The organism is Ferranicluibacter rubi (assembly GCF_011603255.1).
Classification (GTDB): domain Bacteria; phylum Pseudomonadota; class Alphaproteobacteria; order Rhizobiales; family Rhizobiaceae; genus Ferranicluibacter; species Ferranicluibacter rubi.
Genome location: NZ_JAANCM010000004.1, coordinates 393,101 through 450,248 on the forward strand (window position 1 = coordinate 393,101; position 57,148 = coordinate 450,248).

The window sequence follows — 57,148 nt, forward strand, 5'->3', positions numbered from 1 at the left end:
AGATCGTTATCGGCTCCATCGAGAAGATGTCGAAGTCGAAGAAGAACGTGGTCGACCCGGATGACATCATCGCATCCTACGGTGCCGACACGGCACGCTTTTTCGTGCTGTCGGACTCGCCGCCGGACCGTGACGTCATCTGGTCGGAGGCCGGCGTGGAAGGCGCCCATCGCTTCGTCCAGCGCGTCTGGCGCTTGATCTCCGAAGCAGCGCCCGCTTTGGCCGCTGCAAAGGCTGCCCCCGCCACGGAAGGCCCCGCGCTTGTCATCTCCCAGGTCGCCCACAGGACGCTGAAGGCGGTCGAAGCTGACTACGACAAGCTCGCCTTTAACAAGGCGGTCGCCCGCCTCTACGAGATGGTGAACGCCCTTGCCGCGCCGCTCAGCGATGTTGCCACCGGAACGGACGCCGCGACGACCGCCGCCATGCGCGACGCGGTCGAGATCCTCATTCACCTCATGGCGCCGATCACCCCGCATCTGGCGGAACAGTGCTGGAGCGTTATCGGCGGCGAGGGCCTGATCGCTCAGGCGGATTGGCCGCGCTTCAACGAGGCGCTGGTCACGGTTTCCGAGATCGTCGTGCCGGTCCAGATCAACGGTAAGAAGCGCGCCGATTTGACAATCGCGCGCGATGCGGATCAGAGTGCCGTCGAAGCTGCCGTACTTGCCCTCGATGCCGTGCGGACCGCGCTGGAAGGCCGGACGCCGAAGAAGATTATTGTCGTGCCGCAGAGGATCGTGAATGTCGTCGTCTAAGTTCGATCCCCGCCGCCGCCTCACCCTCGGCTTTGCCGGTCTTTCCCTTTTGCTTATAGCGGGCTGCCAGGTTCGCCCGCTCTATTCCGAAGGTCCGAGCGGCGCTCCGGCGACTGCATTGGCTTCGATCGGGATCTCGGAGGCGAAAGACCGGGTGGAGCAGCGCGTGCGCAACGCCCTGATTTTCCTGACATCTGGTGGCAAGGGTGAACCGGTCGCGCCGCAATACCAGCTGGCGCTGAGCGTCAGCCACCAGACCACCGGCGTGCTCTTCGACGAGCGCAAGGATAACGACACGGCCTCGGCTGGTCGTCTTGTCATCGAGGCGGACTATAACCTGACTCGCGTCGATACTAGCAAGACGGTGAAATCCGGTCATCGCAAAGCCGTCGCACTGGTCGATTTCCCGATCCAGGAGTTTGCCAAGCTTCGCGCGATCCGCGATGCAGAGAACCGAGCTGCCCGCGAACTCGCGGAAGTCATCCGCGCCGATCTCGCCGCAGCACTCGGCAACTGATCCGGCGTTGGCATGAGTGAAATCAAATCCCACGAGTTCGACAATTTCGTGGAAAGGCCGCTGCCCAGCCAGCGGCTTTACCTTTTCTATGGACCCGATCGTGGCCTGGTCGCCGAACGCGCCGTAGCGATCGCAGCGAAAACCGGCATTGCGCTCGACGATCCCTTCTCGCTCATCAAGCTGGATGGCAGCGACCTGTCTCCGGGCAGGCTTGCCGACGAGGCCAATGCACTGGGTCTCTTCGGTGGTGGCAAGCTCGTCTGGGTGCGGGCATCGGGAACGGAAAAGGCCCTGAGCGAAGGCCTCGCCTACCTTGCCGAGGAGCCACCGCGCGACGCCTTCGTCATCGTGGAAGCCGGTGACCTGAAAAAGGGCACAGCCCTCCGAAAGATAGGGGAAACTGCGCGCAGCGTCATCGCCGTCGCCTGTTATGCCGACGACGTGAAGGCCATCAACGGCCTGATCGATAAGGAACTGGGTGCCGCTGGCCTGCGCATCACACCAGCGGCACGCGAAGCGCTCCGCGATCTTCTGGGTGCGGACCGGCTGGCGTCGCGTAACGAGATCGCCAAGCTCGCGCTCTACTGCCGCGATGAACCCGTCATCGAGGAAAGCCATGTCCTCGATATCATCGGGGATGCCAGCTCCACCTCGGTCGATGACGCCGTGGATGCCGTTCTTACCGGCGATATGGATCGCCTGATGACGTCCCTCCGCAAGGTCGAAGCATCGAAGACGTCGATGTTCCTCGTGCTGCAAAGCTGCCTGCGCCAGTTCCAGCAGCTCGACATTCTCAGGGCGGAGATGGACGCAAAGCGGCTCGGACCGTCACAAGTCACCGCGACGCTCGGTCGAGGCATTCACTTCCGCCGCAAGCCCTTGATCGAAGCCGCTTTAAAGAACTGGGGACTACCGGCCATCCGGCGAGATTTGCAAAGGCTCCAGAATGCGATCCTGCAAAGTCGCGGTCGTCAGACGCTTGAGGCCGACATCGCCAGCCAGGCGCTGATCGCGATAGCCTTTCAAGCGGCAAGGCAACGATCTGCTTAAACTCTGGTCTCTGTCTCGTCGTCGGTCAGCGCCGCTCAAGCAGTCGGCAGATATCTTCCAACTGTTCCAGCGTCTTATAGCTGATCTTCAGCTGGCCGCCACTTGCCCGGTGATTGACAGAAACCTCAAGGCCAAGACTGTCGGTCAGGGAGCGTTCGAGGGCAACTGTGTCTGCATCCTTTTCAGGACGAGGCTTCGCACCAAACGTCGGATCGTTCTGGGCCCGGATATCGTTCTGCGCAAGTTTTTCCGTATCCCGAACGGACAGGCCCTTTGCGATGATCGCACGGGCGAGGGTGGTCGGGTCGGACGTGGGGATCAGCGCGCGCGCATGGCCAGCTGAAAGTGTGCCTGAGGACAGCATGTCGCGCACCGGCTCTGGAAGTTTCAGAAGCCGGAGGCTGTTTGCCACATGGCTCCGGCTCTTGCCGATGATCTCGCCGAGGTCGTTCTGCGTGTAGCCGTGATCGGCGATCAGCAGCTCATACCCCATGGCTTCTTCAAGAGGATTGAGGTCGGAACGCTGAACGTTTTCGACAATGGCGATTTCGAGGGCCGTGCGATCATCCACATCGCGAACGATGACGGGAATATCCGAAAAGCCCGCAAGCTGGGCTGCACGCCAGCGGCGCTCGCCCGCGATGATTTCGAACCGGTCACCGTTCACAGTGCGAACGACGACAGGCTGGACGATACCATGCTGCCGAACAGAGTTTGCGAGATCCTGCAATTCCGCCTCGTCGAACGTCCGCCGCGGATTTCGTGGATTGCGCGTAATATGCTCGATCGGGACACGCTGGTCTGCTGGAACGATTGGCGCGGAGGCTGATTCAGCGACGATGGGCTGATCCATCTCACCGATCAATGCGGCAAGACCTCGTCCGAGACGGCGCCGTGCGGGATCTTCGTTCATGGCGTTCTCCTTATTATTCTGGAGCCGAATCGATTACGCCGCAGCTTTCCGCTGGCGCTCGCGTTGAATAACTTCCGACGCGAGCTGCAGATAGGCCTGGCTGCCGGCACATTTAAGATCGTAAAGAATAGCAGGCTTTCCATAGGACGGCGCTTCGGAAACCCTGACGTTACGTGGAATGAGCGTATGGTAAACTTTCTCGCCCAGATGTGTACGCACGTCACTCACGACCTGTTGTGCAAGGTTGTTCCGGGAATCGAACATTGTCAGGACGATACCTTGGATATCGAGCTGCGGATTAACGCTCCTTCGGATCTGATCGACGGTTTCCAGCAATTGGCTAAGCCCTTCGAGCGCAAAGAACTCGCACTGAAGCGGCACGAGAACCGAATGCGCGGCGGCCATGGCGTTCATGGTCAGCAGATTGAAGGATGGCGGGCAATCGACCAGAATATAGGAATAGGCCAGTGCTTCCGGTGTCCCGAGAGCCTTCTTCAAGCGAAAAACACGGTCGCTCTGACTGGAAATTTCCATCTCCAGACCAAGAAGATCCATGGTCGAGGGAATGATCGACAAGTTCGGAACGACAGTCGGATGAACGATCGTATCGATCGTATGCGTTCCCATCATCAGGTCGTAGGAAGAATACCGACGATCACGGCGCTGAATACCGAGCCCGGTGCTCGCATTGCCCTGAGGATCCAGATCGATGATCAAGACAGATTCACCGATTGCAGCTAGAGCGGTCGCGAGATTGATGGCTGTCGTCGTTTTACCAACGCCGCCCTTTTGGTTCGCAATCGTAATGATCCGATTTTTATCGCGCGACATTGATCGCTCCTGCGCCCTGGCTCAGCTGCTGCATCCGCGTGATCTCGAGAATGACGGAGTCAGCCTCGACAATGCTTTGGTGTTTTACCAGATCGAAATCATACCGACCACGCGCATTCGCGACTTCCGTCTCGTAATCCCTGCCTTTGTGAAAGAAAGCGCGTGTCGCACCACTCGCCATCCAGGGCGCGATGAACTGCAGCAACAGGGACAGATCGGCAACGGCCCGCGCAGAGATCGCATCGCAAGCCGGAATTTTCGTGGGAGCGTCTTCAATACGCAGAACATGAACGGAGCCTCGTGCACCCGTTTCCTGCAATGCGACGCGAAGGAATGCTGCTTTCTTCTGATTGCTCTCAACGAGATGAACCCATCCTTCCGAGATTTCGGAAAGAAGAATGGCTGTGATGACACCGGGAAATCCGCCACCGCTTCCCAAATCGATCCACGTCTTCGGGCCGGGCGCGAGCGCATAAATCTGAGCGCTGTCCCGGATATGTCGGTTACCGATGTCTCCAAGCGTGGAGGGAGCCACAAGGTTGATCGTTTTCGCCCATTTCAGGAAGAGCTGGGTAAAATGTTGAAGCCTCTCGGTCGTTTCACGTGAAACACGCAAGCCGATCAATTCCGCGGACTGACTCGCCATCAGTGTACACCTTGTGCTGCATCACGCCGCTCATAGCGCTGCAGATGGGTCAGAATCAGCGTAGCGGCTGAAGGTGTCATACCATCAATGACTTGAAGCTGGGCAAAATTTCGCGGTTGTATCCGCGTCAGCTTCTGTTTCAGCTCATTGGAAAGGCCGGGAAGATCTGCGTAAGCGAAATCGTCCGGTATTGTTCGCTCCTCTTCCTTACGCGCTCGAACGATATCGGCAGCCTGCCGATCCATATAGACAGCATAGTGCGCGTCAATTTCGATGGCTTCGGCCAGTTTGGCCGGCACCTTCGCGAGATCCGGCCAGATGCCGGAGAGACGGGAGAGTGTAATATCGGCATGCGACAGTAGATCGAAGGCGGAGCGTCTCTGTCCGTCTTTGTTAAGATTGAAACCATGCGCACCCGCTTCGTTTGGCGTCAGCATCCGCTGATGAAGCTTTTCCTTCCATTCAGCGAAGGAACTCTGCCATGCGGTAAATCGGTCATGGCGTTCGCGAGAGACGCAGCCGAGGGCGATTGCAGCCGGTGTCAGCCGCATGTCGGCATTGTCGGCCCGGAGAGACAGCCGGTACTCCGCGCGCGAGGTGAACATGCGATAGGGTTCCGCCACCCCCCTGGTGATCAGATCATCGATCATCACGCCGATATAGGAATCCGTACGGGAGAAAATATGAGGACTCTGGCCGGAAACTTTGCGCGTCGCGTTCAGGCCGGCAACAAGACCCTGCGCCCCTGCCTCCTCGTAGCCCGTCGTCCCATTGATCTGACCTGCCAGAAACAGACCGCGGATCTTCCTAAGTTCCAAGCTCGCCAAAAGCTCGCGCGGATCGACATGGTCATATTCAATCGCGTAGCCGGGCTGCAGGATCTTCGCATCCTCAAGCCCGGGTATCGTTCGGATAAAAGCTGCCTGGACTTCCTCCGGAAGGGATGTCGAAATACCGTTCGGGTAGACGGTGTGATCATCGAGACCTTCCGGTTCAAGAAAGATCTGGTGCCCATCACGCTCGCCGAACTTCACAATCTTGTCTTCGATCGATGGGCAGTAACGTGGTCCAACGCCAGAGATCTGTCCAGAATACATCGCGGACCGCTGAAGGTTCTCCTCAATGATCCGGTGGGTCGCATCGGTGGTTCGGGTCACGCCACACGCGATCTGCCGCGTCGTAATACGATCCGTCATGAAGGAGAAGGGAACGGGCTCCGCATCCGCTGCCTGACTACCAATCCTGTCCCATCCAATCGTCCGGCCATCCAGACGCGCTGGCGTTCCGGTCTTCAGTCGGCCCAATGTTACATGATGGTCTTCGAGCACTTTTGACAGCCCGATTGACGGCGCCTCACCGACGCGACCGGCTGGAATCTTTTTATCTCCGATATGAATGAGACCACGGAGAAACGTGCCTGTCGTGAGGACGACAGCGCCACAGGATATGGTCTCTCCGGTCGCGAGGACGACACCGGCAATGGCGGTCTGGTCGAGGACGAGATCGACTACATCTCCCTCTATCACCGTCAGCAAGGAGAGGTCCGCAAGTTCCGCCTGCATCGCCTGCCGGTATAGTCGGCGATCAGCCTGTGTTCGCGGCCCACGAACGGCTGGGCCCTTTTTACGATTCAGGAGCCGAAACTGGATGCCAGCCTGATCCGCCACCCGACCCATCAGTCCATCGAACGCATCGATCTCCCGGACAAGGTGACCCTTGCCCAATCCACCGATGGCGGGATTACAAGACATCACTCCGATCGTTTCACGCTTATGCGTGACAAGCGCAACATTGGCGCCGAGACGCGCAGCGGCGGCTGCCGCTTCACAGCCGGCATGTCCACCACCGACAACGATAACATCATACTTCACGATCATTTCGATTCCGATTCAATGTTTCACGTGAAACGTGCGGGACGACTCGCATGCGTTGCAGTCTATTTGCCGATACAGAATTCCGAGAAGATAACATCCAGGAGATCTTCGACATCGACCCGACCCGTAATTCGCCCCAGCGCATCTCCGGCTCGCCGAAGTTGCTCGGATTGGATATCGAGATCGACACTTTCAACAGCCTCATCCAGCGCAGTCAAACACTGCGTCAAATGATCAGCATGCCGACGGCGAGAGGGAACAGCGAATGAATCCGCTTTGGTTTGATCCGGAAGTCGCGCCGTTAGCGCCGAAATCAAAGACTGCAAGCCTTCGGGCTGCTCGACGGAGACGAACACGTCGGCCGCGGCTCTATCCCATGATTCCGAGGAAATATCAATCTTGGTGGCAATTCTGAGGATCTCGATCTGGCTGTCTGGCGGAACCATAAATCCGTCCGGCGTGTCAGAGAGAGACAATATAAGATCGGCATCCTCCAGAAGAGCCATCGCTCTTCGTATGCCTTCGCGCTCGACCGGATCGACCGCCTCACGCAAACCGGCGGTGTCGAAGAGTTTCACAACGAATCCGGCTAAAGAAATATCAACACTGAGGACGTCACGGGTGGTCCCCGCGATATCCGTGACGATGGCAATGTCCTGTTTGGCGAGTGCATTCAGGAGGCTCGATTTCCCGGCATTAGGAGGTCCTGAAATGACCACACGATAGCCATCCCGAATGATCGCACCGGTCCTTGCACCAGCGAGATGTTCGGCGATTTCCGTTCTGAGTTTCTGTGTATCCTGCCAGATCATATCGCTGACGGAACCCGGAACATCGTCCTCGTCAGCAAAGTCGAGCTCCGCCTCGATCATCGCTCGGGCGTGGGTCAGACGTTTCGCCCAGCCTTGATAAAGCTGCGAAACCCCGCCGCGAGCATGTTCGCCTGCAAGGCGCCGTTGCATCTCGGTCTCGGCAGAGATCAGGTCGGCGAGACCCTCGATTTCGAGGAGGTCCAGCTTTACATGTGCAAAGGCCCGGCGCGAGAACTCGCCGGCTTCTGCATGACGAAATGTGGGGAACGTTGCGAGTTCGTCCAACAGGCGATCCACGACGGCCCGCCCACCATGAACCTGAAGCTCGACACAGTCCTCTCCTGTGAAGGAGGCCGGGCCGGGGAACGACAAGACCAGTCCCTGATCAACCACATCTCCGTTACGGGACCGAATCGTACGCAGCGTGGCCACACGCGGAGGAACAGGACCGCCGCAGAGACCCTCGCACACCGTCAACGCCGATGGCCCGCTGATCCGAATAACGGCGACACCAGAGGGCAGACCGCCGGAAGAAAGAGAATAGATCGTATCGCTGGCCGCTGACATTCGAACCGTCCGTGAAAACTTCATCTGAGATAAACGAAAAAATCCCTGGAGGATGCCAGGGATTTTCAGAATGCGTCGAACGAAACGAAAGATCAGCTTCTTGTGAGGCCGATAATCTCACGTGTTCATGGAGTCGAAGAAATCGCCGTTCGTCTTCGTCTGCTTCAACTTGTCGATCAGGAACTCGATCGCATCGGTCGTGCCCATCGGCGCGAGAATACGGCGGAGAACGAAGATCTTCTGGAGATCCTGACGCGGAACGAGCAGGTCTTCCTTGCGGGTACCGGACTTCAGAATGTCCATCGCCGGGAAGATACGCTTGTCGGCGACCTTGCGGTCGAGCACGATTTCCGAGTTGCCCGTGCCCTTGAACTCTTCGAAAATGACTTCGTCCATGCGGCTGCCGGTATCGATCAGCGCTGTCGCGACGATCGTCAGCGACCCACCTTCTTCGATGTTACGTGCAGCACCGAAGAAGCGCTTCGGACGCTGCAGGGCGTTGGCATCCACACCACCGGTGAGAACCTTGCCAGAGGACGGCACGACGGTGTTGTAGGCGCGGCCGAGGCGGGTGATGGAATCGAGCAGGATGACAACGTCGCGACCATGCTCGACAAGACGCTTGGCCTTTTCGATCACCATCTCGGCGACCTGCACGTGCCGCGTGGCCGGTTCGTCGAAAGTGGAGGAAACGACCTCGCCCTTCACGGAGCGCTGCATGTCCGTCACTTCTTCCGGCCGCTCATCGATGAGGAGAACGATCAGATAACATTCCGGATGGTTGGCGGTGATCGAATGCGCGATGTTCTGCAGCAGCACCGTCTTACCCGTGCGCGGCGGCGCGACGATCAGGCCGCGCTGGCCCTTGCCGAGCGGTGCCACGAGATCCATGACGCGCGAGGAAAGATCCTTGGAGGTGGGAACCTCGAGTTCCATCTTGAAGCGCTCGTTCGGATAGAGCGGCGTCAGGTTGTCGAAGTGCACCTTGTGCCGGATCTTCTCCGGATCTTCGAAATTGATCGTGTTGACCTTGAGGAGCGCGAAATAGCGTTCGCCTTCCTTCGGTCCGCGGATCGGACCCTCGACCGTATCTCCGGTCTTCAGCGAGAAGCGCCGGATCTGGGAAGGAGAGATGTAGATATCGTCGGGGCCGGGGAGGTAATTGGCATTGGCGGAGCGTAGGAAGCCGAAGCCGTCCTGGAGGAGCTCGACCACACCTTCGCCGATGATCTCGACGTCCTGCGCCGCGAGCATCTTCAGGATGGCGAACATCAGCTCCTGCTTGCGCATCACGCTGGCGTTTTCGACCTCCACCGACTCGGCGAACGCCAGAAGGTCGGTTGCAGATTTGTTCTTGAGGTCTTGGAGCTTCATTTCAGCCATGAAGGAAAATCACACTTGCAGAGGGAATGGAAGGGCTGGCGCTGTGTGGGTCAAGGGAGCGGCAGGGGGATAGCCACTCGAACTCTAACGCGCGCCAGAAAGATGGGATGTCACACGCTAGCGACTTCCGGCCTGCACCGCAAGGGGGCTAGCGATGTGAGAGGCTAAAATGTCCGTGATGGCCTAGGGTCTGTTGAGGTTCATCGCGAATGGATGATGGCAGCGGCGAGATGGATGATAGCTTTGAAGCTTGTGTCGGTTTTGCAGGCTCGCATAGCGATGCGCTTGAAGTCCTTCAGTTTGCAGAAGAAGTTTTCGATGAGATGACGCCATTTATAGAGTTCGGCGTCGATCTTCAGAGGCGAGGCCCGTCTGGGATGCTGGGAGATGACGATCTTGGCACCACGTTCGTTCAAGTCTGCGATGATGGCGTTGCTATCGAAGGCCTTGTCGGCGATCAGTCCTCCGAAGGAGAGACCCTCAATCAGCGGCGCGACGCCGACCGTGTCGAAGCGCTGGCCGGGCATCAGGACAAAGCGCACCAGGTTGCCGAGCGCATCGGTAAGAGCCAGGATTTTAGTCGTCATGCCACCCTTGGAACGGCCGATGGCCTGGCTTTCAGTCCCCCTTTTGCACCTTGTCCATGGCGGTGGACCTTGACGATGGTTGCGTCGACCATGGCGTATTCCATGTCTGGCTCATCCGAGCAGGCTTCGAAAAATCGTACAAAAACATCGGCTTTGACCCAATCGCGAAAGCGCACAAACACTGTGTTCCATTTGCCAAAGGACGCGGGCAGGTCACGCCACGGGCTGCCCGTGCGAACGATCCAAAGCACCGCCTCGACAAACAGCCGGTTGTCGCTTCCGTTCCGTCCAGGATCACCCGACTTGCCGTTACAATGCGGTTCCATCTTCGCCCACTGGGCATCAGTCAAAACAAATCGTTCCATCCAGAGCTTGAATCATAATCTCCAAACAAATGGAATCCTGAACCTCAACACGCCTTAAAACGGCTTTACGATGACGAGGATCACGATGACGATCATCAGAACGGTTGGCACCTCGTTCATCAGTCGCCAATAGCGCGCCGTGCGTCGCGCGCCATCGCGCGAAAAACGCCCGACGGCATCGGCATAGTGCACATGCACGCCGGTCAGCAGGATCACGGCAAGGATCTTGGCATGAAGCCAGCCGCCCTGAAAACCGTAGACGCTCCAGGCGAGATAGAGCCCGAGCGTCCAGGTGATCATCATGGCCGGGCGCATGATCACCTTCATGAGCCGCTGCTCCATCACCTTGAAGGTCTCCGACGTCTGCGAGCCCGGCTCGGCGTCGGTGTGGTAGATGAACAGGCGGGGCATGTAGAGGAGGCCGGCCATCCAGGAGATGACGGCCACGACATGCAGCGCCTTGATCCACAGAATGAGATCGGCCGGCTGCCAGACGATCAGCCCAACGATAACAGCCACAAGCACCGAAAGCGCCACAAAGGCCCGTACGCGCGATTTGCGGCCTGCAGGGGCATCCGTCTGCCGCGTGCCACTCTCATCGCGCTCTGGGGTGCTCATACACGGCTCCTGACACGAGCCACGAGATCGGCGACATGCGCAGGATCGGCTTGCGGCGTGATGCCATGGCCGAGATTGAAGATCAGAGGGCCTTGTCCGAGACGGTCGAGGATATGATCGATCCCTTCCTCGAGAGCCTTGCCGCCTGCAACGACACGCATCGGATCGAGATTGCCCTGCACCGGGCCTTCCTTCTGCAGGTCGGCCGCAAACGACAGCGGCACCGACCAGTCGAGACCGATCGCATCGGCTTGCGTCTTCTGGCGATAGTCCTTGAGCAGCAAACCGGCCCCCTTGGCGAAGGCGATGATCTTCGCATCGGGCCTGCGTGCCCGCACGCTGTCGATGATCCGACGCACGGGAGCGACCGCAAACCGCTCGAACGTATCCTCCCCGAGCACACCGGCCCAGGAGTCAAAGATTTGCACGGCATCCGCACCGGCGTCGAGCTGCGCGACGAGATAGTCCGCGGACAGTTCGGCGAGGAGGGCGAGCAGCGCATCGAAGACTTCCGGGTTCCGATAAGCGAACAGCCGTGCCGGCGCCTGGTCCGGTGTCCCGTGCCCGGCGATCATGTAGGTCGCGACCGTCCAGGGTGCACCGCAGAAACCGAGCAGTGCTGTTTCCGTCGGAAGCTCCCGGCGCAGGCGCGCCACGGTTTCGATGACGGGACGCAGATGATCGGTCACCGGCCTTCCGTCGAGAGCCTTGATACCGTCGACATCGATCGGATCGAGCTTGGGTCCGCTGCCTTCCTCGAAGCGGACATTGCGCTTTAGGGCATCGGGAATGACGAGGATGTCGGAAAACAGGATGGCCGCATCGAAAGCGTAGCGCCGGATCGGCTGCAGCGTCACTTCCACGGCAAAGTCCGGGGAATAGCAGAGATCGAGAAAGCTCCCGGCCCTTGCCCGCGTCTCGCGATATTCCGGCAGATATCGTCCGGCCTGGCGCATCAGCCAGATGGGCGGAGGCGTCACCGTCTCCCCGTTCAGAACACGGACGAGCTTGCGGTTTTCAGACGTCACACACAGCTTCCCTCTTAAAATAGAATCTTGAATCTAAGGGTTTCTATTTCTTAGAGTCGGTGACTATCAAGGATTAAAGGTTGTCCGTCCTTTGTCCCCAGAACGCCATTCCGTCCAAATTGGCGGGACGATGATCAGGCGCTTGAGGGACAACATAGGGAGCAAGTCGAAAAAATCCCGTCATTCAAGCAACTTGGCTGTCGTCCAATTTCTCCTCTGCCTGTGGATGACCTGTTGAGGATCGGCGGCGATCGGTCGCATCGCGAGTCTTTTTCACAAGTTCTCCGGAAAGATCGCCGGCGCGGGTCTCTTTGTGAATAAGTCGGAGGTTTTCCCCTTGCCTGCCGGGCCGGCTCCCCCCTAGGCTCGGTTTATCCACCATCATCAACAGGCGGCCAAGAATAGCGTGGACAATCACAAAAACTATTTCCACCTGCATCTGATCTCCGACTCGACGGGCGAAACGCTGATCGCGGCGGGCCGGGCAGCCGCGGCGCAATTCCAGACCTATCATGCGCTGGAGCACGTCTATCCGCTGATCCGCAATCGCAAGCAGCTGATGCAGGTGCTGGAGTCGATCGACACGGCGCCGGGCATCGTTCTCTACACGATCGTCGATCGCGAGCTGTCCGACATCATCAATGCCCAGTGCCAGCAGATCGGCGTGCCCTGTGTGTCCGTGCTAGAGCCGATCATCGATCTCTTCCAGACCTATCTCGGCACCTCGTCGCGGCGGCGGTCCGGCGCCCAGCATGTCATGGATGCCGATTATTTCGCGCGGATCGACGCGCTGAACTTCACGATGGATCATGATGACGGCCAGCTTCCGGCCGACTTCAACGATGCAGATGTCGTGCTGATTGGGATCAGCCGAACATCGAAGACGCCGACCAGCATCTACCTTGCCAATCGTGGCATCCGCACTGCCAACATTCCGATCGTGCCGGGGTTGCCCCTGCCGGAACGACTGCTGGAGGCGACGAAGCCGCTGGTCGTCTGCCTCATCGCGACGGCCGATCGCGTCTCCCAGGTTCGCGAACACAGGGTGCTTGGCACGACACAAGGGTTTCACGGGCAGGACTATACGGATCGTGCAGCGATTGCCGAGGAACTGAAATATGCCCGTGCGCTCTGCGCCCGCAACAACTGGCCGATCATCGACGTCACGCGACGCTCGATCGAGGAAACGGCCGCCGCCATCGTTGCCCTGAGGCCGCGCCTGCGCTAGTCCGCATCGCGATAGGGAGAGATCATCCATGACGCATCAGCTTGTCCTCGCCTCTGCGAGCCCGTTCCGGCGCATGCTGCTCGAGAATGCCGGCATCGCCTTTACGTGGCAGGCGGCCGAGATCGACGAACGCGCGCTGGAAGCGCCGCTCGAAGCAGAAGGCGCATCCCCGGAAAGGGTCGCGACTGTGCTCGCCGAGGCGAAGGCTGAATCTGTCGCCTCGGCGTTGCGCAAAGGGCAAGGGGTTGGGGAAGGCACCGGTCCCGTCGTCATCGGGTCTGACCAGACGATGTCGCTCGGGGGCCGCGTGTTTCACAAGCCCGCCTCGATGAAGGAAGCGCATGACCATTTGCGCGCCCTGTCCGGCCGAACCCATCAGCTGAACAGCGCCATCGCCCTTCATCAGGATGGCAGGACCGTGTGGTCACACGTCTCGACCGCCCGCCTGACGATGCGCCCGTTCGATGACGGGTTTATCGCGCGCCATCTTGAGCGGGTGGGGGAGAAGGCCTTGACCAGCGTCGGCGCCTACCAGCTGGAAGGCGAGGGGATACAGCTGTTCGAGGCGATCGACGGCGATTATTTCACGATCCTCGGATTGCCGATCCTGCCGTTGCTCGCCGAATTGAGAAAACTGAGTGTCATCGATGCATGATTCACGTGAAACATTTGTTAACCATGCCTTCGTCGCGGGCTATCCGGTCCGCCATTCGCGCTCACCCCTGATCCATTCGCACTGGCTGAAGACACTGGGGCTGGATGGCAGCTACACCACGCGCGAAGTCACGCCCGCCATCTTTTCTGATTTCATCGCGCTTCTCAAATCCGGCCAATCCGGCTTCGTGGGGGGCAATGTCACCATTCCGCACAAGGAAACAGTGATCGCCCATGTCGATGAGGCCGATGCGCTGAGCCGGGAAATGGGTGCGGCCAACACCGTCTGGCTGGAGGAGGGCCGGCTGAAGGCAACCAATACAGACGGCCTCGGCTTCGCCGCCAATCTCGATGAGCGGGCACCGGGATGGAACAACGCCGAGACCGCCATCGTGCTCGGCGCCGGCGGTGCCAGCCGCGCGGTGATCCAGGCCGTCCGCGATCGCGGCGTCCGCACCATCCACGTGGTCAATCGCACGCTACCACGTGCCCGCGAACTCTCTGACCGTTTCGGGCGCACACGCGTTATTGCCCACGCCATGGACGCACTGCCGGAGCTTCTCACCGATGCAAGCCTCTTCATCAACACGACCTCGCTCGGCATGGATGGAACGGCGGTTCCGGACTTCGACTTCACCCGCATGCCTGACAACGCTGTCGTGACGGATATCGTCTATGTGCCGCTGGTTACGCCTATCCTGGCACAGGCAGGGGCACAGGGCCGAAGGATCGTAGACGGGCTCGGCATGCTGTTGCATCAGGCAGCGCCGGGCTTCGAAAAATGGTTCGGTCAAAAGCCTCTCGTGGACGAAACGCTGCGCGCCCTCGTCATCGCCGATATGGCGGCACACGCATGATCGTCCTCGGGCTCACGGGATCGATCGGCATGGGCAAGTCCACGACGGCCGAAATGTTCACGGCGCTGGGCGTTCCCGTCAACGATGCCGATGCCGCCGTTCATGATCTCTATCGCGGCCAGGCCGCCGCACCCATCGAGGCAGCTTTTCCCGGTTCCACGAAAGACAGTGTGGTCGATCGTGCGGCGCTCAGCGCGGCGCTGGCGAAACATCCGGACGGCTTCAAGACGCTGGAGTCGATCGTCCACCCCCTCGTCCGGGAAAGGGAGCGGGCCTTTCTCGACAGAGAAAGACAGGTAAACGCCGCCCTTGTTGTCCTCGATATTCCCTTGCTTTACGAGACGGGCGGCGAGGATCGGGTCGATAAGGTCGTGGTCGTTACTTGCGATGCCGACATCCAGCGTCAGCGGGTTCTCGCCCGTCCGGGCATGACCCCGGAAAAATTCGCCCTGATCCTGTCGCGGCAAATGTCGGACAGCGAGAAACGCGCCCGTGCAAACTATGTGATCGACACCGGTCACGGACTGGACGCCGCGCGCCAAAGAGTCGAAGAGATTGTCCGCGACCTCACTACCCGAGCGGGATAACATGTCCCCGGGTGGACAGCAGATCGTATTCGACGGAAGGAAAATGCCATGCGGGAAATCATCTTCGATACGGAAACCACCGGCCTCGACAATCGCCAGGACCGCGTCATCGAAATCGGCGGCATCGAGCTCAATGATCACTTTCCGACAGGCCGGACCTTTCATCGCTACATCAATCCCGGTGACCGCAAGGTCCATCCCGATGCGCTCGCCGTCCACGGCATCACCGACGATTTCCTGAAGGACAAGCCGGTCTTCGCCGAGGTCGTTGAGGACCTCATGGCCTTCTTTGAGGGCGCCCGCTGGGTCGCGCACAACGCCACCTTCGACATGGGCTTCATCAATGCCGAGCTGGCGCGTCTCGATCGCCCGGCGGTCTCGCAAGACCTCGTGACCGACACGCTGTCGATGGCCCGCCGCAAGCATCCGATGGGTCCGAATTCGCTCGACGCGCTCTGCCGGCGTTACGGTATCGACAATACCCACCGTACGAAGCACGGCGCACTGCTCGACTCCGAGCTTCTGGCCGAAGTCTATATCGAGATGATCGGCGGCCGGCAGGCAGCGCTTGGCCTGACCACGCAGGAAAGCCGCGCCCAGGCGGAAGCCTCCGACGACGTTGTCGCCGTGCCGCGCGAGCGCCCGGTGCCCTTGCGTCCGCGCCTTGCCGAAAGTGACATGGCCGCCCATGCGGTCCTCATCGAGAAGATCGGCGCAAAGGCCATCTGGTCGCAGTACGAGGTCTGAACGCAAAACGCCCGGGCCTTGTCGGACCGGGCGTTGAAAACGGTCGGCTTGAAGGCCGATCAGTTCGGGGTGGTGGAAACCTGGGCGCGGACGCGGTCTTCGGCCATGCGCTGCGTAAACATCTGCGCGAAATCGATCGGGTCGATCATCAGCGGCGGGAAGCCGCCATTGCGCGTCGCGTCGGCCACGATCTGGCGTGCGAACGGGAAGAGCAGGCGCGGGCACTCGATGAAGAGCAGCGGCAGCATGTGCTCCTGCGGGAAGCCGGTGACGCGGAAGACGCCGCCATAGGTCAGTTCGACCGCAAACAGAACCTTGTCGCCATCCTTGGCTTCGGCATTCAGCGTCAGCACCACGTCGAACTCCGTATCCGTCATCGGATTGGCGTTCACATTGACGTTGATGTTGATCGCCGGAGCCTTGTCGCGGGCCTGAAGCGAGCGCGGCGCACCCGGATTTTCGAACGAGAGGTCCTTGATGTACTGGGCGAGAATGTTCAGCGACGGATTTTCGCCGGTGTCACCGTTCGTGGGTGCTGCTGTGTCGGTCATGAGGCGCGTTCCTTGGAGGCGTTCGATAGAATGATGCGTTGAATGGAGCGGTTCATTGGTCGAGCGCATCTATCATTTCGGGCATGCCCTTACAACCCGAGCGGCCGGGCGGGACACCGGCGAGGGCGTTTCCGTCACCGCAGCCGGTCGTTCGGGTCGGTACGGCCGGGGTCCCTGGTAAATTCTGCGTCATCGAGATCGATCACGCCGGGGATGGCGCGAGGCCGGGTGCTGGCCGGATCAGGACGCGCACTGCTCGTCCGCGTCACCACGGTGATACGCTTGCGCAGGAACTGCCAGACCGCTTCCCGCACCGCGGGAATGAAGAGAAGGATGCCGAAGACGTCCGTCAGAAACCCGGGCAGGATCAGCAGAAAGGCGGCGACGACGATCATCGCGCCATGCACGATCTGCCGGCCGGGGTTCTCGCCCGTGCGCGATGCGGACTGGAGTTTCCGCAGGACACCAAGGCCTTGCGCCCTCAGGAGAAGCGCGCCGACGATGGCAGACAGGAGAATGAGACCGAGCGTGGCACCCACGCCAATCTCGCGCCCGACGACGATAAAGGTGGCGATCTCCGCCATCGGCAGGAGCAGGAAGAAGAGCGGGATCAGGGAAAGGCGCATTCGGTCCACGTGTTGGTTGGAAGGGTTGTCGTCGGCCCGATGCCCTAAGGCAACAGAGCGAAGAGGCGGCATTGGATCATGCGTCGGCGGTTGATCTGCTTCAAGATACCTGCCGATCTGCTTTCAACGCTTTGCCAATCTGCTCCTGGCCATTTGAATGATGGGTCCATCGCGTCTATATGGGTCTCTAAGATACATCATAAAAGCGGCATTGGTGGAAATGGGATCTTTCGACTTCGTAACATTGTTCTTTCTTGTCGCCGCGGTGATCATTTTCATCCAGCTTCGCAGCGTGCTGGGCCGTCGGACAGGCAATGAACGCCCGCCGACCGATCCCTTCTCCGCCCGTGAACCTGTGGACAGCGCCGACCCCACCGGCAAGGTCGTCCAGCTTCCCCGCCGCGACACAGTCGTGGACGAGGCGGCGCGCTATGCCGCGATCGATGCCTTCGCCAAGCCCGAGACCCCGCTGAACGCTTCGCTGCGCAAGATCGCTGATGCCGACACCGCCTTCGACCCGAAGGAGTTCGTGAACGGTGCGCGGATGGCCTATGAAATGATCGTGACCGCCTTTGCGGATGGCGACCGGAAGACGCTGAAGTCGCTCCTCTCCAAGGAAGTCTATGACGGCTTCGAATCAGCTATCGCCGACCGCGAAGCCAAGGGCGAAGTCGTCAAGTCGACCTTCGTCGGCATCGAAAAGTCCGACATCGTCTCGTCCGACCTCAAGGACGGAGAAGCGATCGTCACCGTGCGGATCTTCAGCCAGCTGATCTCGGCGACCTTCGACAAGGCCGGAACGATCGTCGATGGCGATGCGGAAGCCGTCTCTGAGGTCAACGACCTCTGGACCTTTGCCCGCGACAGCCGCTCGCGCGATCCGAACTGGAAGCTGATCGCGACCGAATCCGAGAATTGAGGTCTCGGCATCCGGGCATTTGCAGAAGAGAGCGGGCGTTCGCAGAAGAAAGATAGGGATCGCCGATGGATTTCGCGCTCCGCAAGGTCGCCTTTTCGGATCTGCCCGGCTGGGCGAGCGACGATCCATCGGATCTCCTGCCGGCACTCCGCCGGTGCCGGCATCATGTCGAAACGATCAAGCCCCACCGGACTGGATCGCTCGGCATCTCCTCACACGATCTCCTGCCCGCCTATCGCGCTGCTGATGACGTGGAAGCGCCGGACGCCTTTGCATCCCGCACCTTCTTCGAGGCAAACTTTCAGCCCTTCGCCATCGAGCGCCGGGATGGAAAGCCGGGCTTCGTCACCGCCTTCTTCGAGCCGACCGTTGCCGTCAGCCGCGAGCGCACCACTGAATACGTCTTTCCCTTCTATCGCCGGCCAGACGATCTGGTCGATCTTGATGCGACCAACCGCCCGGCATCGCTGGACGAGAGCTTCGCCTTCGCCCGAAGCATGGAAGACCGGATCGAGGAATATCCCGACCGGCGCGCGATCGAGACCGGCTGTCTTGCAGGGCGCGGGCTGGAGATCGCCTTTGCCCGGTCGAAGACCGACGTCTTCTTCGCCCATGTCCAAGGCGCGGCGCGCCTCATTTTTCCCGACGGTTCTTCGGAGCGCATCACCTATGCCGCCAAAAGCGGCCACCCCTTCTCGGCTATCGGCAGGCTTCTGATCGACCGTGGCGAGATCGATGCGGCGACCGTGTCGATGCAGTCGATCAAGGCCTGGCTCGATACGCATCCTGAGGAAGCCGACGCGGTGATGTGGCACAACCGCTCCTTCATCTTCTTTCGCGAGGCAGTGGTCGATGATCCCGCGCTCGGACCTGTCGCCGCCGCCAAGGTGCCCTTGCAGGCGGGACGCTCGCTGGCGGTCGATCGCCTGATCCATACCTTCGGCGTGCCGTTCTTCATTGCAAGCGATAGCCTGACCCGTATCGACGGAGGCCGTCCGTTCCACCGGTTGATGCTGGCGCTCGACACCGGCACCGCCATCGTCGGTCCGGCCCGCGGCGATATCTTCGCCGGGTCGGGCGACGAAGCCGGCGAGCGGGCCGGCGCGGTGCGCAACGAGGCGGACTTTTTCATTTTGATTCCGAAGGCGGCAGCGGCAAGATACGAGGCATGACGAGGAAGAAGACGCTTTCGAGCGAAGACCGCATTCTCTGGGGCAAGGTCGCCCGCTCGACGCGCGCGCTCCCCGGACGCATGGAACTGCTCGCGCTCTTCGAAGGAGAGGAGGCGCCGCCAAAGCCCACAGAGCCTATGCCCGTTCCCGCAGCGAAGGTGACGCGCGAGCCGGTGCCCGTCGCCAAGGTCGAAACGCCGCGACATCACCAGCCGCTGGAAAAGCCGGTCAAGCGCAAGCTCGCCAAAGGCCACCTGCCGATCGATGCCCGCATCGACCTTCACGGCATGGCGCAGTCGGAAGCGCATGGGCTCCTCTTGAGATTCATCACGCGGGCGCACGATCACGGCCTGCGCCATGTTCTCGTCATCACCGGCAAGGGCACGTCGATGGGCAGTGAAGGGGTATTGAAGCGCGCGGTGCCTCTCTGGTTCTCCCTGCCGGATTTTCGTTCGCTGATTTCCTCCTACGAGCCCGCTGCCCGCAATCATGGGGGCGAAGGCGCTCTCTATGTTCGCCTGTCACGGCACGGCGTCTCGCGGCATGGCTTCGGCCCCTTCGCATGACGCCCTTCGGTGAGGAGATGATCCGCCTGCGCGCCGAGCGTGGGGTGACGCAGAAGCAGATGGCGCAGGCGCTCAACGTGTCCGCGGCCTATCTCTCGGCGCTGGAGCACGGAAAGCGCGGCACGCCGAGCTTCGATTTCCTCCAGCGGGTCGCCGGGTACTTCCACATCATCTGGGACGAGGCGGATGCCTTGTTCGCGCTTGCGGCGCAGTCGAACCCGCGCGTCACCGTCGACACATCAGGCCTTCCCCCCGGCCACACGATCCTTGCCAACCTCCTGGCGGCCCGGATCCGGCATCTCCCGAACCAGACGGTTGTGGATATCACGCAACTTTTGGACAATGCGCAGAAGGGTGCTAAAGATAGTTCCTGAAACCCTCTCCGGCAAAAGAGCCTGGCGATCTTGCCTCGGGAGCTGCGAGACAAACGGAAGAACCATCCCCCGATCCCGCTTTCGCCGGATCGATTTCAAGTCCCGTTTCTGGCCGCAACCATCTGTCAGATTTGGAACCGGACCCGGAAATGCTTATATTCAGACGATTGCCAGCAAGCTGATTCGCCCTCCCGGATTCCCGCATGGCCCGGATTCTCGTATGGCAAGCGTCCGAAACGACGCCGTAACAATGGAAAGACCCGACCTCTATGACCGAACTGCCTGATGCTGCAACCGGCGCGAATGCCGAATATGGTGCCGATTCGATCAAGGTTCTCAAGGGTCTCGATGCCGTGCGCAAGCGCCCGGGCATGTATATCGGCGATACCGACGACGGATCCGGTCTGCACCACATGGTCTATGAAGTCGTCGACAACGCGATCGACGAAGCGCTGGGCGGCTATGCCGACCTCGTGACGGTGACGTTGAATGCGGATGGCTCCGTGACCGTGACCGACAACGGCCGCGGCATCCCGACCGATATCCACAAGGAAGAAGGCGTGTCCGCTGCCGAGGTCATCATGACCCAGCTGCATGCGGGCGGCAAGTTCGACCAGAATTCCTACAAGGTCTCCGGCGGTCTCCATGGCGTGGGTGTGTCCGTGGTCAATGCGCTCTCCGTCTCGCTCAAGCTGAAGATCCGCCGCGCCGGCAAGGCTCACGAGATGAGCTTCACCCATGGCGTGGCCGATGGTCCGCTGCAGGTGACCGGCGACAGCGGTGGCACGACGGGAACGGAAGTCACCTTCCTGCCGAGCACGGATACCTTCACGCAGGTCGAGTTCGACTATGGAACGCTGGAGCATCGCCTGCGCGAGCTCGCCTTCCTCAATTCCGGCGTCCGCATCGTTCTCACGGACAAGCGGCATTCCGACATCAAGCAGGAAGAGATGATGTATGATGGCGGCCTCGAGGCCTTCGTCGTCTATCTCGACCGAGCCAAGAAGCCGCTGGTCACGCGACCCGTCTCCATCCGCGGCGAGAAGGACGGCATCACCGTCGAGGTCGCGATGTGGTGGAACGACAGCTACCACGAGAACATGCTCTGCTTCACCAACAATATTCCCCAGCGGGATGGCGGCACCCACATGGCCGGTTTCCGCGGCGCGCTGACGCGCCAGGTGACGTCCTATGCCGACCACTCGGGCATCACCAAGAGGGAAAAAGTGACGCTGCAGGGCGAAGACTGCCGCGAAGGCCTGACCGCCGTCCTCTCCGTCAAGGTTCCCGATCCAAAGTTCTCCTCGCAGACCAAGGATAAGCTTGTCTCGTCCGAAGTGCGCCCGGTGGTCGAAAGCCTCGTCAACGAGGCGCTCAGCACCTGGTTCGAAGAACATCCCGCCGACGCGAAGATTCTGGTCGGCAAGGTGGTGGAAGCTGCTGCTGCCCGCGAGGCCGCCCGCAAGGCGCGCGAGCTGACCCGCCGCAAGGGCGCGCTCGACATCTCCTCGCTACCGGGCAAGCTTGCCGACTGCTCGGAGCGCGATCCGTCCAAGTCCGAACTCTTCCTCGTCGAAGGTGACTCCGCCGGCGGCTCCGCCAAGCAGGGACGCTCGCGCGAGAACCAGGCCATTCTGCCGCTGCGCGGCAAGATCCTCAACGTCGAGCGCGCGCGCTTCGACAAGATGCTCTCCAGCCAGGAAATCGGCACGCTGATCACGGCGCTCGGCACGTCGATCGGCAAGGACGAGTTCAATGCGGACAAACTGCGCTATCACAAGATCATCATCATGACGGACGCCGATGTGGACGGCGCCCACATCAGAACGCTGCTGCTCACGTTCTTCTTCCGCCAGATGCCGGAACTGATCGAGCGCGGCCACCTCTACATCGCCCAGCCGCCGCTCTACAAAGTTACACGCGGCAAGTCGGCCCAGTATCTGAAAGACGAGAAGGCCTTCGAGGAATATCTCATCTCGATGGGCCTGGAAGAGGCACGCCTCGAGCTCGGTTCCGGCGAAGTGCGCGCCGGGCAGGATCTGCGCGAAGTCATCACCGATGCGCTGCGCCTGCGCGCGCTCGTCGAAGGCCTGCATTCCCGCTACAGCCGTTCCGTCGTCGAGCAGGCTGCAATTGCCGGTGCGCTCAATCCCGAACGCCTGCGCGACGACGAGAAATCCGCAGTGATCGCCCGCGAACTTGCCGAGCGGTTGGACCTCATCGCCGAGGAAACCGAACGTGGCTGGAGCGCGGAGATCGCCGGCGACGGCGGCCTGCGGCTCGAGCGCATGGTCCGCGGCGTCAAGGAACTCGCCTTCCTCGACATGGCACTGATCGCCTCGCAGGATGCCCGCCTGATCGACCAGCTGAATGCCAAGCTGCACGACATCTACGCCATTCCGCCCGTGCTGCGGCGCAAGGAAGGCACGCAGGAGATCAGCGGCCCGCGCGCCCTGCTCGACGCCATCTTCGCCAGCGGCCGCAGGGGCCTCTCCATGCAGCGCTACAAGGGTCTCGGCGAGATGAATGCCGAGCAGCTCTGGGAAACGACGCTCGACCCGAACGTCCGCTCGCTGCTGCAGGTCCGCGTCAACGATGCGACCGATGCCGACAGCCTGTTCTCCCGCCTCATGGGCGACGAAGTCGAGCCGCGCCGCGACTTCATTCAGGAAAATGCGCTGAACGTGGCGAACCTCGATATCTAACGGAATACTCTTTCCAGAGTTTCAAACTGAAAAGCCCTCGCAACCAACCGGCTGCGAGGGCTTTTTCATGTCGATCTCATGCTTTGAGATCGACGCCGATCAATCGGCCTTGAAGCTGCCGTTGAAGGCGAGTTCGGAAAGCGGACGGCGGGGGCTCGGGGTCTCCCGCGCCTGCAGGCCTTCCGGCAGGACCGACTTGTCGCCGACCCGGCCGATCGCAACGCCGGCTTCGACGCGGTAGCCTTCGGGAATGTCGAGGATCTCGGCAGCCTTGTCGAAGTGGATGCCGGTCATGCCATGCGCCTGGTAGCCCAGCAGCATCGCCTGATGGGCGATGGCGCCCCAGGCCGAGCCCGCATCGAAGCTATGGCTGTAGGACGGCTTGGATTCGGTGGAGCCCGGTGCCGTAAAGTGCGTTTTGGAAATGATGATCACCAGCGCGGAGGCGGACTTCGCCCAGCTCTGGTTGAAATCGTTGAGGATCGGGAGAAGCGTGTCCCATTCCGGCGTGCCGCGCAGCGCGTAGGAGAAGCGCCAGGGCTGCGAGTTGAAGGCGGATGGCGCCCAGCGGCCGGCTTCGAGAATCGTCAGAAGCTCCGCTTCGCCCATCGTCTCGTCCTTGAAGGCACGGGGCGACCAGCGGTCGAGAAAGCTAGCTTCGATCGGATGGTCTGCCTGTCGGAAATTGCTCGACGTGGTCATGGTTCTGGTCCTTCGAGTGGATCGGCCGCTGTGCCAGCGGTTGCCGATGGGAAAAGCATGGGCGCGACGGAGAGCGCACTGCACCATCTAGTAAGTCCGTGCCATTCCCGACAAGATGCTTTCGGCGAATAGAGTGTCTTCACCATGGAGACGATTGCCTGATGCCCTATCTGAGAAAGGGTGAGCGCGAGAAGGAGAGCGACGTGCCGGCACCGATCAACCCATTCAAGGCCGCGCTGAACGAGCGACGCTTCCAGCTCGGTTTCTGGGTGGCACTGGCCAGTCCCTATGCCGCCGAGATTCTCTCCGGCAGCGGCTATGACTGGCTGCTCATCGATGGCGAGCACGCCCCGAACGACATTCCCTCGCTCGCAGCGCAGGTACAGGCGCTGAAAGGCTCGCAGAGCCATGCGGTCGTCCGCCTGCCGGTGGGCGAGACATGGATGATCAAGCAGATCCTCGATGCCGGCGCCCAGACCGTCATGATTCCGATGGTGGAAACCGTCGAGGAAGCCGAGCGGCTGGTGCGGGCTGTGCGCTATCCGCCGCGCGGTGACCGAGGCGTTGGTGCGGCGCTCGGTCGGGCCTCCAGCTTCAGCCGCATCGGTGACTATCTGGAAACGGCGGATCGCGAGATCTGCCTGATCGTGCAGATCGAGAGCCGGGCGGGTCTGGCGGCTCTCGACCGGATCGCCGCGATCGACGGCGTGGATGGATTGTTCATCGGCCCGTCCGATCTCGCGGCCGACATGGGCCTTCTCGGGCAGCCGGGCCATGCCGATGTCACGGCAGCCATTCGCGATGCCTTCGCGCGGATCGCCAAGGCCGGCAAGGCGTCCGGCATCATGACGCTGAACCTCGATCAGGCGCGGCTCTATCGTGAACTCGGCGCGGACTTCATGGCGATCGGCACGGATGTGACGACGCTCGTGGAAGCAACGACCCGGCTGCGTTTGCAATATCAAGGCGATGAAACGTCCCATACCACAGGATCGTCCGGGTATTGATAGGGCTTATCGACTTGTCAATGCCTTCGGGCGCACACTTCGTCGAGGAATGAGGGAGGATTTCAAGATGATGGCAGAGGAAGGTCTTGCGACAGTTTCGCACCGGCCAACCGTGATACTCTAACGCACTTGCCGCACTGCACAATAAAGCGTAGCCTATCATATTAGAGGAATATGAAACGGAGACTTTACGCCAGAACTGTCTCCGCTCATGGTAAAAAGGAGTTTGTATCCAATGTTTTACCAGTTCTATGAGCTGAATCATGCGATTATGGCCCCCTGGCGTGCCGCAGCCGACGCCATGCGTCTGGCCTATAGCAATCCGCTCAATCCGCTGTCGCAAACCTATCTCGGCCGCACCGCAGCAGCCGGTCTCGAAGTCTTCGAACGCTCGACCCGCCGCTATGGCAAGCCGGAATTCGGCCTGCATGAGACGATCATCGACGGCCAGCCGATTTCGATCGACGAGAAGATCGTCTGGCGGCAGCCCTTCTGCAATCTCATTCATTTCGAGCGCGTTCTCGAAAAGCCGGCCCGGTCCGATCCGCGCGTCCTGATCGTCGCCCCGATGTCCGGTCATTACGCGACCCTTCTACGCGGCACCGTCGAAGCGCTGCTGCCGACGTCCGACATCTACATCACGGACTGGATCGACGCGCGCATGGTACCCCTGACGGAGGGGACGTTCGATCTCGACGACTATATCGAATACATCATCGAGATCCTGCATTTCCTCGGGCCCGATACGCATGTCGTCGCAGTCTGCCAGCCGGCGGTTCCCGTTCTCGCCGCCGCCGCCATCATGGAAGCCCGGGGCGATGCGCTCTCGCCTGCCTCGATGACGCTGATGGGCGGGCCGATCGATACGCGGATCAACCCGACCGCCGTCAACAAGCTGGCCAAGGACAAGCCAATCGAATGGTTCCGCGACAATGTCGTGATGCCTGTTCCCTTTCCGCAGCCGGGCTTCATGCGGCCGGTCTATCCCGGCTTCCTCCAGCTCTCCGGCTTCATGTCGATGAACCTCGACAGGCATATCAATGCCCAGAAGGAATTCTTCGACCATCTCGTCAAGCATGACGGCGATGCGGCGGAGAAGCATCGGGAATTCTACGACGAATATCTCGCCGTGATGGACCTGACCGCCGAATTCTACCTGCAGACCGTCGATGTCGTGTTCATGCAGCACGCTTTGCCGAAGGGCGAGATGATGCATCGCGGCGAGCGGGTGGATACGCACGCGATCCGCAAGGTCGCTCTGCTAACGGTGGAAGGCGAAAACGACGACATCTCAGGCGCGGGGCAGACGGCGGCGGCACAGACCATCTGTTCCAATATTCCGGACCATATGCGGATGCATTACGTGCAGCCGGATGTCGGACATTACGGCGTTTTCAACGGTTCGCGCTTTCGTCGGGAAATCGCACCGCGCATCACCGTCTTCCAGCGCGAGCACGGCCACAAGGCTGCAGCCGTCAAGGTCATCAAGGGTGGAAAAACCGCTTGAGAGCGGAAAAACGAACGGAAACATCAAAAAATGGTGAGATCGGGCAAGCCTTTGCCCGATTTTTGGTCGCATCGTCTTGTGATGGAATGGACCTGTTCCCACATCGAAGAGAGCGGGTTCGACGATCGAACCCCTCTATAGATGAGGACCAATCCCCATGAATCAGAATGCCTTGATCCGTCCTGACTGGACGCCCGCGACCATTGCGTTGATGGTTCTCGGCTTCGTCGTCTTCTGGCCGCTCGGTCTGGCCATGCTTGCTTACATCCTCTTCGGCGAACGCCTGAAATCCTTCAAGCGCGACGCGAACGCCTCCGTCGATACTGTCTTTTCTACGTTCAGGGGCGGCTTCGGCGGCTTTGGCAAAACGGGTTTTTCGCGCGGCACGTTCCGCGCCGGCAATACCGGCAACGTCGCTTTCGACGACTGGCGCGAAGCCGAACTGGCGCGTCTCGATGAAGAGCGCCGCCGTCTGGACGATATGCGCGAAGATTTCGACGCCTATGTCCGCGAGCTGCGCCGCGCCAAGGATCAGGATGATTTCGACCGCTTCATGCGCGAACGTAACAACCCGTCGAACGGCCCGGTCACCGGCTACACCGGTAACTGATCCTCGACGCGCCCTGTGACCTCAGGCGCGCTTTGACGAAGAACAGGCCGGCCTTTCCTTTGCGGGGAAGGCCGGCTTTTTCATCTCCAACTTGCGGCATAAGGCCCGCGAATCATCTATCAGGAACCCATGTTTCCTTTGCTGCTCAAGCCTGTCCGCCGGAAGAAGCCGGTCGCACCTGTCCGGCCGGTGACGAAGACCGTCGTGAAGACGCTGACCGTCGACGGGCGGTCGCTTCCCCTGACGATCCGGCAGAACCCGCGGGCGACACGGATGACGCTGCGGATCGAGCCCGGCGGCCGCGCCCTCAAGATGACCATTCCCACCGGCCTGCCCGAACGCGAAATCACGCAGTTTCTCGACCGTCATCAGGCGTGGCTGGCCAGCCGGCTGGCACGCTTCTCCGGCGAAAGCGTGCTGGAGGAGGGCGGCATGATCTTCGTGCGCGGCGTGGCGCACCGCATCGAGCGCACTGGCCGGCTCCGGGGTGTGACGGAAAGCGTCGTGGTCGATGACGAGGCGGTGCTGCGGGTCAGCGGCGCGCCGGAACATCTCGGCCGGCGCATCGCCGATTTCCTGAAGAAGGAAGCCCGCAAGGATCTGGAGCACTTGGCACCTGCCCATGCGCTGCATGTCGGACGGCGGATCAAGTCGCTGACGTTGCGCGATACGCGGAGCCGCTGGGGGTCCTGCGCTGTGGATGGAGCGCTGAATTTCTCCTGGCGTATCGTTATGGCGCCGCCTTACGTCATCGATTATCTCGCCGCCCATGAGGTCGCTCACCTCAAGGAAATGAACCACGGCCCGAACTTCTGGGCACTCTGCGAGCGCCTCTGCCCGCGCACGGCCGACGCCCGTCACTGGCTGAAGCGCAACGGTACGCTGCTCCACGCCATCGACTTCACCTGATCGCATCCTTCGACAACGGCGCGGGCCCTTGTTTTGGCTCGACTCCCAGGCCGATTCATGCAAATGCGGTGCCTTATGACCATCGATGTCAAGATCTGCGGATTGAAGACCGCCGAAGCCGTCGACAAGGCGGTTGCCTTGGGCGCGAACCATGTCGGCTTCATATTTTTCGAGAAGAGCCCGCGCAATATCGAGCCGGACGATGCCGCACGGCTTGCCGACCGAATCCGCGGCCGGGCGAAGATCGTCGCCGTGACGGTGGATGCGGATAACGACACGCTGGACGAAATCGTCTCGTCGCTCGACCCCGACATCCTGCAGCTTCACGGCCACGAGACGGCGAGCCGCGCGCTGGATATCCGCGCCATCTACGGCCGGCCGGTCATGAAGGCATTTTCGGTGCGCGAGGCTGATGATCTGCGCGCCGTGGAGGCCTATATCGGCATTGCCGACAAGTTCCTGTTCGACGCCAAGGCGCCCAAGGGTTCCGACCTGCCGGGCGGCAATGGTGTGTCGTTCGACTGGACACTCCTCGACGCGCTTGACGCCGAGGTGGATTACATGCTTTCCGGCGGCTTGAACGCCGGAAATATCCGCGAGGCCCTGCAGATGACCGGCGCGCGCGCAATCGACATCTCCTCTGGAGTGGAAAGCGCGCCCGGCGTCAAGGATCTCGGGCGGATGGAAGAGTTTTTCGATGCCGTTGCACAGGCTTGCGCAGAGCCTTTCCGGTCAAGGAGCACGACGTGAATCAGACCCCCCTCCCCAATTCCTTCCGTTCCGGCCCCGACGAGGATGGTCGTTTCGGCATTTTCGGCGGCCGCTTCGTCGCGGAAACGCTGATGCCGCTGATCCTCGAGCTTGAAGCCGAATGGGAGAAGGCAAAGACCGACCCCGCTTTCAAGGCCGAGCTGGAACATCTCAACACCCATTATACCGGCCGTCCGAGCCCGCTCTATTTCGCCGAGCGGCTGACGGAGGAGCTGGGCGGCGCGAAGATCTACTTCAAGCGCGATGAGCTGAACCACACCGGCTCGCACAAGATCAACAACTGCCTCGGACAGATCCTGCTTGCCAAGCGCATGGGCAAGACCCGCATCATCGCGGAAACCGGGGCCGGCCAGCATGGCGTGGCGACGGCAACCGTAGCGGCCCGCTTCGGCCTGCCCTGCGTCGTCTACATGGGCGCGACCGACGTCGAGCGCCAGTCGCCGAACGTCTTCCGCATGAAGCTGCTCGGTGCCGAAGTGCGCCCCGTCACGGCCGGTCACGGCACGCTGAAGGATGCCATGAACGAGGCCCTGCGCGACTGGGTCACCAATGTGGACGACACCTATTATCTGATCGGCACCGCCGCCGGCCCGCATCCCTATCCGGAAATGGTGCGCGACTTCCAGGCCGTCATCGGCCGGGAAACGCGCGAGCAGATGCTGGCCATGGAAGGCCGCCTGCCGGACATGCTGATTGCTGCCGTCGGCGGCGGCTCCAATGCCATCGGTCTCTTCCATCCGTTCCTCGACGATGCCAGCGTCAAGATCGTCGGTGTGGAAGCGGGCGGCAAGGGTCTCGACGGCGAGGAGCACTGCGCTTCGCTGACGGCGGGCTCGCCGGGCGTTCTCCACGGCAACCGAACCTACCTGCTGCAGGACAAGGACGGGCAGATCAAGGAAGGCCACTCGATCTCCGCCGGCCTCGATTATCCCGGCATCGGGCCTGAGCATTCCTGGCTGAAGGATGCCGGCCGCGTCGAATACGTGCCGATCATGGACCATGAGGCGCTCGAAGCCTTCCAGCTTCTGACCCGCCTCGAGGGCATCATTCCCGCGCTGGAGCCGAGCCATGCGCTCGCCGAAGTCATCAAGCGGGCGCCCACGATGGACAAGGACCAGATCATCGTGATGAATCTCTGCGGACGCGGCGACAAGGATATCTTCACCGTCGGCAAGCTGCTCGGAATGGGACTGTAAGAACATGAGCGCACGTTTCGACAGGACCTTCGCCAAGGCTGCCGCCGATCACCGTCCGGTGCTCGTCACCTACATCATGGGGGGCGATCCGGATTTCGACACTTCCCTGTCGATCATGAAGGCGCTCCCCTCTGCCGGCGCCGATATCATCGAACTCGGCATGCCCTTTTCCGACCCGATGGCCGATGGCCCAGCGATCCAGCTTGCCGGCCAGCGCGCGCTGCGCGGCGGCCAGACGCTCGAAAAGACGCTGGAGCTCGCCCGCCAGTTCCGCAAGACGGATACGGACACGCCGATCGTCATGATGGGCTACTACAATCCGATCTACATCTATGGCGTGGACCGGTTTCTCGAAAACGCGCTTGTCGCTGGCATCGACGGCCTGATCGTCGTCGATCTGCCACCGGAAATGGACGACGAGCTTTGCTTGCCCGCCCTCAAGAAGGGCATCAGCTTCATCCGGCTGGCGACGCCCACGACGGACGGACGGCGTCTGCCCAAGGTTCTCGAAAACACATCGGGCTTCGTCTATTACGTCTCCATGAACGGCATCACGGGCTCGGCCCTACCGGAGCCGGCACTGGTCGGCGGCGCCGTGGCGCGCATCAAGGAGCATACCAACCTGCCGGTCTGCGTCGGCTTCGGCGTGAAGACGGCCGAGCATGCGCGCGCCATCGGCGCCTCCGCCGACGGCGTTGTCGTTGGCACCGTCATCATCAATCAGGTCGCATCCAGCCTGACCGAAGACGGTCAGGCCACAGGCGCGACCGTTCCGGGCGTCGAAGCTCTCGTTCGCGGCCTTTCGGCCGGCGTCCGGGCCGCACGTCTTGCCGCAGCCGAATAATCGCCCACATTCAGGGCAATGACAGGCTGAACGATTTCAGGAGTTTCATGTGAACTGGATTACCAACTACGTTCGCCCGAAGATCAATTCGATGCTCGGCCGCCGCGAGGTTCCGGAAAACCTTTGGATCAAGTGCCCGGAAACGGGCGAGATGGTGTTCCACCGCGATCTCGAAGAAAACAAATGGGTCATTCCCGCCTCCGGCTTCCACATGAAGATGCCGGCGAAGGCGCGTCTGAAGGACCTGTTCGACGAGGGCGTCTTCGAGACGCTGCCGCAGCCGAAGGTGGCGCAGGACCCGCTGAAGTTCCGCGATAGCAAGAAATATACCGATCGCCTGCGCGACAGCCGTGCGAAGACCGAGATGGAGGACACGATCCTTGCCGGTGTCGGCACCGTCGAAGGCCTGAAGCTCGTGGCCGTCGTGCATGAATTCGCCTTCATGGGCGGCTCGCTCGGCATTGCCGCCGGCGAGGCGATCATCAAGGCCTTCGAGCGCGCCATCGCTGAGAAGTGCCCGCTTGTCATCTTCCCGGCCTCGGGCGGCGCCCGCATGCAGGAAGGCATCCTCTCGCTTATGCAGCTGCCGCGCACCACCGTTGCCGTGCAGATGCTGAAGGAGGCAGGTCTTCCCTACATCGTGGTTCTGACGAACCCGACCACGGGCGGCGTCACGGCGTCCTATGCCATGCTCGGCGACCTGCATCTGGCGGAGCCCGGTGCCGAGATCTGCTTTGCCGGCAAGCGCGTTATCGAGCAGACCATCCGCGAAAAGCTCCCAGAGGGATTCCAGACGTCGGAATATCTGATGGATCACGGCATGATCGACATGGTCATCAAGCGCCATGACATTCCCTCGACGCTCGCACGCCTGCTGAAGATCATGCTCAAGAAGCCGGTCGATGCTGTCAAGCGGACCGTCGAGCCGGAAATCGTGGTTCCCCCGGCAGCGGTGCCGGTTGCGGCCAGCGTTTAAGTTCAGCGATGACCGTTGCGGCAAGCGAAGCCACGCAGGAGATCGACAAGCTCCTTGCCCTTCACCCCAAAGGCTTCGATCTGTCGCTGGAGCGCGTAACGCGCCTTCTCGACAGGCTCGGCAATCCGCAGGACCGGCTACCGCCCGTCATTCATGTGGCGGGCACCAACGGCAAGGGATCGGTTTCGGCCTTCTCCAGGGCGATCCTGGAGGCGGCGGGTCTCTCCGTCCACGTCCACACCTCGCCGCACCTCGTTACCTGGCATGAGCGCTACCGCCTCGGCATCAAGGGCGGGCGCGGTGCCTATGCTACGGATGCGGTTCTCGCAGATGCCGTGCGCCGTGTGGCGGCCGCCAATCGCGGCGAGATCATCACCGTCTTCGAGATTTTGACGGCCGTCACCTTCGTCCTCTTCTCCGAGCATCCGGCCGATGTCGCAATCATCGAGGTTGGCCTCGGCGGGCGTTTCGACGCGACGAACGTCATCAAGACGCCGGCGGTAACGACGATCATGCCGATCTCGCTCGATCATCAGGCCTATCTCGGCGACCGCGTCGAACTGATCGCCGCCGAAAAGGCAGGCATCATGAAGCGGGGCTGTCCCGTCGTTATCGGGCAGCAGGAGGAAGAGGCCGCGCGCGACGTGCTGGTCACCACCGCCGAGCGGCTGCGCTGCCCCGTGTCCGTCTACGGACAGGACTTCATGGCGCACGAGGAGTTCGGCCGCCTGATCTATCAGGACGATGACGGACTGATCGACCTGCCGCTCCCCCGCCTTCCCGGCCGGCATCAATATGCCAATGCCGCAGCGGCGATCCGCACGATTCGCGCTGCCGGTTTCGACCCGTCCGATGAGGCCATCGAGAAAGGCCTGACGACGGTCGAGTGGCCCGGCCGCCTGCAGCGGCTGACCAGCGGACGGCTGGCGGAACGCGCACCGAAACGCGCCGAGATCTGGGTGGATGGCGGCCACAATCCCGGTGCCGGTAAGGTGATCGCCGAGACGATGGCAAACCTTGAGGAGCGCGATCCGCGACCTCTGTTCCTCATCATTGGAATGATCAACACCAAGGATCCAGCCGGCTATTTCCAGGCCTTCTCCGGCCTCGCCGAGCAGGTCTTCACCGTGCCGATCCGTGACTCGGATGTCGGTATCGATCCGGCGGCACTGGCGGAAGATGCAGCGGCCCAGGGCTTCGAGGTCGAGCCCGTCTCCTCGGTCACCGAAGCACTGGCGATCCTCTCGGTCCTGTTCGAAAACCAGCCGATTGCCCCACGCATCCTTATCGGCGGCTCGCTCTATCTCGTCGGCAATGTTCTTGCCGACAATGGCACGCCGCCGCGCTGAAAGACGCCAGCGGAAGAAACGGCATGAAAAAACCCGGCTGCAAGGCCGGGTTTTCCAATTGTCATATCTGACGACGCAAACGCTTATGCAGCGGCGTTGATGATCCAGGAAGTCAGTGCGGTCTTCGGCGCAGCACCGACCTTGATGTCGGCAACTTCGCCGGCCTTGAAGATAGCCAGCGTCGGGATCGACCGGACGCCGTACTGAGCGGCGATCTCGGGGTTCTCGTCGATGTTGATCTTCGCGACCTTCACCTTGCCAGCCATCTCGTTGGAGATTTCCTCAAGGCTCGGCGCGATCATCTTGCACGGGCCGCACCATTCGGCCCAGAAATCGACGATAACCGGCTCCTGTGCATTGAGAACTTCATCCTGAAAATTGGATGTATCGACTTTCACGGTCGCCATGATGCGCTCCTGGTTTTTATGGTGCGGAGGACCCGCAGGGCATGATCAGGATGTGATGATCCGGACCCTTAATTTCAATGTCCGGTATCTCATTTTGTGGCGAGCTCCACAAGCGCGGCGTCGAGCAGGGCCTCCGGCACTTCGATTGCCGATGGACCCTCGGTAAAGACGAGGATGCAGCGGAAACGATGGGCCGGATAGAGCGGTCGAAGGATCTCCCGATAGATCGCAAGCTGTGTCCGGTAGACCATCGGTACGGCGCCGGCGTCACCGGGCACGTCGCGGTTGGTCTTGAAGTCGGCAATCACCACGCAATCGTCTGTAACGGCCAACCGGTCGATCCGGCCGGACACCGCGTGTTCGCGCGCACCGAGCCGAAGCGTGCCCATGATCGACACCTCGGCGCGGCTGGTGCCGGAGAACAGTTCGGAAAGGGCGGGATCTTCGATGACCGCAAGAACGGAGTGCACGATGCCGTCTCGCTGCGCCTCGCTCCATGTGGGAACGGCGCGCGACAGGTAGAGCGCGGCATCCGCTTCGCGCACCTCCTGCGCCCGTGCGGGCAGGACCTGCAGCAGCCGGTGCAGGATCGCCCCGCGCAACAGGGATGGTCCGGTCCGCTTGTCCTCGAGAAAGAGGCGCGATCCCGTGATCGTATCCGCTGCGTCGGCCTCGACAGTAAAGCCGGCCCCGGATGGGCTCAAGGGGCGGGGAAGGTGGCGCTGCGGCGGCAGGGGGTCGAGCAGCGCCGGCGGCAGGGCTCCGCCATCATCGGCCGTGATCTTGGCTTCTACGGGTTTGATGTCGAAATCCGTCCGCTTCGTCAGGGCATGCCAGCGCGCGCCGCTCCATTGCAGGCCGCCCACGGCAAATTCGACGGGCACCAGACGGCCTTCCACGTCCGCCGCAAGGCCGGCCCGCACCATGGCGTGCCAACTCTCGGGATTGTCGAGCTTGCCCCGATAGCCGCAGACGATCAAACGATCCGCCGCCCGCGTCATGCCCACATAGAGCAGCCGGCGATACTCTTCCTCGGCGCTTGCCTTCAGCCGCTGCGTGTCGCTGTCGATCAGGCTGTTGGAGGCTGCCCGTGGCGGTCGCCAGACGGGAATGGTCATGGTCTCCCCATCGGGGCCTCGTCCACTCGGGGAGGGCACCATGCGGAGTGCGGGAACATGCTGGTTGTTGAACGCCTTGCCGCTGCCATCGACCAGGAATACGACCGACGCTTCCAGGCCCTTTGCCGCATGCACGGTCATGACGCGAACCTCGTTGCGTTCCTTGTCCTGCTCGCGCTTGATGGTCGGCGCTTCCAGTTCGAGACCGGAGATGAAGCTCTGCAGACCGGGAAGTCCGTTGGCCTCATGATCGAGGCAGAAGGTGAGGAACTCGTCGAGGATGTCGCTGACCTCGCTGCCGAGCCGCGACAGGAACGCAGCCCGGCCGCCATCGGCACCCAGCAGACGCGCATAGAGATCATGCACCGAGAGCGTATCCGCGAGCATCCGGTAGTTCGCCAGCCGTGCGACGACCGGCTTGAGGGCCGGATCGGACGATCCTTCCAGCGCGGTCCAGAGGCTCTGGCCGAGGGGTCGCAAGGTTGCGGCGTCTGCCAGTATGTCCTCGGTCACTGCGAAAAGCGGGCTCTTCAGCACGGCGGCCAGCGACAGGTCGTCCTGCGGCAAAAGCAGGAACCGCCCGAGCGCCATCAGATCCTGCACGGCGATATGCGCCGTCAGCACCAGCCGGTCGGCACCGGCGACGGGAATATCGTGCCGCGTCTTCAGGGCGCGCATCAGCGCATTGACGAAGGCATCGCGCTTGCGCACCAGCACGATCACGTCACCTGGCCGCATGACGCGGCGTGTGGTCTTCTCGATGATGGTCTCGGTGCCGATCCAGCTCGCAAGCGTCGCTGCAATGCGTTCGGCCAGAATGTTGGCCGGCGCGTTTTCCGGCGTGGCATCGAAAGCCGCGGTCCAGTCTTCTTCCTCGAGGCTCGGCGCGGGCGCGATCGCGTCCCAGATCTCGACCAGACCCGGATGGCCGACGCGGTTGGAGGCATGCACGACGGGTTCGTTGCGGGCGCTGAGGCCCCGCGCATGGGCGGGCTGGCGAAACACCGTGTCCACGGCGGACAACACGTCCTCGGTCGAGCGGAAGGAGAGCTGAAGCTGCACGGGGCTGAAGGCGAGCCCGCTGGCGTCGATCCGCCGCTTCGCCTCCCGCTCCTCTTCTGAAAAACGCTCCGGTCGTGCGCCCTGAAACGAGTAGATCGACTGCTTTTCGTCACCGACGGCAAAGAGCGTCCGGTGGCGGCCGCGGGCGCTGTCGCCGGTGAAGAAATCCTCGGCCAGCGAGCGGATGATCGACCACTGCACGGGGCTCGTATCCTGCGCCTCGTCCACGAGAATATGGTCGATGCCCTGGTCGAGCTTGTAATGCACCCAGGCACCGACATCCGAGCGGGTCAGCAGCCGGGCGGTCCGGTTGATCAGGTCGTCGAAGTCGAGCTGGCTGCGGCTTTTCTTGATGTCCTCATAGTCCTGCGTCAGCCGCTCGGCGAGCACCATCGCCGCCTGCGTCGCCTCGAACATATGGACGAGGGCGAGCTGGTCGGAAAGCGTCAGAACCTGATCGTAGGCGGCCTGAACCTTGTCCTCGAGATCGGGTGCCGCCTTGCGCAGCGGCGCGGAAAAGAAGCCCGACATGGCTTTCGGCTTGCCCGAGGATGGGGAGAAGAACAGGTCCCGAGCGGCCTGATAGCGCTGAAGCGGCGTCTTGAGTTCTGCCGTAACCGCCAGCCCGTCGGCAAAATCCCGCACCTTGGTACCGCCCGAAGTGCGGGCGATGTCGATATAGCGCGTGAGATCCGGGCCGTTGAGGCCGGCAAGCGGCCAGAACCGCGCGATGACGCTGTCTGCCGTCTCATCACCGTCCAGCCCTAGAGCCTCGCGCAGGACACGATCGGTGCCGCCCTGCTGCTCGGCCTCGGTCAGAAAGGCCTGGAGCGCCGTACGGTTGGCGACGATCATCGACAGCAGGCTTTCGAGCCCGGTGTCGTCGGCCAGCGCCAACACGGTCTCGAACGCACCGGTCAGCACCGGATCGCCCTCGGTCGCCGCGGCCGTTAAGAGAAGACGGCGCGCATCGGCGAGCAGGATCGTTGCCGTTCGGTCGTCCAGCACGGAAAAGTGCCCGGCGACGTTGGCTTCCAGCGGAAACTGATGCAGCAGCGCTTCGCAAAAGGCATGGATCGTCTGGATCTTCAACCCGCCCGGCGTTTCCAGCGCGCGCGCAAACAGGCGCCGGGCTTCCGCGATCGTGGCAGCGCTCGGTGCCTGCCCTTCGAGTGCCGTGATCCGCGCCGAGAGCGTCGCGTCATCGAGAGTCACCCATTCAGCCAGCCGTTCGAACACGCGGTTCGACATTTCGGCGGCCGCCGCCTTGGTATACGTCAGGCAGAGAATGGCCGAGGCGCGGCATCCCGAAAGCAGCAGGCGGATGACGCGCTGGGTCAAGACATGGGTTTTGCCCGACCCGGCATTGGCCGAGACCCAGGCCGATCGCTTCGGATCCGAGGCGATAGCCTGTTGCTCCGTCGTCCAGTTCAGCCAGTCGGCCGGCGAGCCGCTCTTTGGTGCGAGATCGTCAGGCATCCCCCGTCTCCTCTTCGCCATCGGCCGTCGACCATTCGGCAACGCGCGCCAGATGATCGTATTCCCCGCCATAGGATTTCTCCTTCTGGACGATCACGCGCGAAGCAAAGCCGCGCTGGCCCGATTGCAGCGCGCGCAGCAGGCCTGTGAACTGGGCGAGCGATTCGTCCGCCAGCATGTCCGCCGTCTTCGGCTCCACATCGCCCCTCGCACGCCCCTCATTGTTGACCTCGTCCACCTTGAACTGGTCTCCCGGCTTCAGCCGGACATAAAGGAGCGAGGCGGGATGGCGCCTGCCGACCGTGTCGAAGGCGCCCGCTTTCAGCGCAGCCGCTTCGAGCGGCAGCTGCGGGTCGAGCAGTGCGCGGGCTTCCTTCACGGAAGGGTTGGCGCCGGTTTTGTAATCGACGATCACGGCCTCGCCATCGGGGCCGATGTCGATCCGGTCGGCAATACCGGTCAGTTCGATATCGGCGACGTCGACCTGAAACTTGGCATAGCGCTCCAGGAAGGATTGCCGGATTCCGTCCTTGCGGGACATCTCCCAATTGATGAATTCTCGACCGACGGCCGCAAACCGGGGCCGCCAGATGACATCGATATGCACCGGCAGGCGCTGTTCGTTAAAGGCCGCATCGATCAGCTGCTGCATGACGGCCTGCGCTTCTGGGCTCGCCGGATCGACCTCGCTTTTGGCGAAGCGCTCGACGATGGCGTGGTAGATGGTGCCGCGCTCGGCCGCACCCGGGTCGGCATTGAATCCATCGACCGGCTGGAGGCGCAGGATGCGCCGGGCATAGATGGAGTAGGGATCGCGGCGCAGGCGCCCGACCTCGCTGAAGGAGTAGCGGCGCGGTTGCAGCGCGAAATCCGGCTTCGGCTCCGGGCGCCGGGCAAGCGGCGTGTCCGGACGCGCATCGAGAAGTGCCGCATAGCGCAGCCGGTCGCGACCATTTTCGCGCAGGCGCTGTCCGAGATCCTTGCCACCGACGGCGAGCAGCCGTTGCAGCCAGCGGGAGGCGACGGTGGGCGTCGCGCCCTTGCGCAGCGACCGGCTGAACACCAGCCGCCGCGTGCCGCAGGCCATCTGGAGATCGTGGGCCAGCTGGCCGATACGCCGTTCCGGCGGCTCCAATCCGATGCCGGTCTTCATGCTGCGCGACAGGAACGGATCATTGGCAGTCTGCCCCGGCCACGTTCCTTCGTTCATACCGCCGAGGACGACGAGATCGACGCTCTGCAACCGGGCTTCCAGCGCCCCGAAGATGAAGACGCGCGGATGCCGCATGGCGCGCGGCTTGACGGCCGAGCCGGCCATCAGTGCTTCCACCGCTTCGCACCACTGCCCGCCATCCGCCTCGATCTGCCCATCCACCTCGATGACGGCGCGCAGGAGATCGGCAAGTGCGGCACCCGCCTCGCCGGACCAGAGAGCGCCGAGGTCGCCGGTCTCCGTCATGGCTACACCTTCCAGCGCCCGGCCGGTCCGCTCGGCCCAGTCGGACAGCGTCAGCGACGTGCTGAACCCGCCGGCACCCTTTCGCCGCCGCACCAGCATGGCGACAAGCGGCTCGACGGCAGTGGCGATGGCACCAGCCACGAAGCGGGCATCCTCGATATCCGCATCGGTCACCTTCGCCAGCCACTCCGGCGCATGGCGATCGGCCCGCCTTCGTACAGCCGCCTCGTCGAGCAGCGGCCTGAGGTCGGCAATATCGGCCGGCACCGTGCCGCCGCGCAGAGCCAGCAGCTCCAGCAGCGTCGCAGCCGGGCGGAAGCGCTCGGGCGACACCCCGAAGAGGGCCAGCGGATGCTTCAGCAGCGTGGTGATGGCGACGGGATCGCCGGGGCGCAGCGTCACGTCAAGCATGAGACGGAGAAGCGTGCCCTGGGGCGTGGATGCGAGCGGCGTTCCCGCCGAATCGTCCGCCTCGATGCCGAAGCGCTGCAGTTCGGCGGCCACCCGGCGGGCGAGATCGCGGTCGGGCGTAATCAGCGCGGCCTGGCATTCCTCGTCCTTCTGCAGTGCCAGCCGCAGCGACAGCGCGATCGCCGTCGCTTCCTCGCGTTCGTTGACCGCCTCGATCAGCGCCGCATCGCAAAAGGCGGCCTCGACGCGCCGCGCATCGAGCGAGCGTCGGACAGCGTCCCAGGAACTGGTCGCTTCCACCGGCAGGAAAGCGTGCGACAGCGTCTCCGCCCGGTCGGCGAGATCCGTATCGACAGTACCGATCGACACGACCTCCGTCCGTGCGATTCCCATGCGCCGGAGGAGGCGAACGAAGCCGTATTGCGGATGGCTCCGGCTGGCCGAATCGTCGCGGTGGGCGGCATCCACAGGTGGCGGATCGATGAGGCTCCAGTCCGCCTCCGTCATCGTCTCGTCGAGGCCGGGCAGCACGATCGCGCCTTGCGACAGCTTTTGCACCGCGAGGATCAGCCGGGCGGTGGCGGGAATGGAACCGGTGGAGCCTGCAATGATGACCGGGCCGTCGATGGCGCCGGCGGCGATCCGGTGGCTTTCCGCCTCAAGGATCGCATTGCGGTGGCGGGCGGGTGAGGAGCGGCTGAGTTCGGCCAGCCGGGCCGGCCAGAACTGGCTGGCGATCTGCAGAAACTCCAGCGTCAGCGTCCACCATTGCGCATAGTTGCTGGCATCGAGCGCGCCCAGGCTCTCCCAGTCCAGATCTTCCGTCTCGATATCGTCGATGATCTGCACGAGGTTGCGCGCGAGCCACAGGGCGTCGGCCGGGCTTGCCGGCGCGATCAGCGGGCTCTCGCCATGGAGTTCGGTAACGATGCGCGGCAGCGTGTTGCGCCAGGCAAGGATCAGTCGCGACAGCTCGATCAGCCGGGCCGGGCCGGTCAGCGGCGGCGCCAGATCGAGAACGGCCGGCATTTCCGCATCGAAGAAGCCGCTATCGTCGTCCGTCTCCCCCAGCGCCCGGATGACCGGCAGAATGGCCGAGCGGGCGCCGAGGCAATCCACGAACTCCGAGCGCAGCACGCGCGCCGCGCGCCGCGTCGGCACGAAGATCGTCACGCCCGCAAGCGACAGCGGATCAGCCGGATCGTAGCGGTAGTCGGGCACGATCGTGCCGTCGCAGATCGCATGGACGAGCGTCTTCAGAAAGGGCACGCCGGCCGGGATGGTGAAGACGTTCTGTCGTGCGGGCGTCATGGTTTCTTCCCTCAGGCGCGTTCCGCCAGCCGCGCAAACTGCGCTTCGGCCATGCCGATCGCATCCGGCGTACCCACGGTGATCCATTCGCCTTCGAGCATCAGACCGTAGAGACGTCCGGCCGCGATCGCCTTGTCGAAATAGATGTTGAGATTGAAGGCGTCTTTCGGCGCATCGTCGAACAGTGTGCTCATCATGGCGATGGCACCGGCATAGACGACGGGCTGCGGCAGTCCTTCGGCGTAGCGCACGAGTTGCCCGTCGGCCTGAAGCGAGAAATCTTTCTTGCCGTCATGTCCGGTCGTCCGGTCGAGATCGACGCAAAGCAGCAGCATGTCCATGCGGGCGGGATCGAATGTCTCCGCAAGCCGGGCCAGATTGCTGCGCCCTTCCGGCTCGCCGATCCAGAAGAGGTCCGCATTCATGACCAGCACCGGGCCGGGATCGAGATGTGCCAGCCCCTTGGCGAGGCCTCCGCCCGAATTCATCAGGGCCGCGCGCTCGTCGGATATCCGGATCGCCGGTGCCGCGCGGGCATGGAGATGCGCTTCCATGCGATCGGCGAAATGGTGCACGTTGACGGCCACCGTCTTGATGCCCGCAGCCACCAGAAGATCGAGCACATGGTCGATCATCGGCTTGCCGGCAATCGGCACCAGCGGCTTCGGCATCGTGTCGGTGATGGGACGCAGGCGCGTGCCGAGCCCTGCGGCCAGCACCATGGCATTTTCAATGAGCATGTCGCCCTTTCCTTGATTGGCGCCTTGATTCGCGATCGAAGCCTCGCATCATTTCCGAAACGCGGCCGGGTTCAACAACGGATGCCGTGTGGGATGTCATGTCGCCGGAGCCTTCTCAAGGGGTGACGCGCCGAAGCGTCAGGTTGATACGGCCGCCATTCTTCAGAAGCGTCGATGTCGCGGGGTAGATCCGGTCGACGCCATGAAAGGCGAGCCGGCTTTCGCCGCCGAGAACCACGATGTCGCCGCTCGACAGCTTGAAGGAGACCGTCCGGTCGTTGCGCTCGCGCCCGCCGACGCGAAACAGGCAGGCATCGCCGAGCGACACAGAGACGACCGGTGTCTGCAGATCCTGCTCGTCCTTGTCCTGATGCAGCCCCATCCGCGCGGTTTCCGCATAGAAATTGACGAGGCAAGCCTGTGGCGGCTTGTATGCACCGGCAACCGTCTGCCAGAGATCGAGCAGGCTTTGCGGAATGGCGGGCCATGGCTCCTGGCTTACGGGATGCTGAGGTTGATAGCGATACCCGAGAGCCTTGTCCGTGACCCAGCCGAGCGTGCCGCAATTCGTCATCCGCACCGACAGGTCCTTGCCGGTCTTCGGCATGGCCGGGCGATAGAGCGGGGCCGCGGCAACGACGGCTCGGATCTCCTCGACAAGGGCTTCCTGCCGATCGCGATCGAGAAAGCCGGGAATATGGCGGAAGCCTTTCGGCAGGACCAGCATGGCCTCCTCCTGTTCGCGTTGCTGCCAGTCGTTCATGGCAAGGTTCTTTGCCGGATTCCGACCGCGACGTTTACCGGTTCGAGTGTTGCATTGGCATCCTGCCCGGCGATCGCATTCATCTATTCGCCATCCGGGCGGCCACGCATCTTCTTGACCTCTCCGCGTCCGCTCTTCGCCTTCAGGCGGCGCTCCACCGAGCCGCGGGTCGGCTTGGTCTTGCGGCGGGGCGGCGGGGGCGGTTCGGCGGCTTTGAGGATCAGCGCCTTCAGCCGCTCGCGCGCGTCCTCGCGATTGCGATCCTGGCTGCGGAAGCTGTTCGCCTCGATCATCAGCACGCCCTCTTTCGAGACCCTGCGACCGGCAAGGCCGATCGCGATGTCGCGGATGCGCTCGGGCAGGGAAGGGGACGCCGCAATATTGAAGAACAGCTGGACGGCGGTCGCGACCTTGTTGACGTTCTGCCCGCCAGGGCCGCCCGCCAGCACGAACTGCTCGCTCAGTTCCCAGCCGGCAATGACGATCCGGTCGTTGATATAGAGGGGGTCGCTTGCCATGCCGTTGCCTTTCGTTCCCTGTTTATTCCAGCTTGGCGTGCTTTGCCAAGAGAGCAATTCCAGCAAAAGTGCACAGCGGTTTTGCTGAAATTGCGGGAAGACAAAAAGATAGGCCGAAAGACAAAACCCGGCGCTGTTACCAGCGCCGGGTTTCACGTGAAATCATCGATCAGGCGTTTCTGCCTGAGACCTACTCCGCAGCGATGGCCAATCCCGGTGCCGCATCGCGGACGCCGCCATCGACGTGACTCTCGAACTTGGTGAAGTTCGCCACGAACATGTTGGCAAGCTTGCTGGCCTGCGCGTCATAGGCGGCACCGTCCGCCCAGGTCGAGCGCGGATCGAGAATACCGCCCTCGATACCGGCGACTTCGACCGGCACCGCGAAGCCGAAATTGGCATCGGCGCGGAATTCGGTCTCGGCCAGCGAGCCGTCGAGCGCTGCGGCGAGCAGAGCGCGGGTCGCCTTGATGGGCATGCGGCGGCCCGTACCGTAGGCACCACCGGTCCAGCCGGTGTTGACGAGCCAGCAGGTGACGCCGTGTTCGGCGATCAGTTCGCGCAGCAGGTTGCCGTATTCGCTCGGATGCCGCGGCATGAAAGGCGCGCCGAAGCAGGTCGAAAAGGTGGCTTCCGGTTCGGTCACGCCCTTTTCCGTGCCGGCGACCTTGGCGGTGTAGCCGGACAGGAAGTGATACATGGCTTGGTCGGCGGTCAGCTTGGCGATCGGCGGCATCACGCCGAAGGCATCTGCCGTCAGCATGATGATCGTTTTGGGATGACCGGCCGTGCCCGTGGCGCTGGCATTGGGAATGAAGTCCAGCGGGTAGGCGCAGCGGGTGTTCTCGGTCAGCGAGCCGTCGTCGAAGTTGGGAACCCGGTTTTCATCGAGGATGACGTTTTCGAGGACGGTGCCGAAACGCTTCGTGGTCGCGAAGATTTCCGGCTCGGCTTCGGCCGAAAGACGGATCGTCTTGGCATAGCAGCCGCCTTCGAAGTTGAAGATGCCGTCCTTGCCCCAGCCATGCTCGTCGTCGCCGATCAGCGTGCGCTTCGGATCGGCCGACAGCGTGGTCTTGCCGGTGCCGGAAAGGCCGAAGAACACGGCGGAATCGCCGGCCGGACCGACGTTCGCCGAGCAGTGCATCGGCATGACGCCCTTTTCCGGCAGAAGGTAGTTGAGCGCCGTGAACACCGACTTCTTCATTTCGCCGGCATAGGACGTGCCGCCGATCAGAACGAGGCCGTTGACGAGATCGCAGGCGATGACGGTTTCCGTCCGGCAGCCGTGACGGGCCGGGTCGGCGCGGAAATGCGGCAGGTCGATGATCGTCAGCTTCGGCGCGAACGTCGTCAGGCTCTCGCGATCCGGGCGGATCAGGAGGTTGCGGATGAAGAGGGAGTGCCAGGCGAACTCGGTGATGACGCGGGTCGGCAGGGCGTTGTCGCTATCGGCGCCGCCGATCAGGTCCTGCACATAGAGCGAACGGCCACGGGCATGGTCGAGCATGTCGTTGCACAGCGTTTCGAAATGCGCGGGCGACATTTCCTTGTTGTTGTCCCACCAGATCTGGTCGGTCGTCGTCGCATCGCGAACGACGAATTTGTCCTTGGCGGAGCGGCCCGTGTGCTGGCCGGTGAGCGCACGAAGCGCGCCGTCCGCCGTGACCTGTGCTTCGCCGAGCCGCAACGATTCCTCGTAAAGCTCTGCCGGTGTCAGGTTGTAACGGACAGCGACAAGGTCTTCAAAACCGAGTGCAGCGATTCCGAGATCCGGATTGCGAATGCCAAATTCTTCCATGAGCGCTGCTCCCCTGCGTTGTATCGATTGCCCAACATTAGCCGGAGTTACAGAAAACGCAAGATAGCACCAGGAAAAAGACAATAAATTCAATATATTAATCGATTTAAAGGAAATTGTTCAATGTTCAATCGGTTTAAATTCGCAATTGAAAATCTTGGAGGAGGCCGCTGCCAGGCCATTCATCCACGATTGTGCTTCCCGGTGACGTTTTCGCTTCGCCACAATTTGTTCCACCTTTATACTCATGAACGCGCGCCGGCCCTGGCAGATCTCCGTATCGGGAGGTCTGTCTGTCCGGGCCGGCCTCTGTCGATGATGTCCCGTTTCCTGCTGGAGATGAGACCGAGGAGAGAAGGCGCGAAGATATGATGGAGCGGAATACGATGCAGACCATTGCACTTGTCGATGACGACCGGAACATCCTGACATCGGTTTCGATCGCGCTGGAAGCCGAAGGCTATAAGGTCGAGACCTATACGGATGGCGCCTCCGCGCTCGACGGGCTTCTGGCCCGGCCGCCGCAGCTCGCGATCTTCGATATCAAGATGCCGCGCATGGACGGAATGGAACTCCTGCGCCGCCTGCGGCAGAAGTCGGATATTCCCGTCATCTTCCTGACCTCGAAGGACGAGGAAATCGACGAGCTCTTTGGCCTGAAGATGGGCGCCGACGATTTCATCACCAAGCCTTTCTCCCAGCGCCTGCTGGTCGAGCGCGTCAAGGCGATCCTGCGCCGCTCCGCCAACCGGGAGGCCGCGGCGGCTGCCGGTCCCGCCGGACTGCAGAAGATGAAGGACGACATCCAGGCCCGCTCTCTGGAACGCGGCCAGCTGTCGATGGACCAGGAGCGCCACACCTGCACCTGGAAGAATGAGCCGGTGACGCTGACGGTGACCGAGTTCCTGATCCTGCATTCGCTCGCCCAGCGACCCGGCGTCGTGAAAAGCCGCGACTCCCTGATGGATGCCGCCTACGACGAGCAGGTCTATGTGGACGACCGCACCATCGACAGCCACATCAAGCGGCTGCGCAAGAAGTTCAAGATGGTCGACAACGACTTCGATATGATCGAAACCCTGTATGGCGTCGGTTACCGGTTCCGCGAATCGGCCTGAGGCCTTGAACATCAAGACGAGCGGGAGAGGCTGAGCGTCCGACGTGGCTGATATCACGAGGCATGCGGCGATCGAGGAAGCGGACGGAGCCTATCGCTCCGGCCGACGCTGGGCGCATCCCTTCACGCTGATCCGCCGCATCTTCGGCAATGCCGTCTTTTCCAGCCTCACGCGCCGCATCCTGTTCTTCAATCTGGTGGCGCTCGTCGTTCTCGTCGGCGGCATCATGTATCTCAACCAGTTCCGCGAGGGGCTGATCGATGCGCGCGTCGAAAGCCTGCTGACGCAGGGCGAGATCATCGCGGGCGCAATCGCCGCCTCGGCCTCGGTCGATACGAACTCCATCACCATCGACCCGGAAAAGCTGCTCGAGCTGCAGGCCGGGCAGAGCATCACACCGCTGCCGCGCGACGAAGACCTCGAATTCCCGATCACGCAGGAGCGCGTGGCACCTGTGCTGCGGCGGCTGATTTCGCCCACCCGCACCCGTGCCCGTCTTTTCGATGCGGATGCCGACCTGCTGCTCGACAGCCGCCACCTCTATACCGGCGGCCAGGTGCTGCGCTTCGACCTGCCGCCCATCGAGCCCGAAAACCAGACGCTGACCGCCAAGCTCAACACCTGGTACAATCGCATGCTCCAGCCGGGCAACCTGCCGCTCTACAAGGAGCCGCCGGGCGGCAATGGGTCGATCTATCCGGAAGTCATGAATGCGCTGACGGGCGTGCGCGGCGCGGTGGTGCGCGTGACGGAACAGGGCGAACTCATCGTTTCCGTCGCCGTCCCCGTGCAGCGCTTCCGGGCCGTGCTCGGCGTGCTGCTTCTCTCCACGCAGGCCGGCGATATCGACAAGATCGTCCATGCCGAGCGGCTGGCGATCATCCGGGTGTTCGGCGTCGCCGCCCTCGTCAACGTCATCCTGTCGCTGCTCCTGTCGAGCACCATCGCCAATCCGCTGCGCCGCCTGTCGGCCGCCGCCATCCGAGTGCGCCGCGGCAGCGCCAAGGAGCGGCAGGAGATCCCCGACTTCTCCTCCCGCCAGGACGAGATCGGCAACCTCTCGGTGGCGCTGCGTGACATGACCGGCGCGCTCTACGACCGCATCGCGGCCATCGAGAATTTTGCCGCCGATGTGAGCCATGAACTCAAGAACCCGCTGACCTCTCTGCGCAGTGCTGTCGAGACCCTGCCGCTCGCCCGCACCGACGAATCCAAGAAACGGCTGATGGATGTCATCCAGCACGACGTGCGCCGGCTCGACCGCCTGATCAGCGATATCTCCGACGCCTCGCGGCTGGATGCCGAGCTTGCCCGCAGCGATGCGCGCGGGGTCGATCTCGAAAAGCTGCTTGGCGATCTCGTCGATATCTCGCGCCAGGTCCGCAACAAGAAGAAGACGGTGCTGCTCAACTTCGTCGTCGAGCGGAAAGACAACCCGAAGGCGCGCTTCGATGTCAGCGGCTATGAGCTGCGCATCGGGCAGATCATCACCAACCTCATCGAGAACGCCCGGTCCTTCGTGCCGGAAGAGGGCGGGCATATCATCGTGCGCCTGACGCGCAACCGCACGCGCTGCGTCGTCTATGTCGAGGACAACGGCCCGGGCATTCAGGCCGAGGATATCGACCGTATCTTCGAACGCTTCTACACGGACCGGCCGGATGGCGAGGATTTCGGGCAGAACTCCGGCCTCGGCCTCTCGATCTCGCGGCAGATCGCCGAAGCGCATGGCGGCACGCTGCGGGCCGAAAACATGACGGATGCGCAGGGCGCGATCACCGGCGCGCGCTTCATCCTGTCGCTGCCCGTCGGCGAGGCGGCGTGAGCCTGAGGCAAGATGCAACGGGCCATGGTTCCCCAGCCGATGACGAGGCCGCGCCCCGCAACATCCACGCGACGGCCATCGTCCTTGGCACACTCGGCTATCTTTTTGTCGGCCCCTCCGGCACGGGCAAGACCAGTGCCGCCCTTGCCTGTCTCTCGTCTGCCGCCCGCCGCGGCTGGAATGCGGCGCTCGTTTCCGACGATCAGGTTCTCGTCAGCCTGCGGAGCGGCCGCCTCGTCGCCCGCGCCCCGGTAACCATTGCGGGCCTCGCGGAGTTGCGCGGCGTCGGGCCCATCCCGGTTCGCACGGTCAAAGCTGCCATCCTGTCCTACGCCGTCCTGCCCGTTGCCCCGCCATTCGACATGCGGGTCGCACCGGAGGCCGAGACGTGGGACGTCGGCCCGGTCGCACTCCCCTTGCTGCGGCTTCCGCTCCTTCCCGGGCTTGACCCGCTGGATGCACTCAGCCGTTTTTCGGCTCTTTGAAATGTCGCAGTCTGCACAGTTTTTGCTCATGTGATCCGTGTTTTAGGATTTTTGACTTGCACTCCGGCATTTCCTCGCCAAGATGACCGCCCCAAGGCGGAATGAAATTGTTGCATTGCGGCATGGCATGGCTATCGTCCGCCGAAGGGAAAAGGCAGTTGGAGCAAAGACACATGATCGGACTTGTGCTTGTCACGCACGGCAAGCTGGCTGAAGAGTTTCGTCATGCGCTCGAACACGTCGTAGGGCCGCAGAAATTCATCGAGACCGTCTGTATCGGGCCCGAAGACGATATGGACCAGCGGCGTCAGGATATCCTGACCGCCGTCATCGCCGCCAACGAGGGCAGCGGCGTCATCATTCTCACCGACATGTTCGGCGGCACGCCGTCCAATCTCGCCATCTCCGTCATGCAGAGCGGAACCGTCGAGGTTATCGCCGGCGTCAACCTGCCCATGCTGATCAAGCTGGCCGGCGTGCGTGGCGAGAGCGACATGGACAAGGCGCTGGTCGAGGCATCCGAAGCCGGGCGCAAATACATCAACGTCGCTAGCCGCGTTCTCAGCGGCAAATAACGGACGCATTCCTTCATGACCCTGTCGCGGGACCTCCAGATCATTAACAAGCGCGGTCTCCATGCGCGCGCCTCCGCCAAATTCGTGCAGACGGTGGAGGCCTACGATGCCGATATACATGTGACGAAGGACGGCATGACCGTCGGCGGGCTCTCGATCATGGGCCTGATGATGCTCGCTGCCAGCACCGGCAGCTCGATTGCCGTCACCGCAAGCGGCAACCAGGCGCAAGAAGCGCTGGAGGCGCTCGACGCACTGGTCAAAGACCGTTTCGGCGAGGAAATGTAGGCATATAAACATATAAAGACGTCTTTATGTGTGTGTTGCCTGCGATCCGCTTTCCTGCTAGAGGAAGATCGCGCCCTGGCTATGCCCGGGCAACGAGATCACGCTCGCCAGCGGTCCCGGAGCTTGCAGCTTTCGACCCGGCGCGCCATCAGCGGAGAGCTTCATGAGCACGACCAACGACTATCTGGTAGCCGATATCGGCCTGGCCGACTTCGGCCGCAAGGAAATCACCATCGCCGAAACCGAAATGCCGGGTCTGATGGCCTCGCGTGAGGAATTCGGCACGTCGAAGCCCCTGAAGGGCGCGCGCATCACCGGCTCGCTGCACATGACGATCCAGACCGCTGTTCTTATCGAGACGCTGGTCGCGCTCGGTGCCGAGGTTCGCTGGGCTTCGTGCAACATCTTCTCGACGCAGGACCATGCAGCTGCGGCCATCGCTGCTGCCGGCATTCCGGTCTACGCCGTCAAGGGCGAGACGCTGACGGAATACTGGACCTACACCGACAAGATCTTCCAGTGGACCGACGGCGGCGTCTCCAACATGATCCTCGACGATGGCGGCGATGCCACCATGTACATCCTGCTCGGCGCGCGTGCCGAAGCCGGTGAAGACGTGCTGTCGAACCCAGGCTCGGAAGAAGAAGAGATCCTGTTCGCGCAGATCAAGAAGCGTCTGGCTGAAACGCCCGGCTTCTTCACCAAGCAGCGCGACGCGATCCAGGGCGTCACCGAGGAAACCACCACCGGCGTCAACCGCCTGTACCAGCTGCATGCCAAGGGCCTGCTGCCCTTCCCGGCGATCAACGTCAACGACAGCGTCACCAAGTCGAAGTTCGACAACAAGTACGGCTGCAAGGAATCGCTGGTCGACGGCATCCGCCGCGGCACCGACGTGATGATGGCCGGCAAGGTCGCCGTCGTCTGCGGTTACGGCGATGTGGGCAAGGGTTCGGCAGCCTCGCTGTCGGGTGCCGGCGCACGCGTCAAGGTGACCGAAGTCGATCCGATCTGCGCCCTTCAGGCCGCCATGGACGGTTTCGAAGTTGTACAGCTCGAAGACGTCGTCGCCAGCGCCGACATCTTCATCACCACGACCGGCAACAAGGACGTCATCCGCATCGAGCATATGCGCGAGATGAAGGACATGGCGATCGTCGGCAATATCGGCCACTTCGATAACGAGATTCAGGTTTCCGCGCTTCGGAACCTGAAGTGGAACAACGTCAAGCCGCAGGTCGATCTCATCGAGTTTCCCAAGGGCAACCGCATGATCCTTCTGTCGGAAGGCCGTTTGTTGAACCTCGGCAACGCCACCGGCCACCCGTCCTTCGTCATGTCGGCCTCGTTCACCAACCAGGTTCTGGCCCAGATCGAGCTCTTCACCAAGGGCGAGCAGTACGAAGCCGGCGTCCATATCCTGCCGAAGCACCTCGATGAAAAGGTCGCGCGCCTGCACCTTGCCAAGCTCGGCGTGAAGCTGACGACGCTCTCCGACGAACAGGCCGCCTATATCGGCGTGACGCCGCAGGGCCCGTTCAAGGCGGATCATTACCGCTACTAAACAGATAATACGCTCATCCACAGGTGAGAGGAGGCCGTGCGCTTGACAGCGTGCGGCCTCTTTTTTGTGTTGGCGCTTCCCGCTCGCCGGGGGAGTGGGTATGCTGCCTGTATCGATTCGGGACGAAGATGCGGCACTGACGCGGACCGAATCGGAAAAAAGCGTTGGTTTTCAGGACGGAACGCAGCGCGTCGCAAGCGGCGGGCAAGCATAAGCGCGTAACGATCCGGAGGAAGACGATATTCGTTCAGGCGGCCTTACCTAGAGACCGCGTGGGACGGCGGACGTGCGCCCTGTCGGTTGATGCCTTTTTGGCGCAACGCCGGTCGGGACGCCGTGCAACGGGGACAGGCACGCGATGACGAAAGCTTCTTGGAACGCGGGACGGACGGGCGCCGAGCCGGTGAAGCCCTGTATGGTGTCCGCCCAGGCGCCAGAACACCAGACGTCCCCATCCTCTTCGCCTGAACCTTTCACCCTTCAGCGCCACAGGCGTTTGTCCCTTCTTGTCCGTCGGTTGGCCGCAGGCTCCGCGCTCGGGCTTCTCTCCGGCGAGGCCATGGCGGCCGAGGGCGTCGCGAGCGTCTTCCATTCCTCCGAAATCATCACCTTCTCGCTCCTGACCGGTGCCATCGCCGCGGCCATGATCTCCGCTGTCTGGGTCATTCGCCAGCGCAGCACGGTCGAGATCGACAATCGCGACCTGAAGACCGCGCTTGCGGACGCCCGCCAGAGCATTTCGCGCTTTCAGGCGCTGATCTCCGACAAGAACCGCAGCATCGTCGTCTGGGACGGACCGGCCGAAAAGCCGGAGTTTCTCGGCCAGCTGCCGCCCGAGACCGGCGCGCCGCAGGACGACCGGGATTTTCTCGCCTTCGGCCGCTGGATCAAGGCGACATCCGCCAGCGAACTCGAGCGCGCCATCGACCGGCTGCGCACCTATGCCGAAAGCTTCGACCTCATCGTCCAGACGAATCGCAACGAAATTCTGGAAGCACAGGGGCGCGTATCCGGTGGCCGTGCCTTCGTGCGCTTCGTGGCGCTCAACAATCTTCGGGAAGAACTGGCCGAACTGACGCTGGAACGCGACCGCCTGCGCGGCGATCTCGCCAGTTTGCAGACGCTGCTGAACGCCGTTGACATGCCGGTTTGGCAGCGTGGCCGGGATGGCCAGATCAGCTGGGTCAACGAAGCCTATTGCGACGCTGTGGAGGCGCCGAGCGCCGATGTGGTGGTTCAGGAAGGCCGCGAGCTGCTCGCGACCGTTTCACGTGAAAAAGCCAAGGCGCTCTCGACCTACGATTCCCCTTTCCGCGACAAGATCTCAACGGTCGTGCGCGGCCAGCGCACCTTCTTCGATGTCGTCGATGCGAAGACCACCTACGGCACGGCCGGCATCGCGCTTGATGTGAGCGCCATCGAGGCGGTGCGCGAGGAGCTTTCGCGCACGCTGAAAAGCCATGCCGAAACGCTCGATCATCTGGCGACGGCCGTTGCCACTTTCGATGGCTCGCAGCGTCTGCAATTCTACAATCAGGCCTTCCAGACCCTGTGGAATCTTGACACTGCCTTCCTCGCCCGCCGTCCCGGCAACGGCGAGATCTTCGACCAGCTGCGCGAGAGCGGCCGTCTTCCCGAGCAGCTCAGCTGGAAGCAGTGGAAGGAACAGGCTCTCTCGGTCTATCAGGCCATCGAAACCCAGACCGACATGTGGCACCTGCCGAATGGCCAGACCTTGCGCGTCTTCGCCACGGCCCGTCCGCAAGGCGGCGCCACCTGGGTGTTCGAGAACCTGACCGAACGTGTCGATCTGGAAACCCGCTACAACACGCTGGTTCAGGTCCAGGGCGAAACCATCGACCATCTCTCCGAAGGCGTCGCCGTCTTCGGCCCGGACGGGCGAATCAAGCTGTCGAACCCCGCCTTCCGGGCGCTCTGGGGCGTGACCGAGACGGAAGTCGCACCGGGAACACATATCCGCGCCATCGAGCAGGCCTGCGCCGTCTCCTACGATCAGCCGGATGGCTGGAAGCAGTTCGCCCATGCCATCACCAGTTTCGAGGATGAGCGGCCATCGAGCCGCGGCATGCTGGAACTGCGCACGGGCCTCATCCTCGACTTCGCCATCATTCCGCTGCCCAATGCGCAGACCATGCTGACCTTCGTCGATATGACCGACAGCGTCCGTGTCGAGCGGGCCCTGACGGAAAAGAACGAAGCGCTGCGCATGGCGGACTCGCTGAAGAACGATTTCGTCCAGCACGTCTCCTACGAGCTGCGCTCGCCGCTCACCAACATCATCGGCTTTGCCGACCTCCTGAAGACACCTGCCTTCGGCGAGCTTTCGACGCGTCAGGCGGAATATGTCGATCATATCTCCACCTCCTCGTCGCTGCTGCTGACCATCGTCAACGACATTCTTGATCTCGCTACCGTCGATGCCGGTATCGTCGAACTCGACCTCAGCGAAATCAACCTCACCGATTTCCTCGATGAAGTCTCTCACCAGATGGCCGACCGCCTGCAGGAAAGCGCGGTGACCCTGCGCATCGATACGCCGGATATGCTTGGCACCTTCGTCGCCGATCATCAGCGCCTGAAGCAGATCTTCATCAAGCTCCTGACCAATGCTGCCAATTTCGCGCCGGAAGGCAGCCTGATAGGTCTCTCCTGCGCCCGCGAAGGCAGCGATTTCGTCTTCACCGTCAGCGATCAGGGTCCCGGCATTCCGAAGGATGTGCTGGAAAGCGTCTTCCACCGCTTCGAAAGCCATGGTCAACGCGGGGGCGCCGGCCTCGGCCTCTCCATCGTCGATAGCTTCATCACGCTGCACCATGGCAAGGTCCGCATCGTCACGCGCGAAGGCGAGGGGACGGAGGTCGTCTGCCGCATTCCCTCGGGCGCGCTGCCGAAAGCCGAAGCGGCGGAATGAGCGACATGCTGCGCCTGCCGCTGCCGGACGAAGCGTCCACAATGACGCTCGGCGAAGATCTGGCGCTCGCGCTCAAGGCCGGCGACACCGTCGCGCTCTCCGGCGATCTGGGTGCCGGAAAATCCACCCTCGCCCGGGCGCTCATCCGGGCTGTCGCCGACGATCCCTTTCTGGAGGTGCCGAGCCCGACCTTCACGCTCGTCCAGTCTTACGACCTGCGTATTCCCGTCTCCCATTTCGATCTCTACCGGCTGGGCGATGCGAGCGAGGTGCTGGAACTCGGCCTCGACGAACTCTCGGCAAACGGCATCTGCCTGATCGAGTGGCCGGAGCGGGCGGAAGGCTACCTGCCGCGACAGAGCATCGTCCTGACGCTCGAACAGGATGGCGATGGTCGCATGGCCATCTTTTCCGGTGCCGATCCGATCCTGTCGCGCATCCGGCGCAGTCTCGCGATTCGCCAGTTTCTCAATGATCAAGGCTATCAGGGCGCGGCGCGCCGCCATCTCAACGGCGATGCCTCGGTACGCGGCTATGAGCGTATCCGCGAGCCTGCAAAGCCGGACATGATCCTGATGGATGCGCCCCGCACCGTTCCGGGACCGATCCTCGAAGACGGCAAATACTACCAGCAGATCGCCCATATCGCCGAGGATGTCGGTGCCTTCGTCGCGATCGATCTCTATCTGCGCAAGTGCGGCATCGGTGCGCCGGACATCCTTGCGCAGGATATCGACGCCGGCATTCTCCTACTTGAAGATCTCGGGGCCGAAGGCGTGCTCGATACGGAAGGCGCGCCTATTGCAGAACGCTACATCGAAACGGCGCGTCTGCTCGCCCGTCTGCACGCGCAAGCTCTGGGCGACCGGTTGCCGCTCCCCGAAGGGCAGGTCCATGTCGTGCCGCCCTTCGACCGCGCAGCGATCAAAATCGAGACGCGGCTGCTCCTCGACTGGTTCCTGCCGCATCATCGCGGCACGCCGGCAACGCTTGAAGAGCGCGAAAGCTATTCTGCCGTCTGGGACCGGCTGATCGACCTGTCGGACCGCGGCGAAAAGCACCTTCTCCTGCGTGACGTTCATTCGCCCAACATCCTCTGGCGCAAGGACAGGACGGGCATCGACCGTGTCGCCCTCATCGATTTTCAGGATGCGATGATCGGCCCCACGGCCTATGACGTGGCTTCGCTGGTTCAGGATGCGCGCGTCACCATCGCGCCGGATCTCGGACGGGCCATTCTCGAGGCCTATATCGCCGAGCGGCACCGTCTCGGTCCGTTCGATGAGGCATCCTTCCTCGAGCATTTCCATCTGATGGCCGCGCAGCGAAACTGCAAGCTGGTCGGGATCTGGGTTCGGCTGATGCAGCGGGATGGCAAGCCGGGCTATATGAAGCACATGCCGCGCACCTTCGCCTATCTCCGCGAAGCGCTCAACCATCCCTCGCTGGCGCCACTGGAGACATGGCTTCGGGAAGCCGGCCTCTTGTAGCTTTACAGCTTGCGAAGCGCGACCGTCTGGACGAGGTGATCGGTACCCTTTTGCAGGATGAGGTCCGCGCGCGGCCGGGTCGGCAGGATATTGCGGCGCAGGTTCTTCAAGTTGGTGTTCTGCCAGAGCCCCTCGGCGATCCCCAGCGCCTCCTCTTCACTCACCTGCGCATAGCGCTTGAAGAAGGATTCAGGGTCCTTGAACGCGGTCTGGCGCAACCGCATGAAGCGGTCGACATACCAGGAGTGGATCAGGTTTTCGTCGGCATCGATATAGATCGAGAAGTCGAAGAAATCCGACACCATCGGCACGATCTTGCCATCCTCGGGCAGGTCGCGCGATTGCAACACGTTGATACCCTCGAAGATCAGGATATCCGGCCGGTCCACCACCTGAAACTGGTCGGGCAGCACGTCATAGACGAGGTGGGAATAGCTCGGCGCCTGCACGTTCGGCTGGCCGGCCTTGATGGCCGAGAGAAAGCGCAGGAGCGCGCCGATATCGTAGCTTTCCGGAAAACCCTTCCGGTTCATAATGTTCTCGCGCATCAGCACGGCGTTCGGATAGAGAAATCCGTCGGTCGTCACGAGATCGACCTTGGGGCTGGACGGCCAGCGCGACAGGAGTTCGGCGAGAATACGGGCGGTGGTCGATTTGCCAACTGCCACCGATCCCGCGATGCCGATCACGAACGGCGTCTTGGTCTCATCCGAGATCGTCAGGAAGCGCTTGCGCTGCTCGTAAAGGATCTGCGACGCCTCGACATGGGTGGAAAGCAGGCGCGACAGCGACAGGTAGATCCGCCGCACTTCGTCGAGATCGATCGGATCGTTCAGCGAGCGCAGCCGGCGAACCTCGTCGCCGGTCAGTGTCAGGGGCGTGTCCGCGCGAAACTGCGACCACGCCTCGGCCGAGAAGAAGTGGTACGGGGAATAGTCTCGCCTGCCGAGATCGTCCGGCATATCCGCTTCCCCCCTGTTCTGCGCCGCGATGGTCACGTCTTTCGGCTCGCCTTCTCCTCAAGGCCTGACCGGACAGTGCGTCCCTCAAGCTCCTCCAGGACCTCCTGTAACGGAACGTCGGCAATTTTCAATACCACCAGCAGGTGATAAAGCAGGTCGGCACTCTCGGAAACAAGCTCCTGACGGTCGCCGGAGACGGCGGCGATAACCGCTTCCACGGCCTCTTCGCCAAGCTTCTTGGCAGCGTGTGCCTGCCCCTTTTCAACAAGTTTGGCGGTCCACGACGTCTCGGGCGAGGCCTTTGCCCGCTCCGCGACGATGGCTTCGAGATCGGAAAGGGAAAATCCGGTCACAGGTTGCTCTCCTCCTGCGCCGAGCCGTCGAGCCGCATGGGAATCCCCCGTTCGGCCATGTAGCGCTTCGCCTCGCCGATGCTGTAGGTGCCGAAATGAAAGATCGAGGCTGCGAGAACGGCCGTCGCATGGCCATCGCGAATGCCTTCCACCATGTGATCGAGCGTGCCGACGCCGCCCGAGGCGATGACGGGGACGGACACGCGGTCGGCGATGGCACGGGTCAGCTCGAGGTCGTAGCCGATCTTGCTGCCGTCGCGATCCATCGAGGTCACGAGCAGTTCGCCGGCGCCCCGCTCGACCATGCGGGCTGCGAAATCGACCGCGTCGATGCCGGTTGCCGTGCGGCCGCCATGGGTGAAGATTTCCCAGGCGCTGGTGCCTTCCGCCCCCGGCGTCACCCGCCGCTTGGCGTCGATCGAGACGACGATGCACTGGTTGCCGAACTTGTCGGCCGCCTGCGCCACGAAATCGGGATCGCGCACGGCGGCGGAATTGATCGAGACCTTGTCGGCGCCCGCGAGCAGCAGCCGGCGGATATCGCCGACGCTGCGCACGCCACCGCCGACGGTGAGCGGCATGAAGCAATGCTCGGCGGTTCGCTCGACCACGTCGAAGATCGTGTCGCGGCCATCGGACGAGGCGGTAATGTCGAGGAAGCAGAGCTCGTCGGCACCGGCCGCATCATAGGCCTTGGCCGATTCGACAGGGTCGCCGGCGTCGATCAGGTCGACGAAGCTGACGCCCTTGACGACACGGCCGTCCTTGACGTCGAGGCAGGGGATCACGCGGGCCTTGAGGGTCATGCTGCACGTCCCCTTCCACGGTTGAGAACGGCAAGCGCCTCGGCCGGATCGATCCGACCGTCATAAAGCGCCCGTCCGGAAATCGCACCTTCCAGCTTGGCCATCTCGGGTGCGGCGAGGCGATGAATGTCTTCCATGGAGGCAAGCCCCCCCGAGGCGATGACGGGAATGGCGATCGCATCGGCAAGCGCCAGAGTGCCCGCCCAGTTGATCCCGGCGAGAATGCCGTCACGATCGATGTCGGTATAGATGATGGCCGCGACACCGGCGCCTTCGAAGCGCTGGGCAAGCTCGATCACGCCGAGTTCGGACGCCTCTGCCCAACCCTCGACGGCAACCTTGCCACCCTTCGCATCGATCCCGACGGCGACTTTGCCCGGAAACAGCCGGCAGGCTTCCTTGACCAATGCTGGATTACGCACCGCGACGGTGCCGAGGATGACGCGGGCGAGACCCTTGGCGAGCCACGCCTCGATGTGTGCGAGCGTGCGGATGCCACCGCCAAGCTGGACCGGATTGGTGGTCGCTTGGAGGATCGCCTCGACGGCCGCACCGTTCACCGTCTCGCCGGCAAAGGCGCCGTTGAGATCGACCACGTGCAGCCATTCGAAGCCTTGATCCTCGAAGGCTTTCGCCTGGGCGCCGGGATCCGGATTGTAGACGGTGGCCTCTGCCATATCGCCAAGCTTCAGGCGCACGCAGGCACCGTCTTTAAGGTCGATCGCGGGAAAAAGGATCATGTCAGGGCTTCCAGCGCAGGAAATTGGTCAAAAGGGCGAGGCCGAGCGTCTGGCTCTTTTCCGGATGGAACTGGGCGCCCGCTTTGTTCTCGTGGGCGACGAAGGCGGTCACCGCTTCGCCATAGCTCGTGGTCG

At 62.3% G+C, this 57,148-nt stretch carries 53 protein-coding genes and 1 pseudogene (2 of these 54 cut by a window edge); 30 read left to right on the plus strand and 24 right to left on the minus strand.

What is annotated here, in order from left to right:
• The 3 genes in view from leuS to holA are tightly spaced (at most 12 nt apart) and all read left to right on the plus strand, a layout consistent with a single transcriptional unit that may run on beyond the window.
• Positions 1–758, plus strand: the end of a protein-coding gene (gene leuS, locus G8E10_RS10900; protein WP_167128689.1) for a leucine--tRNA ligase. The gene continues 1,870 nt to the left of window position 1, outside the view; only the last 758 of its 2,628 coding nucleotides appear in the window; the start codon falls outside the window, past its left edge; the stop codon is at positions 756–758.
• Positions 745–1,275, plus strand: coding sequence for an LPS assembly lipoprotein LptE (locus tag G8E10_RS10905; RefSeq protein WP_167128692.1), 531 nt, complete (start codon positions 745–747; stop codon positions 1,273–1,275). The genes leuS and G8E10_RS10905 overlap by 14 nt, the downstream gene beginning before the upstream one ends.
• 12 nt (positions 1,276–1,287) lie before the next feature.
• Complete coding sequence (gene holA, locus G8E10_RS10910) at positions 1,288–2,325, plus strand: DNA polymerase III subunit delta (RefSeq protein WP_167128695.1); 1,038 nt, start codon at positions 1,288–1,290, stop codon at positions 2,323–2,325.
• Positions 2,326–2,350: 25 nt separating this feature from the next.
• On the opposite strand, the gene G8E10_RS10915 is transcribed toward holA, so the two are convergent.
• The 9 genes from G8E10_RS10915 to hemE form a co-directional block, all read right to left on the minus strand.
• On the minus strand, positions 2,351–3,238 hold the full coding sequence (locus G8E10_RS10915; protein WP_167128698.1) for a ParB/RepB/Spo0J family partition protein: 888 nt from the start codon (positions 3,236–3,238) through the stop codon (positions 2,351–2,353).
• Positions 3,239–3,271: 33 nt separating this feature from the next.
• Entirely contained in the window at positions 3,272–4,069 is a 798-nt protein-coding gene (locus G8E10_RS10920; RefSeq protein ID WP_092931085.1) for a ParA family protein, read from the minus strand.
• Positions 4,056–4,715 (minus strand): 16S rRNA (guanine(527)-N(7))-methyltransferase RsmG, encoded by a 660-nt coding sequence (rsmG, locus tag G8E10_RS10925; RefSeq protein WP_167128702.1) that lies wholly within the window; start codon positions 4,713–4,715, stop codon positions 4,056–4,058. The genes G8E10_RS10920 and rsmG overlap by 14 nt, the downstream gene beginning before the upstream one ends.
• Complete coding sequence (gene mnmG, locus G8E10_RS10930) at positions 4,715–6,589, minus strand: tRNA uridine-5-carboxymethylaminomethyl(34) synthesis enzyme MnmG (RefSeq protein WP_343289722.1); 1,875 nt, start codon at positions 6,587–6,589, stop codon at positions 4,715–4,717. Before mnmG ends, rsmG begins: the two co-directional genes overlap by 1 nt.
• A gap of 62 nt (positions 6,590–6,651) precedes the next feature.
• The gene (gene mnmE, locus G8E10_RS10935; protein ID WP_167128711.1) at positions 6,652–7,968 is read right to left on the minus strand and encodes a tRNA uridine-5-carboxymethylaminomethyl(34) synthesis GTPase MnmE; all 1,317 of its coding nucleotides are present in this window, start codon (positions 7,966–7,968) and stop codon (positions 6,652–6,654) included.
• Positions 7,969–8,085: 117 nt separating this feature from the next.
• Entirely contained in the window at positions 8,086–9,351 is a 1,266-nt protein-coding gene (gene rho, locus G8E10_RS10940) for a transcription termination factor Rho (RefSeq protein WP_092931093.1), read from the minus strand.
• Between the two features lie 200 nt (positions 9,352–9,551).
• A protein-coding gene (locus tag G8E10_RS10945; protein ID WP_167128714.1) for an IS5 family transposase occupies positions 9,552–10,303 on the minus strand; the annotation gives its coding sequence in 2 pieces (ribosomal slippage) (positions 9,552–9,973 and positions 9,973–10,303; 753 coding nt in all).
• A 54-nt stretch (positions 10,304–10,357) separates the two neighbouring features.
• On the minus strand, positions 10,358–10,921 hold the full coding sequence (hemJ, locus tag G8E10_RS10950) for a protoporphyrinogen oxidase HemJ (RefSeq protein WP_167128717.1): 564 nt from the start codon (positions 10,919–10,921) through the stop codon (positions 10,358–10,360).
• A complete protein-coding gene (gene hemE / locus G8E10_RS10955) occupies positions 10,918–11,949 on the minus strand; it encodes a uroporphyrinogen decarboxylase (protein ID WP_167128720.1) in 1,032 nt (343 codons plus the stop codon). Before hemE ends, hemJ begins: the two co-directional genes overlap by 4 nt.
• A 406-nt stretch (positions 11,950–12,355) precedes the next feature.
• Here hemE and G8E10_RS10960 point away from each other — a divergent pair, with 406 nt between their 5' ends.
• The 5 genes from G8E10_RS10960 to dnaQ are packed head-to-tail and all read left to right on the plus strand — an operon-like array spanning position 12,356 to position 16,022.
• Positions 12,356–13,177 carry a pyruvate, phosphate dikinase/phosphoenolpyruvate synthase regulator gene (locus G8E10_RS10960; RefSeq protein ID WP_167128723.1) on the plus strand — a complete coding sequence of 274 codons (822 nt, stop codon included), beginning with the start codon at positions 12,356–12,358 and terminating at the stop codon, positions 13,175–13,177.
• 28 nt (positions 13,178–13,205) lie between these two features.
• Positions 13,206–13,832: a Maf-like protein gene (locus tag G8E10_RS10965; protein ID WP_167128726.1), complete on the plus strand. Its 627-nt coding sequence runs from the start codon at positions 13,206–13,208 to the stop codon at positions 13,830–13,832.
• Positions 13,825–14,688: a shikimate dehydrogenase gene (locus tag G8E10_RS10970; RefSeq protein ID WP_167128729.1), complete on the plus strand. Its 864-nt coding sequence runs from the start codon at positions 13,825–13,827 to the stop codon at positions 14,686–14,688. The genes G8E10_RS10965 and G8E10_RS10970 overlap by 8 nt, the downstream gene beginning before the upstream one ends.
• Complete coding sequence (coaE, locus tag G8E10_RS10975; RefSeq protein ID WP_167128731.1) at positions 14,685–15,275, plus strand: dephospho-CoA kinase; 591 nt, start codon at positions 14,685–14,687, stop codon at positions 15,273–15,275. Before G8E10_RS10970 ends, coaE begins: the two co-directional genes overlap by 4 nt.
• Positions 15,276–15,323: 48 nt before the next feature.
• Positions 15,324–16,022 (plus strand): DNA polymerase III subunit epsilon, encoded by a 699-nt coding sequence (gene dnaQ / locus G8E10_RS10980; protein ID WP_167128734.1) that lies wholly within the window; start codon positions 15,324–15,326, stop codon positions 16,020–16,022.
• Positions 16,023–16,081: 59 nt separating this feature from the next.
• Here dnaQ and secB read toward each other — a convergent pair whose 3' ends face one another.
• Positions 16,082–16,573 (minus strand): protein-export chaperone SecB, encoded by a 492-nt coding sequence (secB, locus tag G8E10_RS10985; protein WP_110730434.1) that lies wholly within the window; start codon positions 16,571–16,573, stop codon positions 16,082–16,084.
• A 134-nt stretch (positions 16,574–16,707) separates the two neighbouring features.
• Positions 16,708–17,199, minus strand: a complete 492-nt coding sequence (locus tag G8E10_RS10990) for an FxsA family protein (RefSeq protein ID WP_167128738.1) — start codon at positions 17,197–17,199, stop codon at positions 16,708–16,710.
• Between the two features lie 220 nt (positions 17,200–17,419).
• Here G8E10_RS10990 and G8E10_RS10995 point away from each other — a divergent pair, with 220 nt between their 5' ends.
• The 5 genes from G8E10_RS10995 to gyrB all read left to right on the plus strand — a co-directional run bounded on the left by G8E10_RS10995 (position 17,420) and on the right by gyrB (position 22,935).
• Positions 17,420–18,118 (plus strand): Tim44/TimA family putative adaptor protein, encoded by a 699-nt coding sequence (locus G8E10_RS10995; protein WP_167128741.1) that lies wholly within the window; start codon positions 17,420–17,422, stop codon positions 18,116–18,118.
• A 65-nt stretch (positions 18,119–18,183) separates the two neighbouring features.
• Positions 18,184–19,290, plus strand: coding sequence for a murein transglycosylase A (gene mltA / locus G8E10_RS11000; protein ID WP_167128744.1), 1,107 nt, complete (start codon positions 18,184–18,186; stop codon positions 19,288–19,290).
• The gene (locus tag G8E10_RS11005; RefSeq protein ID WP_167128747.1) at positions 19,287–19,856 is read left to right on the plus strand and encodes a Smr/MutS family protein; all 570 of its coding nucleotides are present in this window, start codon (positions 19,287–19,289) and stop codon (positions 19,854–19,856) included. The genes mltA and G8E10_RS11005 overlap by 4 nt, the downstream gene beginning before the upstream one ends.
• Entirely contained in the window at positions 19,853–20,230 is a 378-nt protein-coding gene (locus G8E10_RS11010) for a helix-turn-helix domain-containing protein (protein WP_167128750.1), read from the plus strand. The genes G8E10_RS11005 and G8E10_RS11010 overlap by 4 nt, the downstream gene beginning before the upstream one ends.
• A gap of 269 nt (positions 20,231–20,499) precedes the next feature.
• Positions 20,500–22,935, plus strand: coding sequence for a DNA topoisomerase (ATP-hydrolyzing) subunit B (gyrB, locus tag G8E10_RS11015; RefSeq protein ID WP_092931121.1), 2,436 nt, complete (start codon positions 20,500–20,502; stop codon positions 22,933–22,935).
• A gap of 99 nt (positions 22,936–23,034) precedes the next feature.
• On the opposite strand, the gene G8E10_RS11020 is transcribed toward gyrB, so the two are convergent.
• Positions 23,035–23,637 carry a nitroreductase family protein gene (locus G8E10_RS11020; RefSeq protein ID WP_167128753.1) on the minus strand — a complete coding sequence of 201 codons (603 nt, stop codon included), beginning with the start codon at positions 23,635–23,637 and terminating at the stop codon, positions 23,035–23,037.
• A gap of 203 nt (positions 23,638–23,840) precedes the next feature.
• Between G8E10_RS11020 and G8E10_RS11025 the strand changes: the two genes are divergently transcribed.
• The 9 genes from G8E10_RS11025 (at position 23,841) to G8E10_RS11065 (ending at position 32,806) form a co-directional block, all read left to right on the plus strand.
• Positions 23,841–24,644, plus strand: coding sequence for an aldolase/citrate lyase family protein (locus G8E10_RS11025; RefSeq protein WP_167128877.1), 804 nt, complete (start codon positions 23,841–23,843; stop codon positions 24,642–24,644).
• A 235-nt stretch (positions 24,645–24,879) separates the two neighbouring features.
• The gene (phaZ, locus tag G8E10_RS11030; protein ID WP_167128756.1) at positions 24,880–26,151 is read left to right on the plus strand and encodes a polyhydroxyalkanoate depolymerase; all 1,272 of its coding nucleotides are present in this window, start codon (positions 24,880–24,882) and stop codon (positions 26,149–26,151) included.
• A 157-nt stretch (positions 26,152–26,308) separates the two neighbouring features.
• Positions 26,309–26,761 carry a DUF2852 domain-containing protein gene (locus G8E10_RS11035; RefSeq protein WP_110801154.1) on the plus strand — a complete coding sequence of 151 codons (453 nt, stop codon included), beginning with the start codon at positions 26,309–26,311 and terminating at the stop codon, positions 26,759–26,761.
• 129 nt (positions 26,762–26,890) lie between these two features.
• A complete protein-coding gene (locus tag G8E10_RS11040; protein WP_167128760.1) occupies positions 26,891–27,670 on the plus strand; it encodes a M48 family metallopeptidase in 780 nt (259 codons plus the stop codon).
• A 75-nt stretch (positions 27,671–27,745) separates the two neighbouring features.
• A complete protein-coding gene (locus G8E10_RS11045; RefSeq protein ID WP_132712457.1) occupies positions 27,746–28,420 on the plus strand; it encodes a phosphoribosylanthranilate isomerase in 675 nt (224 codons plus the stop codon).
• Positions 28,417–29,637, plus strand: a complete 1,221-nt coding sequence (trpB, locus tag G8E10_RS11050; RefSeq protein ID WP_110730334.1) for a tryptophan synthase subunit beta — start codon at positions 28,417–28,419, stop codon at positions 29,635–29,637. Before G8E10_RS11045 ends, trpB begins: the two co-directional genes overlap by 4 nt.
• 4 nt (positions 29,638–29,641) lie before the next feature.
• Positions 29,642–30,481, plus strand: coding sequence for a tryptophan synthase subunit alpha (gene trpA / locus G8E10_RS11055; protein ID WP_132664889.1), 840 nt, complete (start codon positions 29,642–29,644; stop codon positions 30,479–30,481).
• Positions 30,482–30,530: 49 nt separating this feature from the next.
• A complete protein-coding gene (accD, locus tag G8E10_RS11060; RefSeq protein WP_167128762.1) occupies positions 30,531–31,457 on the plus strand; it encodes an acetyl-CoA carboxylase, carboxyltransferase subunit beta in 927 nt (308 codons plus the stop codon).
• Between the two features lie 8 nt (positions 31,458–31,465).
• Positions 31,466–32,806, plus strand: a complete 1,341-nt coding sequence (locus G8E10_RS11065; protein WP_167128765.1) for a bifunctional folylpolyglutamate synthase/dihydrofolate synthase — start codon at positions 31,466–31,468, stop codon at positions 32,804–32,806.
• 83 nt (positions 32,807–32,889) lie between these two features.
• On the opposite strand, the pseudogene trxA reads toward G8E10_RS11065, so the two are convergent.
• From trxA to G8E10_RS11100, 7 genes and pseudogenes are all read right to left on the minus strand, one after another.
• A pseudogene (gene trxA, locus G8E10_RS11070) lies at positions 32,890–33,219 on the minus strand (thioredoxin); the annotation flags it as partial.
• Between the two features lie 83 nt (positions 33,220–33,302).
• Positions 33,303–36,872, minus strand: coding sequence for a double-strand break repair helicase AddA (gene addA / locus G8E10_RS11075; protein ID WP_167128768.1), 3,570 nt, complete (start codon positions 36,870–36,872; stop codon positions 33,303–33,305).
• Positions 36,865–40,053, minus strand: coding sequence for a double-strand break repair protein AddB (gene addB / locus G8E10_RS11080; protein ID WP_167128771.1), 3,189 nt, complete (start codon positions 40,051–40,053; stop codon positions 36,865–36,867). Before addB ends, addA begins: the two co-directional genes overlap by 8 nt.
• Before the next feature lie 11 nt (positions 40,054–40,064).
• The gene (locus G8E10_RS11085) at positions 40,065–40,793 is read right to left on the minus strand and encodes a nucleotidyltransferase family protein (protein ID WP_167128774.1); all 729 of its coding nucleotides are present in this window, start codon (positions 40,791–40,793) and stop codon (positions 40,065–40,067) included.
• A gap of 115 nt (positions 40,794–40,908) precedes the next feature.
• On the minus strand, positions 40,909–41,520 hold the full coding sequence (locus G8E10_RS11090; RefSeq protein WP_167128880.1) for an alpha-ketoglutarate-dependent dioxygenase AlkB family protein: 612 nt from the start codon (positions 41,518–41,520) through the stop codon (positions 40,909–40,911).
• A 119-nt stretch (positions 41,521–41,639) separates the two neighbouring features.
• Positions 41,640–42,074, minus strand: a complete 435-nt coding sequence (arfB, locus tag G8E10_RS11095) for an alternative ribosome rescue aminoacyl-tRNA hydrolase ArfB (RefSeq protein ID WP_110801163.1) — start codon at positions 42,072–42,074, stop codon at positions 41,640–41,642.
• Positions 42,075–42,264: 190 nt separating this feature from the next.
• Complete coding sequence (locus G8E10_RS11100; RefSeq protein WP_110801164.1) at positions 42,265–43,875, minus strand: phosphoenolpyruvate carboxykinase; 1,611 nt, start codon at positions 43,873–43,875, stop codon at positions 42,265–42,267.
• A gap of 386 nt (positions 43,876–44,261) precedes the next feature.
• Here G8E10_RS11100 and G8E10_RS11105 point away from each other — a divergent pair, with 386 nt between their 5' ends.
• From G8E10_RS11105 to tsaE, 8 genes are all read left to right on the plus strand, one after another.
• Complete coding sequence (locus G8E10_RS11105) at positions 44,262–44,993, plus strand: response regulator transcription factor (RefSeq protein WP_092935839.1); 732 nt, start codon at positions 44,262–44,264, stop codon at positions 44,991–44,993.
• A gap of 70 nt (positions 44,994–45,063) precedes the next feature.
• A complete protein-coding gene (locus G8E10_RS11110; RefSeq protein ID WP_245417180.1) occupies positions 45,064–46,818 on the plus strand; it encodes a stimulus-sensing domain-containing protein in 1,755 nt (584 codons plus the stop codon).
• Positions 46,815–47,303 (plus strand): HPr kinase/phosphorylase, encoded by a 489-nt coding sequence (locus tag G8E10_RS11115; RefSeq protein WP_425530831.1) that lies wholly within the window; start codon positions 46,815–46,817, stop codon positions 47,301–47,303. Before G8E10_RS11110 ends, G8E10_RS11115 begins: the two co-directional genes overlap by 4 nt.
• A 173-nt stretch (positions 47,304–47,476) precedes the next feature.
• Positions 47,477–47,878 carry a PTS sugar transporter subunit IIA gene (locus G8E10_RS11120; RefSeq protein ID WP_092931151.1) on the plus strand — a complete coding sequence of 134 codons (402 nt, stop codon included), beginning with the start codon at positions 47,477–47,479 and terminating at the stop codon, positions 47,876–47,878.
• Positions 47,879–47,893: 15 nt separating this feature from the next.
• Positions 47,894–48,166, plus strand: a complete 273-nt coding sequence (locus tag G8E10_RS11125; protein ID WP_110801165.1) for an HPr family phosphocarrier protein — start codon at positions 47,894–47,896, stop codon at positions 48,164–48,166.
• Between the two features lie 163 nt (positions 48,167–48,329).
• Positions 48,330–49,730 carry an adenosylhomocysteinase gene (gene ahcY, locus G8E10_RS11130; RefSeq protein ID WP_110730324.1) on the plus strand — a complete coding sequence of 467 codons (1,401 nt, stop codon included), beginning with the start codon at positions 48,330–48,332 and terminating at the stop codon, positions 49,728–49,730.
• 415 nt (positions 49,731–50,145) lie between these two features.
• Positions 50,146–52,662 carry a PAS domain-containing sensor histidine kinase gene (locus G8E10_RS11135; RefSeq protein WP_167128886.1) on the plus strand — a complete coding sequence of 839 codons (2,517 nt, stop codon included), beginning with the start codon at positions 50,146–50,148 and terminating at the stop codon, positions 52,660–52,662.
• Positions 52,659–54,152, plus strand: coding sequence for a tRNA (adenosine(37)-N6)-threonylcarbamoyltransferase complex ATPase subunit type 1 TsaE (gene tsaE, locus G8E10_RS11140; protein ID WP_167128777.1), 1,494 nt, complete (start codon positions 52,659–52,661; stop codon positions 54,150–54,152). The genes G8E10_RS11135 and tsaE overlap by 4 nt, the downstream gene beginning before the upstream one ends.
• Before the next feature lie 2 nt (positions 54,153–54,154).
• On the opposite strand, the gene coaA is transcribed toward tsaE, so the two are convergent.
• The 5 genes in view from coaA to hisH are tightly spaced (at most 32 nt apart) and all read right to left on the minus strand, a layout consistent with a single transcriptional unit that may run on beyond the window.
• Positions 54,155–55,114 carry a type I pantothenate kinase gene (gene coaA, locus G8E10_RS11145; RefSeq protein WP_165910644.1) on the minus strand — a complete coding sequence of 320 codons (960 nt, stop codon included), beginning with the start codon at positions 55,112–55,114 and terminating at the stop codon, positions 54,155–54,157.
• 32 nt (positions 55,115–55,146) lie between these two features.
• Positions 55,147–55,467 carry a phosphoribosyl-ATP diphosphatase gene (locus tag G8E10_RS11150; protein WP_167128780.1) on the minus strand — a complete coding sequence of 107 codons (321 nt, stop codon included), beginning with the start codon at positions 55,465–55,467 and terminating at the stop codon, positions 55,147–55,149.
• The gene (hisF, locus tag G8E10_RS11155) at positions 55,464–56,273 is read right to left on the minus strand and encodes an imidazole glycerol phosphate synthase subunit HisF (protein ID WP_110801169.1); all 810 of its coding nucleotides are present in this window, start codon (positions 56,271–56,273) and stop codon (positions 55,464–55,466) included. The genes G8E10_RS11150 and hisF overlap by 4 nt, the downstream gene beginning before the upstream one ends.
• Positions 56,270–57,013: a 1-(5-phosphoribosyl)-5-[(5-phosphoribosylamino)methylideneamino]imidazole-4-carboxamide isomerase gene (hisA, locus tag G8E10_RS11160; RefSeq protein WP_167128783.1), complete on the minus strand. Its 744-nt coding sequence runs from the start codon at positions 57,011–57,013 to the stop codon at positions 56,270–56,272. Before hisA ends, hisF begins: the two co-directional genes overlap by 4 nt.
• Position 57,014: 1 nt before the next feature.
• A protein-coding gene (gene hisH, locus G8E10_RS11165; RefSeq protein ID WP_167128786.1) for an imidazole glycerol phosphate synthase subunit HisH crosses the window boundary here: on the minus strand, positions 57,015–57,148 show its end. The gene runs 517 nt beyond the window's last position; the window shows 134 of its 651 coding nt (coding positions 518–651); its start codon lies beyond the right edge, outside the window; its stop codon occupies positions 57,015–57,017.

What these genes read in the sequence shown, in the direction of transcription:
- G8E10_RS10905 (WP_167128692.1), top strand. Translation starts at nt 745, where the DNA reads ATGTCGTCGTCTAAGTTCGATCCCCGCCGCCGCCTCACCCTCGGCTTT.
- holA (WP_167128695.1), top strand. Translation starts at nt 1,288, where the DNA reads ATGAGTGAAATCAAATCCCACGAGTTCGACAATTTCGTGGAAAGGCCG.
- G8E10_RS10915 (WP_167128698.1), bottom strand. Translation starts at nt 3,238, where the DNA reads ATGAACGAAGATCCCGCACGGCGCCGTCTCGGACGAGGTCTTGCCGCA.
- G8E10_RS10920 (WP_092931085.1), bottom strand. Translation starts at nt 4,069, where the DNA reads ATGTCGCGCGATAAAAATCGGATCATTACGATTGCGAACCAAAAGGGC.
- rsmG (WP_167128702.1), bottom strand. Translation starts at nt 4,715, where the DNA reads ATGGCGAGTCAGTCCGCGGAATTGATCGGCTTGCGTGTTTCACGTGAA.
- mnmE (WP_167128711.1), bottom strand. Translation starts at nt 7,968, where the DNA reads ATGTCAGCGGCCAGCGATACGATCTATTCTCTTTCTTCCGGCGGTCTG.
- rho (WP_092931093.1), bottom strand. Translation starts at nt 9,351, where the DNA reads ATGGCTGAAATGAAGCTCCAAGACCTCAAGAACAAATCTGCAACCGAC.
- hemJ (WP_167128717.1), bottom strand. Translation starts at nt 10,921, where the DNA reads ATGAGCACCCCAGAGCGCGATGAGAGTGGCACGCGGCAGACGGATGCC.
- G8E10_RS10965 (WP_167128726.1), top strand. Translation starts at nt 13,206, where the DNA reads ATGACGCATCAGCTTGTCCTCGCCTCTGCGAGCCCGTTCCGGCGCATG.
- G8E10_RS10970 (WP_167128729.1), top strand. Translation starts at nt 13,825, where the DNA reads ATGCATGATTCACGTGAAACATTTGTTAACCATGCCTTCGTCGCGGGC.
- coaE (WP_167128731.1), top strand. Translation starts at nt 14,685, where the DNA reads ATGATCGTCCTCGGGCTCACGGGATCGATCGGCATGGGCAAGTCCACG.
- dnaQ (WP_167128734.1), top strand. Translation starts at nt 15,324, where the DNA reads ATGCGGGAAATCATCTTCGATACGGAAACCACCGGCCTCGACAATCGC.
- secB (WP_110730434.1), bottom strand. Translation starts at nt 16,573, where the DNA reads ATGACCGACACAGCAGCACCCACGAACGGTGACACCGGCGAAAATCCG.
- G8E10_RS10990 (WP_167128738.1), bottom strand. Translation starts at nt 17,199, where the DNA reads ATGCGCCTTTCCCTGATCCCGCTCTTCTTCCTGCTCCTGCCGATGGCG.
- G8E10_RS10995 (WP_167128741.1), top strand. Translation starts at nt 17,420, where the DNA reads ATGGGATCTTTCGACTTCGTAACATTGTTCTTTCTTGTCGCCGCGGTG.
- mltA (WP_167128744.1), top strand. Translation starts at nt 18,184, where the DNA reads ATGGATTTCGCGCTCCGCAAGGTCGCCTTTTCGGATCTGCCCGGCTGG.
- G8E10_RS11005 (WP_167128747.1), top strand. Translation starts at nt 19,287, where the DNA reads ATGACGAGGAAGAAGACGCTTTCGAGCGAAGACCGCATTCTCTGGGGC.
- G8E10_RS11010 (WP_167128750.1), top strand. Translation starts at nt 19,853, where the DNA reads ATGACGCCCTTCGGTGAGGAGATGATCCGCCTGCGCGCCGAGCGTGGG.
- gyrB (WP_092931121.1), top strand. Translation starts at nt 20,500, where the DNA reads ATGACCGAACTGCCTGATGCTGCAACCGGCGCGAATGCCGAATATGGT.
- G8E10_RS11020 (WP_167128753.1), bottom strand. Translation starts at nt 23,637, where the DNA reads ATGACCACGTCGAGCAATTTCCGACAGGCAGACCATCCGATCGAAGCT.
- phaZ (WP_167128756.1), top strand. Translation starts at nt 24,880, where the DNA reads ATGTTTTACCAGTTCTATGAGCTGAATCATGCGATTATGGCCCCCTGG.
- G8E10_RS11035 (WP_110801154.1), top strand. Translation starts at nt 26,309, where the DNA reads ATGAATCAGAATGCCTTGATCCGTCCTGACTGGACGCCCGCGACCATT.
- G8E10_RS11040 (WP_167128760.1), top strand. Translation starts at nt 26,891, where the DNA reads ATGTTTCCTTTGCTGCTCAAGCCTGTCCGCCGGAAGAAGCCGGTCGCA.
- G8E10_RS11045 (WP_132712457.1), top strand. Translation starts at nt 27,746, where the DNA reads ATGACCATCGATGTCAAGATCTGCGGATTGAAGACCGCCGAAGCCGTC.
- trpA (WP_132664889.1), top strand. Translation starts at nt 29,642, where the DNA reads ATGAGCGCACGTTTCGACAGGACCTTCGCCAAGGCTGCCGCCGATCAC.
- G8E10_RS11065 (WP_167128765.1), top strand. Translation starts at nt 31,466, where the DNA reads ATGACCGTTGCGGCAAGCGAAGCCACGCAGGAGATCGACAAGCTCCTT.
- addA (WP_167128768.1), bottom strand. Translation starts at nt 36,872, where the DNA reads ATGCCTGACGATCTCGCACCAAAGAGCGGCTCGCCGGCCGACTGGCTG.
- addB (WP_167128771.1), bottom strand. Translation starts at nt 40,053, where the DNA reads ATGACGCCCGCACGACAGAACGTCTTCACCATCCCGGCCGGCGTGCCC.
- G8E10_RS11085 (WP_167128774.1), bottom strand. Translation starts at nt 40,793, where the DNA reads ATGCTCATTGAAAATGCCATGGTGCTGGCCGCAGGGCTCGGCACGCGC.
- G8E10_RS11090 (WP_167128880.1), bottom strand. Translation starts at nt 41,520, where the DNA reads ATGCTGGTCCTGCCGAAAGGCTTCCGCCATATTCCCGGCTTTCTCGAT.
- arfB (WP_110801163.1), bottom strand. Translation starts at nt 42,074, where the DNA reads ATGGCAAGCGACCCCCTCTATATCAACGACCGGATCGTCATTGCCGGC.
- G8E10_RS11100 (WP_110801164.1), bottom strand. Translation starts at nt 43,875, where the DNA reads ATGGAAGAATTTGGCATTCGCAATCCGGATCTCGGAATCGCTGCACTC.
- G8E10_RS11105 (WP_092935839.1), top strand. Translation starts at nt 44,262, where the DNA reads ATGCAGACCATTGCACTTGTCGATGACGACCGGAACATCCTGACATCG.
- G8E10_RS11120 (WP_092931151.1), top strand. Translation starts at nt 47,477, where the DNA reads ATGATCGGACTTGTGCTTGTCACGCACGGCAAGCTGGCTGAAGAGTTT.
- G8E10_RS11125 (WP_110801165.1), top strand. Translation starts at nt 47,894, where the DNA reads ATGACCCTGTCGCGGGACCTCCAGATCATTAACAAGCGCGGTCTCCAT.
- ahcY (WP_110730324.1), top strand. Translation starts at nt 48,330, where the DNA reads ATGAGCACGACCAACGACTATCTGGTAGCCGATATCGGCCTGGCCGAC.
- G8E10_RS11135 (WP_167128886.1), top strand. Translation starts at nt 50,146, where the DNA reads ATGGTGTCCGCCCAGGCGCCAGAACACCAGACGTCCCCATCCTCTTCG.
- tsaE (WP_167128777.1), top strand. Translation starts at nt 52,659, where the DNA reads ATGAGCGACATGCTGCGCCTGCCGCTGCCGGACGAAGCGTCCACAATG.
- coaA (WP_165910644.1), bottom strand. Translation starts at nt 55,114, where the DNA reads ATGCCGGACGATCTCGGCAGGCGAGACTATTCCCCGTACCACTTCTTC.
- hisF (WP_110801169.1), bottom strand. Translation starts at nt 56,273, where the DNA reads ATGACCCTCAAGGCCCGCGTGATCCCCTGCCTCGACGTCAAGGACGGC.
- hisA (WP_167128783.1), bottom strand. Translation starts at nt 57,013, where the DNA reads ATGATCCTTTTTCCCGCGATCGACCTTAAAGACGGTGCCTGCGTGCGC.